Raw genomic sequence first — 57,671 nt, 5'->3', positions numbered from 1 at the left:
CATTTAAGGTTGCGCGAATATTTCCGACCAAGTCAATTAAGGTTAAATCATAACTTCGGCGACCAACTTTTAAGCCGATGCCAAAAGCACCATCAGGATTTAAGGCAAACGGAATCGTAGGTTGGCCAACACGGCCACGCTGTGGCTCTTTTCTTATTAATAACGACTCGGCTTCTAAGCTATTGATAATAACTGTAACGGCTTGTGCAGAAAGACCCGTTTTTTGTGCTATCTCGGCTTTTGGCGCACTCCCTTGTTGACGAATTAAAGACATAATTCGACGTTCATTGTGAGCACGCAAGCCAGATTGGCTTCGGCCTTCTTGTGAGACGAGTCGAGGGTTTTTAGCTTTGATAATGATTCCTGTCTAATCTGTTATTGTCTTGAATAACTTAACTAATTGTACACTGAGCGGACATACTTGGCGACAGCATTGGTTTTATTACTGTGCTGATCATTTAATATTAAATTAACGACAGAGTACAATTAAGTATTGTTAAATGTAATAAATAACTATAGTTGATTTATTGACGAGGTGATATTTACCTGTTTAAATGCTTTACTCAAAGTTAACAACTGAGACATGGCAATGACCACACACACACATACAAAAACACCTCTTGTCTCTAAGGAGATGGTGGTTCCCTTTATTTTGCTTGTACTTTGCTTTGCAGCATGGGGTGCTGCAGCAAATATGACTGATCCGTTAGTTAAAGTATTTAGTAAAATATTTACTATGTCTTCAGTGCAATCGGCACTTGTACAGTTTAGCTACTATGGCGCCTACTTTTGCTTAGCCATTCCTGCCGCTTATATAAATAAACGCTTTTCTTACAAAACGGGAGTATTGACAGGCTTAGGCATGGCTGCGATGGGGGCATTTATGTTTTATCCCGCAAGCCAAGCAATGACTTACGGCTTTTTTTAGCCGCTTTATTTGTGTTAGCTGGTGGTCTATCTATTTTAGAAACTTCAGCAAACCCCTATGTGATGGGAATGGGAAATCAGCAAAGTGCAACCCGTAGATTAAATTTAGCGCAATCTTTCAATCCTGTTGGTACTAATATCGGTGTGTTTTTAGCCGCAACCCTTATTTTACCTAGCCTAAATATAGCTTCCTCAGATGAGCGTGCAGCTATGAGCGCTGAGCAACTAACTCAGGTAATAAAAGCAGAACTAGATGCGGTTATGGTGCCTTATGTGGGTATGGCTTGCGTACTTGTGCTTATTTGGCTGGCAATTGCATTTACTAAAACACCTAACTTTTGCAAGCAAAAAAGGTATCTAAGCATGTCGATTTTCGTGCAACCTTTAAACGATTATTTAAAAATACACATTATCGCTTTGGCGTTATTGCGCAGTTTTTTAATGTTGCAGCGCAAACCTGTGTATGGACCTTTACCATTCAATACGTTATGGAAGCACTTGATACAAACGAAGTGACCGGTGGAACGTTTTTGCAATACAGTATGATCACTTTTCTGTTCTCTCGGTTTGTGATGACATGGCTTATGGGATTTATTAGACCAGCAAAACTATTAATGGCAACCTCTGTAATTGCGACGCTACTATGTTTATATATGGTGCAAATGCCAACTATAAGTGGGGTTTGGGCTTTAGTTTGTATATCGGCTTGTTTATCGTTAATGTTTCCCACTATTTACGCAATTTCATTACATGGTTTAGGCGATGATGCAAAGCTAGGTGCTGCCGGATTAGTAATGGCTATTTTAGGTGGAGCGATAGTACCCGTGGTACAGGCTGTATTTATTGATACCTTCAGTGTCGCTTTTTCTTATATTGTGCCAGCAGGCTGTTTTATTATTGTGGCTGGTTATGCAGCATTTGATTTAAAAACAAAAATTAGAACATTTAATAATGTGGCACCTTGCTAAAATGTACAAAACCGAGTCTAAAAGGCTCGGTTTTGTATGCTACAACTTTTATTCTCACCACCGCTATTCTTTAAGCATTATTAACTGCTTAACGGCCAATCTGCGGCATCTAACGAGTCTATGGCGTGTACCTCATCACCTTGCCAGTGATTAATAAATTGATTATTAGCATCGTAGGTTTGGGTTTGCTTTACTAAATTGAAATGCCTACCCGAGCGAGGATCCGCGCCAACACCTGCAAGGTATTGCCAATTTCCCCAATTAGATGCCACGTCGTAATCAATCAGTTGTTGTTCAAAATAAGCAGCGCCAAAGCGCCAATCTAGCTTGAGCTCGTTTACCAAGCAGCTTGCAACTAATTGCCGGCCACGATTTGACATATAGCCGGTTTTATTCAGCTGTTTCATACATGCATTGACAATGGGATACGGTGTTGTGCCTGTGCACCATTGCTTAAATCGCTGTGGGTAAAAACTGGTTAGTGGCTTACGCTTTGTAATTCCGGCAAAAGAAAATAACTTATTGCCATAACGCAGGCTGTATAGTTGAAAGTATTCACGCCACAGTAATTCAAAATAAATCCAGTAAGTTGAGTCGTTTGCGCCATGAATGTGCTCATAATTACGCAAAGCGTTGACTATTTGCCGAGCACTAATGCAGCCATTAGCAAGCCAAGGAGAAAACTTGGTTGAGTTTTCAATACCAGCTAAAGCGTTGCGAGTTTCTTTGTAGGTAGATGGATTAGCACTTGAAAAGTAATCAGCTAGATGATCAGTCGCACTTTTTCACCACCTGCGAATAACGCTCGTTCTTTACTGACATTAGGCAATGTAGTTGGCCAAGGCATTGGAGCAATTAAAGGTCTGGCTATGTACTCTGGAGGATCTAAAAGTGTATTTATAGTGGGCGTTGTTTGCTCAATTAGCTTTCTGAATTGACTAAATGTTGCTGGCAGTTCATTAACACTAAAAGGAAGTTGCTGGTTGTCATATAAGGTAAATGTATTAGCTTGTTTAATAACAAGATCAGCATGATTTTTCGCTACATTGAGTAGCGTTTGCTGCTCATTGTAACCAATTTGTTCACTGCAATATAGAGTACGTACGTTGTGATGGTGATAATAATGTTCAATCATCTCATGAGCAGCTTGATGGTAGATCACTAAATGTTGCCCATAGTCTTTCAGAGTATTGTTTAACTGTTGTAAAGATTGCGCTAAAAACTGCCAGCGATGTTGTCCCATTGATTGGCAATCATGGTGATTGCTTTTAAACAATTGAGGGTCAATACAATATACAAAGCTAAGTGCTGTATCTTGCTTTGCAGCAAGAGAGATTAATGCGTTATCGCTTAGTCGTAAATCGTTAGTAAACCAGTACAAAGAGTGTGTCATAGTAATAAAGCGTTTTTTCATTTACTTTGTCTTTAATACGTAACAAAGTGAAAAGGCGTTTAGTTTAATGAGTTTAAATTTAATGAGGTGATGATGTATTTTGATTTAACTGATCCTGACGAGCAAAAAGGGGCATACAGTAAATTGGTTGGTGGGATCACGCCAAGGCCTATCGCGTGGATAAGTACGTTAAGTAGTGATGGCGTGGCGAATATTGCGCCGTATTCATTTTTTACCGTGGCAAGTGTTAATCCACCGGTATTGAGTGTGACTCAGGTAAATCCAGCTGAGAATCAAAACAAGGATACCTTAAACAATTTACTGGCCACAAAAGAGTGCGTTATCAATGTGGTCAGTCATAATCTGGTGGAGCAAATGAATCAAAGCTGCGGTAATTTTTCTTCGCAAACTAGTGAATTTACGGCTGTGGGGATCGCATCATGTGCAAGTCAATCAGTAACTCCATTGGGGGTGGCAGCAGCTAAGGTTCGTTATGAATGTAGCTTACGTGACGTGGTCACTATTTCTGAACAAGCAGGTGGCGGGCAAATGATGTTATTAAATGTAGTTGGTATTTATATTGATGAAAGTGTGCTTGTTAACGGCTATATTGACCCAAGAGCTTTAAATACCGTTGGTAAAATGGGCGGAGATTACTTTACGACAACGCATGATTTATTTAGCTTGGCTAGGCCAGAGATTTAGCTGAAATTTTACGTTATTTTATGTTTATACCTTTTACGTATAGTAAAAACCGTGCAGTAAAAAGCCAAGTAATAACTACTTGGCTTATATACTGCTAATTTTTTAGTTTAGTTGAGTGCCATTGTGAGTGATATCTCAGCATTCATTAATTTTGAGATAGGGCAGCCTTGTTTGGTTTGCTCGCACAGTTTTTTAAATTCTGATTCAGCAATACCGGCAATTTTTGCCTCTACACTTAAGGCTATATGACTAACCTCAAAGCCGTCATCCACTTCATCTAAACTAACCACTGCACTGGTGGTGATATCATCAGCAACGTAATTTGCTTCAGTTAACGCAAGTGATAGCGCCATACTAAAGCAAGCACTGTGCGCCGCAGCTATTAGTTCTTCTGGGTTAGTGCCCGCTTTATCTTCAAAGCGCGTATTAAAACCATAGGGCTGATTATCTAAAGCGCCGCTTTCGGTGCTAATTTGACCTTTACCAGATTTAATATCGCCAGACCAATGTGATTGTGCAGATTTCTTAATCGTCATACTCATCTCCTTTGTAATAATTTCGCTAACTGTGAAAAAATTTCACCTTTACATAGCGAAATGGGCGGTTTATAGAGAGTGTTGCAACATAAGCACCAAGTTTACAAAAGTATTGAATGTTGAGTTACACGGATCCACTGACGATAAGAATGTGTAATAAATGAAATCAGCATGGCTAACTAAAAAGCGGTCCTTACTGACCGCTTGTTTATCAAAAAATTAAAGTGCCGATACGTAATCTGAAATTTCTTTACTAGCGGCGTTTTTGCTGTCATCACCACCTGGCATATTTAGGCCTTCAGCATAAATAAAGTCCACATCGTTGATACCTAAAAATGCAAAAAAGTCTTTTAGATACTTAGTTTGCGTATCCATATCAGTACCTAAGTACATACCGCCACGAGCAGCAAGAATAACTACTTTAGTATTTTCAACTAACCCAACTGGGCCTGTTTCAGTGTATTTAAACGTAATGCCAGCGCGAGCAACACGATCGATCCACGCTTTTAATGTAGATGGAATACCAAAGTTATACATAGGGACGCCCATCACGATGAGTTTATTATTTTGCAGCTCAGTGACCAACTCATCAGAAATAGCAGCCAGTTTGTTTTGCTCATCGCTACGCTCTGAAGGCTCTGTCATCCATGCGCCCATTTCAGCTTGAGTTAGGTGTGGTAATGGGTTTTCGGCAACATCACGACGAGTCACTGTAATGTCAGTTTTTTGTGTAAGCTCAGCAATGAACTGCTCACTAAGCTGATGTGAATTACCGTTTTCACCGTTGAGCGATGAGTTGATTAATAATACGTTCTTCATAGCCGTTCCTTTAATTGTAAATTACTAATAAGAGCATATCCTTTTATATTACAAATTAACAATGCAATTTAATGGCTTAACCATTCGATTTAAGAGAATGTTTTAGTTTGCTGCTGAGTGGTTTTTGGTTATCAAATTGCGCTGTTGTTTTGCTACGACTGAAATGATGGCGATTACACTCTGCGATATTTGTTTGTCGTCGCCTTTTACTATTCTCTAAGTTAGCATCGAGATGGCCCATTAAGCTTACTACGTATATAAAGGTTAAAAAAATGTAATTGTAACTTTATTAATTATTTAAATAAGATTAAGCTCAAGGCACTAATACAATAAGCAATAACAACAATAAAAAGGAAGTTTAGTGATTGATATAATTAAACATACACCGTTGTGGGTGTTCGCGTTATTTGCCGGCCTGATTGTGCTTGGTGTCAAACAAACCCGAGCAAGAGAGGTCACGTTACGCAGTGTTTGTGTGTTACCTGTCGCAATGGCTGGCCTGTCAGTTTTTGGGGTGTACTCCGCATTTTCTGGTGTAATTGCATTAGCAGTTTGGTTTGTGTGTTTAGTACTTGGTTGGGGAGTCGCTCGTCAATTCGGTTTGCCAAAGGGAGTGCGCTACATAAGTGAGCAGCATGTGTTTCATATACCTGGTAGCAAAGTACCATTTATACTAATAATGGCCATTTTCTTTACTAAATATTGTGTTGGAGTGATGTTGGCAATACAACTAGCAGTTACGCAAAGTACAGAATTTATGGTTATTGTCAGCGCGATTTACGGTATTTTAAGTGGCATATTCTTAGCTCGCGGCTTACAGATCTTGCAGGCGCGAAATAACCAAATAGATTTACAGCCAGCATAAGTAACAGCGCGGTTAGTCATACTAATCGCGCTGTTAGGTTTTCGTTAAAAGTCGCTTTTACTGTGGCGCTCGGCTAGTTGCTCATCTTCTGGGCCCCAAGTCCGGTTAACTCTGCGACCACGCTTTACTGCAGGGCGGCGTTCAATCTGTTTTGCCCAGCGCATCACGTGGGTATATGATTCAACATCTAAAAACTCGGCGGCGTCGTATAAATATCCCAATACCAGCGAGCCATACCATGGCCAAATAGCAATATCTGCGATTGAATAGTCACTACCAGCCATGTAATCATGATCACTTAAATGGCGGTTTAATACATCTAGCTGGCGTTTAACTTCCATCGTAAATCGGTCAATAGGATATTGCATTTTGTGTGGTGCATAGGCATAGAAATGACCAAAACCACCGCCTAAATAAGGTGCTGATCCCATTTGCCAAAATAACCAGTTACGGCATTCGGTTTTACTGGTGTGGTCGCTTGGCACTAGCGCATCAAACTTCTCTGCTAAGTATTGTAAAATAGCACCTGACTCAAACACTCGCGTTATAGGGGTCGTACTGTGATCCATCAGCGCTGGAATTTTTGAATTAGGGTTAACACCCACAAAGCCTGAGCCAAATTGATCGCCATCGCCGATTTTAATTAAAAACGCATCATATTCGGCTTCAGTGATACCAAGCTCTAACAGTTCTTCAAGCATGATGGTGACTTTTTGGCCATTAGGGGTTGCCAGTGAGTAAAGCTGAAGAGGGTGCTCACCAACGGGTAAATCTTGCTGGCGAGTCGCGCCTGCAATTGGTCGATTTATTTTTGCCCAGTCACCGCCACTTTCCGCGTCCCACTGCCATACTTTAGGCGGGGTATAGTTTTCGCTGTTACTCATCAAAACTCCTTAAACGTTGGTTACTTTAATTAAGGTTACGAACAACCCATCCTAGTTGATCATTTAGAGCAAGGGAAGCAAAGATAACTTTCATTGGTAATATGAAGATCATTTAGATGAGGTCATGGATGGCCTTATCCACGAGGGTATAAAGCGCTAACCGAAATAGAGAAAGCGCAAATTTATTTAATCCGAGATAATGACGGTTAATATTTTATCTTTAACCTTGCTAACTTTAAAGCTTATAACTTGCGCTTTTCTTATCTTGTTTTGCTAAATAATAGCCAATAAGAATACCAGCGAGTGCGCCAAACAGGTGGCTTTCAAATGACACATGGGGACGCTGTGGCAAAACACCCCAAATTAAACCACTATATAAAAATACCACCGCGACACTAATAGCAATGGCCTTAAATGACCGATGCATAATGCCGTAGCAAATTAAAAAGCCCCACAAGCCATAAAGTACACCGCTCAGGCCAACGTGAATATTAGCGCGACCAAATAGCCAAACCAGTAATCCTCCAACCACAGCAGTAAAGATAAATACAGCCCAAAACCGTTTGACGCTATATTGGCAGACTAGCCAGCCAAGCACTGCAAATGGGATTAAGTTACTAAGCAAATGTGCCCAGCCGCCATGTAAAAAAGGCGCGAAAAAAATACCCGTTAAGCCACTTAGACTGCGAGGGTAAATACCTAATCCATTTAAGTTAACGCCTGGTAAGCTATTAATAATTTGCAGTAAAACACACAATAAAATAATACCAATAAGCGTAAAGCGTTTACTGACTAGAGGAGGAATGCTCAAAGAGCTTTTTGGGTTTGCCATACATCACTTAATTTTAAATATGTTTGACTGAGTATACCTATCCTGATGCTTAATTGAAAAGCCTTGCTGGGTTAAGCAAGGCTTTAGTTACAATATTAAAGAATTAGCCTAATTGGGTCAGCAGTTTTTGCGCTGCAAGCTCAGAGCTGGCAGGATTTTGACCGGTGATCAATAAGCCATCGACTAATGCGAGCACACCCCAATCATCCGTTTTTTGGTAATCACCGCCTTTTTTGATCAGCTCATCTTCTACCAACAATGGAACAATGTCAGTAAGTTGCACTGCGGCTTCTTCACTGTTGCTAAAGCCAGTTACTTTCTTACCTGCAACCAATGCACTGCCATCTGAATTTTTAGCATTTAAAAACACGGCACTTGCGTGGCAAACAGCTGCAACAGGTTTTTCTGTTTTGATAAAGTCTTCAATCAATGAAATTGAGTCTGTATTGTCAACTAAGTCCCATAATGGGCCATGACCGCCTGGGTAAAATACGGCGTCAAAGTCGCTGGCATTTACATCACCAAGCGCTTTTGTATTGGCCATCAATGTTTGTGCTGCACTGTCGTTATCAAAACGTTTTGTAGCATCTGTTGCGGCATCAGGTGCGGCGCTATTTGGATCAATCGGTGGTTGCCCGCCTTTTACTGATGCGAGTGTAACCTCAGCACCGGCATCAATAAATGCATAATAAGGAGCCGCAAATTCTTCGACCCAAAAGCCCGTTTTATGACCGGTATTGCCAAGCTCTGCATGAGAGGTAAGAACCATAAGTATTTTTTTAGCCATAACCATATTCCTTCTGATGATTTAAATTTTTAATTTATCTTACTAACTACTATATGCACTAAGGTTACTTTAAACAACGATGATAAATTCAACTTTATTGATTTAATAATTGATACAATAAAGTAAGTCAGTATAGGAGATCTTATGAAGGTATCGTTTGAGCAACTCAAAAGTATGGTGGTATTTGCACAAATTGTAGAGCAGGGCAGTTTAATGGCGGCCGCCAAACAATTGGGGTTTACTCGTGCAGTGGCAAGTTATCACTTAAAAAAATTAGAAACCCAACTGGAAGTGACGCTGCTTAATCGTTCAACGCGAACTATGGCTCTGACCGAAGCGGGGATTGCTTATTATGAGCGCTGCAGAATTATTACTGAGCAAGCTAATGCGGCTAAACAGCAAATAGAAAATATAAAAAGCGAACCACAAGGCTTACTTAAAATTAGCTGCCCGGTGAATGTCGGTATGCAGTTGGTTGTGCCTGCAATCAATGATTTTAAACGTCAGTATCCCAAAATCGATATTGATTTACAGTTAAGTGACGAAGTGATTGATATTATTAAAAATGGCTTTGATTTTGCGATTCGCGGTGTGGCGCTTAGTGACTCCAATTTACAAGCGACTAAACTCACTACGATGAGTACTTGTATTTGTGGCTCGCCAGATTATTTTGCCCATTACGGTAAACCTAAAACTCCAGCGCAATTAAGCGAACATAAATGGGTGGTGTATCAGCTCGGCAGTAAAACATTAACGCTACAAAAAGATGGTAAAAAGCATAACTTAACTATGCAAGGTGGTTTAAGGACTAATAACGCTGCGGCGCGAACTGCTTTTGTTGAAGCAGGCCATGGCATCGGGCGTATTCCACTTTACGATGCATGGCCAAAAGTTCAAGCTGGGCTATTGGAAATTGTACTCGATGACTATAAAAGTAAAGATATAGAACTTTACGGCGTATTTCCACTGGCGGCGCCGATTCTAAGAAGCTGCGCTTATTTATCGATTATTTAAAAGATTATTTTATAAAAAGGCATACCGCATTGGGTATGCTTAAAAATGTCTAATTTATGGCTTACAAAGTACGGTTAAATAATGCAACGGCTTGCAGGTACATTGTGATTGCGAGTGCGCCGTCGTATCGCTCACCCTCATCACGCATAAAGGCATGTTGGGCGTTAACTTCTTGCCATTGGTAATTAATACCCGTACTAACAGCTTGTTGATAAATTTTGTCGCGACCTTGTTGTGGCACATGGGGGTCTTGCTTTCCCCAAATAAAGTGAATCTCACCTTGTATATCAGCCATGCGTTCAAACGAGTTATTACCGGCTTGTGCGGGGAGTGTATCGCTATGAATGTCGGTGGCATATAAGCAAAATGCGGCTTTTATGTGTGGGTTTAATGCGGCTCTATAAGCTAAGTGACCGCCAATACAGACACCTATAGTACCTACAGAGCCGGTGCAATAATCTCGTGTTTGTACAAAGTCGATTAACGCTTGGGTATCGCTGTCGTGGGATTCAAGCGGTTTTGCCCATTTATCGTTATTGCCTTTATCTTTACCCGCATCATCATAGGCAAGCACTGTCCCGATAGGGTTTAGCTCATGAAACACTTCTGGCACAAGTACTACAAAACCATGGCTTGCTAAAAGTGCAGCGCTGCGAGCAATAGGCGCGGTTTGCTGAAATATTTCAGAATAAAAAATAATCGCGGGAAATTGCCCTGATATTTCGGGGCGGTAAACCGTGGTGCGCATTAAACCTGTTGGGGTAGGCAAGTCAGCATGGTGGTGTTGGATGATCATAAAAGCGCTCAGTTAAATAATATAAAATATATGGTAACTGAGCGCGATAAAATAAACACGCCTTAAAGTTTAAATACTTGCAGGCATTTTATTACAGCTAGCATAGTAACTTACGGTTGCTGGCCAATCGGAAAATATCCCCATGACCCCCACTTCTTGTGCTAAAACATCAACCACAGTGAACATGTCGCCATCGTTATCTATAACATCACTAATAGATTGATAATAATAACCGCCGCCTTCATTTAGAGGGCCAGAGCGTTCAAGGCTCCATGCAATAATATTAAGCCCTGCGGCTTTAGCATCTATAGCGTACTGTGAGGGTACAATATTACTGTCGTTATCTATGGTTAGCAGCATCCAAATAGGGGGCGCTATAATTTTAACGCCATCAGTAGCTAGCTCTGCCATGCTTGGCTGCCATGTTGCTGCGTTATTAGGATCAAACCCTGCATTGCTGTCGCGACCATCTAAATACACACTTTGCGCTGCAAATTCAGGATTAGTGTTAATCCAATATTCTACGTCGGCTAGGTTAAATGATTGCGGATAAACATGGTTTGCGGGTACGTCCATTTGCGTGTATTCATCCAGCATTTTTTGTGCATATTGCGCTTGAGTCATACCATTAAAAGGCATGCTCACTTGAGGCGATTTCAGCTCTGGGGTCATTTTTACACCCAGCTCTTTAAATAGCGCAATACTTTGTTTATGGGTCATGAGTGTACCTGAGGTGGCGTATAAATCAGTGCGCCAACTCGGTGTTCCATTCATATAATCGTTAACATTGGTGGCATTGGTGTTCGCGCCATCCATTTTACCCTCAAGGGTTAAAAATTCCGCCAGGCTAATATCGCTGGTGCAACATTTAGCCGCAGCGGGTGTGCCACTGTTAGCATCCGCTGGCGTAAATGGCACACTGCATTTAGCGGCAAGTTCTGGGATCGCTAAAATATTAGTGGTGGTATGTAAATCGCATTGTGAATGGCGGCATACCAGCTCTTTATCATTTGTAAACGTCACATCGCACTCGACAATGCCAGCGCCCATACGAGCTGCTGCAATGTAAGATTCTTTAGTGTGCTCTGGGTATTGCATAGGTGCACCGCGGTGACCAATTGAAAAATCAGTACGATAAAAAGGGCCGTCTTTGCACGATTCTAATTTTGTTTTTAGTGCGCTGGTGGCCATATCGTCAATTAAGTAGTCGGGGCGAGCACCGAGTTGAATATTCGTACCTTGCGCTACTTCAACAATAACCAGGGTAGGAACTTTAACAATTTCAACCTCAGTGTTGGTAACAACCACTTCTTTTTCGACTATTTCTACATCGTCATCGCAGCCAGCTAGTGTAATTAATAATAAACAACTAGTCAGTAAAGGTATGCGCTTCATTATTTGTCCTTAAAAATCAAAGTGGACGCTACCTTACTAATTATTAGTGACAGTTTAACTACAGAGTAATTAATTTACTCTTTTAGCCATTATTTGGTTTACCACTAAGGCAAATAGCATAACCCCCGCGCCAATACTTAATCTGAGTATGTCCGCGTCTCTATTCCAAATAAGTACATTAACAACAATGCCTGCAGGAATAAGCAAGTTGTTCATCACCGCCAGTGCGCCCACATTGACAAGCGTGGCGCCTTTATTCCACATAAAATAGCCAACACCAGATGCCACAACTCCTAAATAAATCAATATGCCCCATTGTGTTGAGGTGCTTGGTAATTTGTTTGAGTTACCAAATAAGACATAACAGCTACTTGCAACAATCAGTGCACCAATAAAAAACCAGCCAAATACAGTTTTATCATCAAGCTGCTTACCCAGCATTAAGCGTTTGTAGGTTACTTGTCCTACAGCAAAACTAATATTAGCCCCTTGTACCAGTAATAATCCGACTAAGAAGTTACTGTCTAAGTTTTCATAGCGAATAGTAATTGCACCCAGCACGGCAATAAAAGCGACTATAAAAAACTGTGGGTTAAAATACTTGTTGCACGCATCGTTTAATAACGTGATGTAAAGCGGGGTCATTACGGTAAATAGCAGTACTTCAGGCACACTTAAGAACAAAAATGAGTGGTAATAAAAGCTATACATAATACCGAGTTGTACTGCGCCTATCAGCATGAGTTTGCAAGCAAGTGGGGAGGTGTTCGTTTTAAAAACGGTAAAAATAGCAGTGTGGCTAGGGCTACGCGAATTAATACACTAAACCAAGCATCAACTTGACCTGCTAAATATACGCCAATTAAACTAAATGAAAACGCCCATAATAGAGTGACGGCAAATAAGTAGCCCATAGTGCTTACTCCAAACTAAAAGCGCGAGTGTATACTACAACGAGTATTAAAGGGAGTGGCTCAGTCAAGTAACCTGAGCCAGTGATTAATTTACTGTTGTGAACTAACGAATTGCTTGGCATCTACTTTTAGCTGTTCAAGTGCTGCTTGATTGTAATAACGACTATGAGAAATAACCCCAGTGAGCTTTTGCGTGTTACGTACATCAATTAATGGGTTATCAGTTAAGAAAATGATATCGGCGGTTTTGCCTTCTGTAAGTTCTCCAAACTGCGCCGTTTTACCTAAAAACTGTGGTCCAGCAAGTGTTGCTGATTGCAATGTTTGTAATGGCGTTAAGCCATAATCACTAAAAATAGCCAGCTCTTGATGAAGAGATAAACCTGGGTAAATATACGAATTTAAAAATCCAGCGTCGGTCCCAGCAATAATTGATACGCCAGCCTGTTGTGCTAAAGGTAGTAATTGAGCTGTTTTCACAAAGCGTTCTTTACGTTGTTTGATTTGATCTTGGGTATCTTTATTGGCTCTGTCTACACGCCATTGGTAAGTGGCTTTAAGACCTTTACCTAAATAATTTAAAAACTCATCATCTTGATGGTTATCTTCATCAATATAAGCGGTGATTTGACCACCAATTAAAGTAGGTACTACGGCCGTGTTATTTTGAGCTAACACGGCGTATTTATTTAAAGCTGTTTGGTTATCAATATTTGCTGTAATAATTGGCAAAGCACTGCGGTAACTCAGTTCACCTGAAGCCACTTTTGCTGATATTTCAGGTTCATTAATTGCTGCGGCTTTTAACAAGTAGGTCATATGCTCAATGGCATCTAACCCTGCATTTGATACATCTGTAACTGATAGCGAAAACGGAATATGACCAGATATTTGGTAGCCACGTTTTTTCACTTCTTTAACTGCTTTTAAATAAAGTTCAGGTGTTAATGCACTATCGGTTATTTTCACAAAATCCACATTCATAGCATCAAGCGTATCAATAGCAGCATTCATTTCCTCGACAGTTTCAACTTCTAAGTCGCCAGGCCAAATAGAGTCTTTACCTTCGAGTTTGGGCCCTGATGTATAAATGGTCGGGCCAACTAATTGGTTATTATTAATTTGCTCTCGCCAGCTTAAAACTGACTCACTTAAATCAGCAGCAGCATCACGTACTGTAGTAATGCCATACGCGAGGTAAAGTGGTAACAGGGCTTTGTTTTCGGCTATAAGCGCTTCACCGCCGCCAAAATGGACATGCATATCCCAAAGGCCTGGCATTAAAAATTGATCATTAGCATCAATGTAATTATCAGTAATGTAGTTATTTTTTAGTGAGTTGTTAGCGCGCTTTATGATCACACCATCGCGAATAGCAAGGGATTGTTCAACGCTGAGTTGTCCGGTTGTTACGTCGATGATCGTCGCATTAGCGATCACTATATCGGCGTGCTCAGTTGGCTCTGTAGCACATGCAGTCAGTAGTAAGCAAGTTGAAAATAAAAGTATATTTTGCATTGTGTAACCTAAATTTTTTTATTTAGATTAGCATATATATCTTCTGTAAGGTGTTGATTTGATTTAGAAGGTAACAAGGTTAGGATGAATAATGGCGATAAAAAATGAGAGCCCATTACGGACTCCCATTATAATTAGTTTGGCTTACTTAACTAAACCACGGCGCTTAAGTAGAGCGTCGGTAGTTGGCTTTTGACCACGGAACTCAATATAGCTTTGCATTAAGTCGCGGCTGTTACCTTTTGATAAAATCTCTTTGCGGAAGCTATCACCGTTGTCACGAGTTAAGCCGCCTTGCTTTGTCATATGCGCAAAGGCATCAGCTGCAAATACTTCAGTCCAAAGGTATGCATAGTAACCTGCTGAATAGCCACCAGCAAAGGTGTGGCTAAAGTAGCAAGACTTATAACGCGGTGGTACTGGGTAGTAAGCAATGCCGTGTTTCTCTAACGCGTCATGCTCAAATTTTTGTACATCAGTTATTTTCTTATCAACACCAAATGAATGCCATTCCATATCAAGTAATGCTGCAACTAAATACTCAGTGGTACCAAAACCTTGGTTGAAGTTTTGTGACTCAAGTACTTTGTCGAGTAATTCTTTAGGAATTGGTTCACCCGTCTTGTAATGCTTCGCGTAGTTAGCAAGTACAGTTGGCTCGATGTTCCAATCTTCGTTCGCTTGTGACGGGAATTCAACAAAGTCACGAGCTGTTGCAGTGCCTGCAAGGCTTGGGTATTTTACGTCTGAGAACAAACCGTGTGCCGCATGACCAAATTCATGGAACATAGTCGTAACTTCGTCAAAAGTCATCAGTGTTGGCTGACCATCTGCAGGTTTAGGAATGTTTTGTGCGTTATAAATTACAGGTTTTGTGCCCTTTAAGCCACTTTGGCTAACATATGCACTCATCCAAGCACCACCACGTTTACCCTCACGAGCATAAGGGTCCATGTAGAATAAACCAATAGAACTACCATCGGCGTTGAACACTTCAAACGCCATTACATCTTCGTGATAAAGTGGTAAATCTTTACGCTCTTTGAAAGTAATGCCGTACAGTTTTTCCATCGCAAAGAATAAACCGTTATGGATCACTGATTGCATTTCAAAGTATGGCTTAACTAAAGCAGGATCTAGGTCGTACTTAGCTTGGCGCACTTTTTCAGAATAGAATGCCCAGTCCCATGGTTGTACAGCAAACGTTTCGCCTGATGCATCAATTACTTTTTGAATTTCAGCAGCTTCAGCTTTTGCTTTATTTACGGCTTTTGGTGCCAAGTCATCTAATATGCCATAAACGTTTTCAGTGGTTTTAGCCATACGTGTGGTCATTACATATGAAGCCCAATCTTTATAGCCAAGTAGTGCTGCTTTTTGAGCGCGCAAATTGGTTTCTTTGATAATGATAGGGCCATTGGTATTTTGCGCACGAGTCGTTGATGCTTTAAAAATACGTTCACGTAACTTACGGTTTTCTAGGCTGCTGAGAATCGGCTGTTGCGTGGTGTTCACTAACGTGATCATGTAGCCTTCTTTACCTGCTTTTTTAGCTGCAACGGCAAGGCTTGCTATTTCAGCGTTAGAAAGGCCAGCAAGTTCGCTTTTTATCGGTTACTAATACTACGTCCTCTTTAAACGATTTTAATACGTTTTGCGAGAAGGCTGTTGATAACTTAGCAAGCTCAGCGTTGATTTCACGCATTTTGGCTTTTTGTGCTTCATCTAATTTTGCACCAGCGTTAACAAACTTAGTGTAGTAAAACTCAACTAAACGCTGATCTTCGGCATTTAACTTCGCTTTATTGCCATTAATGGTTTCAACACGTGAAAATAATGCTTTGTTAAGATAAATATCATCAGAATGCGCAGATAACACTGGGGCCATTTTTGCTGCAATACGTTGATACTCATCATTAGAGATCAAACCAGATAAGTTATAGAAAGCGGTTGAAACGCGATCAAGCAATTCGCCCGATAGTTCTAATTCAACTAAGGTGTTTTTAAATGTAGCTGGAGCTGGGTTGTTTGCGATAGCCGTGATTTGCGCTTTTTGCTGGGCAATACCTGCATCAAATGCCGGTTCATAATCACTGGTACCAAATTTATCAAATTCTGGTGCCATATATTGTAATGGGCTTGGTTTCATCAATACGTTGTCTACATTGACTGTTTGTACTTGAGTCGTTTGCTCTTTTGTACCAGCATCGTTTTGCGAACTACAAGCAGATAATAATAATGCACTAGCAATTGTAGTTGCTATAAGGGTCTTACGCATGAGAACTCCATAAAATAGGTGAGCCTTGAAAAACAGGCGAGACATAAAACACCCATAACTTAGCAAATTTTCATGTATATACAACTAAGTTTATCGGTTTAAGGTGGGGATTAAGCGCAAAAAACGTGTTTTTAGGTAAAAATAGTGCAAATCGAGAAATAGTAGCCTTAAACAGTAGGACGTATTAAAGCTACTACAGGTTGGTACTTAATTGGGAATTTTGGTTTATGTTGCATGCGCGAAGTAGCAAAATTAGTTGTAACCTAAAACAAACTTTTTTTCGCTACCAAAACTAGCCGGTTGTTGGTGACCAAACTCTTTATTAATGCAATTAAGAGTATGTTCTTGCTCTGCAAGCACAGACAAAATTTTATTGCGGTATTCAATACTTGATTCAAACAGTTGCAAATCAACTAAAGGTTGTAACGTGGCTAATTTTTGATTTAAGGTCAGTTGTGACATCATTCGTTCCTCGTGCTTTATTTAAGCTTACAGTACTTATATAGCATTACCTGTAAGAAAATGTTAATGATTTGTTCATAAAAAACATATTGAACTTTAACTTCTCCGTAAATGCCATTATGGCGTGCTAAACTTACTTAACCCTGAATAGCTATTTGTTTTATTAATTTTGGAAAAAGTATGACGTTAGAGTCAATCTCTCATTATTTATCGTATGTAATTTTTAGTTATAACAATATCGAAATTACTGTAGCTAAAGTTATTCAAGTGCCTTTGATACTCTTTGCCATGTGGTTTGTGGTTACATGGATTGGTCGATTAATACGAAAAACTCTGCTCGCACGTAAAATGAACCCTGATGCGGTGCATTTATTTACCCGTATTTATTTAGTGTTAAGTATCGCAATTTTAATATTTACCTCCCTTGAAGTGTTAAATATTCCGTTAACAGCATTTGCCTTTGTTTCTGGCGCTATAGCTATTGGTGTAGGATTCGGGGCACAAAATATCATTAATAACTTTATTAGTGGCTGGATTTTAATGTGGGAGCGGCCAATTCGTATTGGAGATTTCTTAGAAGTGGGCAACGCTAAAGGGGTGGTTGAAACGATTAATACCCGTTCCACGCGCATTCGTCGCAACGATGGTGTGCACATGCTTATACCAAACAGTCAACTACTCGAAAACACAGTGACGAATTGGACCTTGATTGACCGCAATGCTCGTTCGTCTGTCAGTGTTGGTGTGGCATATGGATCAGATGTATTGTTAGTTGAAAAACTGATCAAACAAGTGTTGAGCGAACATCCTGCAATACTCCCGACGCCGGCATCTTCAGTGTTATTTGATGATTTTGCTGAAAGCTCTTTAGTGTTCAATGCTATTTTTTGGGTTTGTGCTGAATCAGAAACCATGTTGCGCCAAGTCCGCAGTGATATTCGTTTTAGCGTATATAAAATATTTGCTGAGCATAATGTCGTTATTTCTTTCCCACAACGCGATATACATATTGATGGTGAAATTGCATTAAGGCGGGGACGAGCAACGAAATAAATCCAGCGGTACCGGTATAGTCTTGCAGAAGTAATTTGCTGCAACGAGTAGCAAATTACTTCGTTTTTATTGATGAGTTATTGCTGTTGCACCATCTTTTTTAGCTTTAATGAAAATAATACAATTAAAGCACCAAATAGTACGGCGTAAGTGGCGACTAACCAAAGTAAAGTATGGATCCCTGCGCTAGGATTAAAGATTAAATATAAACCAAATAATACTGATATTGCCCCAGTAATAATTAATATCCACTCATTAGATATTTCCGCTCTTAATTTAAGCGCAATTAAAATTTCAACAGCGCCAATCGCTATGGCCCACGCAGCGACATAATAAAGTAATAGTATCGCGGTAACGTTTGGTGCAAATAGGGTAACTAGTCCTGCGATGATTGATAACACCCCACCGGCCAATAACCAGCGCCAATAGGGATTGTGTTGCTTAGAGTTCCAAGCAACCCATGTTCTTAGCATGCCATCAAATAAAAAATAGCCCGCAAAAAATAACAACATAATACTCAGAGATGCATTGGGTGCTAACCAAGTAATAACGCCAAAAATAATTGCAATGAGGCCGCGTACTAACAGTACTGACCAGTTTTTTGAAAGTGTGGTGGTTAGATCCATTCTATTCCTTAATGACAGCGCTAAAATTATATTTAACAGCATAAATACTGCATATACGTTAGCTTGTGTAGGTACTTAGGTCAAACTCCACGTTATGTGTATAGCGTTGGGGCATTTTGACCTTTGGGAGCTAAAATTCATTCCATTTTAGGGGCGAGTAGATCATGACGCTAGATTTGTAACCTACGTGGGCTAAGTGAAAATAGAGCAAAGTTTGTGCATCTTCCCATGTTTCTAATCTACATCTATGCGGGCAACAAAAAATTAAACGTCCTAGGCAAAAACCGTTCGAGCTGATAGACCCTGATTTTACCTAATGAGCGCTTTTATTCATTCAAAATAAAGTTTTTGAGACTTTTCCACGTCGTTTTGTAATACGTTTCTTAAATAGCTTAATGATGTGTTTGGCTAAGGTTAAAAATGAGAGAAACCGACGTCTCTTGATGCTATTAGCTTTAAATTTGATATGCCACTTTCTTTTTGTTTTACGTCCTAATCACATGCAGCGTTATTGCTTACTTATGGGAAATAACCACACTATATAGCTTTGTCTTACCCAGGGCAAGATCACGAACTTTACCTTGACTTAAAAGTATGATCTTATACTCCTTTTTAAGGAGCCCCCATGCCTGATATTCAACTATTTAAATATTTCGAATCAATTGCCGACCCTCGCCAGCAGGGTAAAGTTGTCCATAAACTTTTTGATATCATATTCTTAGCTGTCAGCGCTGTCATATCTGGGTGCCAAGGCTGGGAAGATATTGAAGATTTTGGCCATGATAGATTAGATTGGCTCAGGAAGTACGTTCCTCTTGAGCAAGGTATCCCTCGCCATGACACAATCGCTCGTGTGATGAGTCGCATTGATATGACGCAGTTTCAAGATTCTTTTTCTTCTTGGATGAAAGACTGTTCTAAATTAACTCAGGGCGATGTAGTTGCGATTGATGGTAAGCGATTGAAAGGTTCATTTAATCAGTCAGATAGGCGCGATGCACTTTATATGGTCAGTGCATTTGCGTGCGAAAATGGTGTTGTTTTGGCGCAATGCCCTGTTGATAAAAAGTCGAATGAAATAACAGCGTTACCAGAGCTTCTTGAATTACTGGAGATAAAAGGCTGCTTAGTCACGATTGACGCGATGGGGTGTCAAAAATCAATTGCAGATACAATAGTGGATAAACAAGCCGATTACCTACTGGCAGTAAAAGCGAACCATAAAGGACTGCTGTCACAAGTAGAGAATGCTTTATTACCTGAGGTCACACGACAAGCGTCCGAAGGAGTTTTGTTTAATGAAGCCGATTATCATAAAAACAGAGAAGAATTCAGGTGTTGTGCTGTTAGTCATAACGTAAGTGATTTATCAGAAACGAGCAATTGGAAAGATGCCAAAACAGTGGGAGTTATTGTTTCTTATAGGAAAGAAAAAAACAAAGTAAGCAATGAGTTATGCTATAGATACTACATCAGTTCAGCATATTTATCGGCGGAAGAACTCGCAAGGTCCGCACGGCAACATTGGCAAATAGAGAATGGATTACATTGGCGTTTAGATGTCGGATTTAAAGAAGATGATTGCCGAATTAGGCGTGAAGGTGCAGCACCTGTATTTGCGGGGCTGAGACACATCGCATTTAATCAGCTAAAAGCAGAAACAAGCTTTAATAAAGGCATGCCCGCAAAACAGAAAAAAGCTATGCGCAGTACGGATTACCTTGAAAAGGTATTGAAATCATAGACTTTTTTCATGCTCTTGCCCTGTTGTCTTACCTAAAAACCAAATATATTGCTGTAATAGTAACCTAGAAAGATAAATACGCCCTAGAGCGAAGTTTCTAGTGAAGTATACTGTTTTTAACTTTTAAATAAGTGTTAACGCTTTTATAGTTAATAACAGGTAAGGTGCTAAATTAAAACAGCTCAAGGAATTGATTTATGGATAAGTACTTCATAACATTATTAAAACTAATTGGCTTGTCCATATTATTTTCTTTGAGTTTCAGTTTATTCGCACAGCCAGAGATAACGGTAAAATCTCTGTTTGATAATGAGAACAAAGAAGATAGTCAAAGTAACCCTAATTCAGAGGTCGAACAGTCATTACAAGCAACGGTAATTACTTCCGCGGAAACCGGCAAAGAAATTGATATTGATTCTTTGCCCTATGATGAATTCCACCGTATTACTCCTAGTACTACAATGCGGGCTTATTTACGTGCTGTAAACCAACGCGATTATGCCCTAGCAACAAATTATTTAGATTATCGAAATTTACCACCTGAAGTTAAAGCAATTGCACCAGAGTGACTGGCTGAGCAACTGTCACTGGTTTTTGATCGCACGCTATGGATTGATATCGATACATTAAGTAACAAACCTGAAGGAAAGAAAAATGAACCAGTACCTAGTTATCGAGATTTAGTTGCTGAGATAACGACGTCGCGAGGGCCTGTACAAATATTATTACAACGTGTTCCTGATGAAAAAGGAAATAATAAAGTTTGGAAAATATCGAATGCAACAGTTAGTAATATCCCATTTTTAATTGATGAATTTGGTTATAACGTGCTTGGCGAGTGGCTTTATAATAATTTACCCAAAACACAGTTGTTGGGAGTAATGGTATGGCAGTGGGTTTATTTTATCGGGTCGTTTTTTGCGTTCTTTTTGCTTGCGATATTAATTACACGAATTTTTGCAGCGATCTTACATCGTTTTATAGTGCAAACACCTGACGATGTACTCGCGCTTATTAAAGGGCCTATCTGCTTATTGTTGGCTGTACTTTTATCGCGTTCACTTTATGATATTTCCAATGTTACTATTACAGTCGTTGCGCTTGCTCAAGGCGCAACAGTATTATTAGTTGCATGGACTTGGGTGTTTTTACGTTGCGTTGATATTATTAAACATCGCCTATCAGATCGCTTTATTGAGCAAAAAAACCACAAGCTGTATTTTTGTTGCGTCCAGCAAGTAATGTGCTAAAAACTCTGGTCGTGATTGTGGCCGTATTATTGTGGTTTGAAAATTTAGGTTTTAATGCCACCACCTTACTTGCAGGCTTAGGTATTGGTGGATTAGCCATTGCATTGGCAGCGCAAAAAACGGTAGAAAATATAATAGGGGCAATTACTTTATATATCTCTTCGCCAGTGAAAATAGGTAACTTATGTAAATTTGGTTCAAGTATGGGAACCATCGAAGAAATAGGCTTACGTGCTACCCGAATACGTACTTTAGATCGATCTGTTATATACGTGGCAAATGCAAAATTTGTTGATATGCAGTTAGAGAACATTTCAGAGCGAGAAAGAATTTCCTATCGCCCTAACTTAATGCTCAGTGCCAAAACTAAACAACATGATCTATTAGCTTTTATGGCCGCATGTAAAAACTTACTTGATAAGCACGAAAAGATTGATGACACGCCATGTCGAGTTCGTTTTAAAGGCTTTACGCCATGGGCATTACAAATTGATTTATTGAGTTATGTAGTAACAACTGATTTTTCCGAGTATATGGAAATAATCGAAGAGTTAAATTTAGCTATTCTAGGCTTACTCAATGAGCATAATTGTCAATTAGCGAATCCTGAATTTGCTCGAGTTAGCGGGTGAAATTGTTAGTTTGTGTAGTTGGTTTATAAAGACATATCTATAGATGATTACATACAGCCAATACAGTTTCACCATTGAAATTAACAGGACAAATGTCCGTATGAAATAAATATATTTGCATAATTTTTCTAAAATTATTCTATCATGTCGCCATATGTTGTAAAAAGTTTATATTTTTGTACATATTAATGCAGTAAAAGTGTCACACAGTGCTATAATCTTCAGCGTTCGTTCAGCCTCTTTACTTCGTTTTGCACTCTCGACAAAGAGGTCCGCGCAGCTTAACTTAAGGCGCGAAAAATTGGCCGAACCCGCCGAGTGAATTTGGCGCAACACATCAACCGTTGAATAAGAGTGCACTAAAAAGGTTAAACCCCGACATGAAAGCAATGAAAAGATCTACGTTAGCAACCCTAATCAATGCAACGTTGTTCTCTGCCGTAGCAGGTACTTCATTTACAACTCTTGCTGCTGATGAACAAGCTCCAACTGCGCAAAGCAAGCAATTAGAAGTTATTCAAATCACTGCGCGCAAGCGTGTAGAAAATGCACAGGAAGTACCTGTCGCAGTATCTGCATTGCAAGGCGATAATTTAGATGCTTACAGCTCTGCTGGCATGGATATTCGCTTTATGAATGCGAAAATCCCAAGCTTATCGATTGAGTCTTCATTTGGCCGTTCTTTCCCACGCTTTTATGTTCGTGGCTTAGGTAATACTGATTTTGATTTAAATGCCTCGCAACCAGTATCATTGGTAGTTGATGAAGTAGTACAAGAAAATGCTATTTTAAAGGGCTTCCCTGTATTTGATGTGGCACGTGTTGAAGTATTACGTGGCCCACAAGGCACCTTGTTTGGTCGTAATACGCCGGCAGGTTTAGTTAAATTTGATACAGTTAAACCAAGCCAAGATTTTGATGGCTATGGCTCTGTATCTTACGGCAGCCGAGGTGCAGTAGACTTTGAAGGTGCAGTTGGTGGTGCATTAACAGACCGTTTATCAACACGTGTATCAGTACTTTGGCAGGATAAAGACGATTATATTGATAATCGTGCGCCAGGCTTTGAACAAAAAGATGCTCTGGGTGGCTACACTGACCAAGCCGCACGTATCCAATTCTTGTATGAAGGCAATGATTTTACCGGTTTATTTAACTACCATGTGCGTGATATGGACGGTTCACCAATTGCTTTTCGTGCCAATGTTATTAAAAAAGGCAGTAATGATTTAGTTGATGGCTATGATCATGATGTAGTTTTTCATGATGCAGCTTCTCGTGCGACACAGCAGGTTGAATCTCAAGGTGCCAATCTAAAACTTGAGTGGGATTTGGCTAACCATACTATTACCTCTATCTCAGCATGGGAAAGCGCAGAAATTTATTCTCGCGCAGACATCGATGGTGGTTACGGTGGTTATTCAATTAATGACGTAGCTGTTGCAATGGGACCTGGGTTTATTCCATTTTCTTCAGAAAGTGCTGATGGTATTCCTGAGCACGACCAGTATACGCAAGAACTTCGTTTATCAAGTAACTTCACTGGTGACTTAAATTATCAAGTAGGTGTATTTTACTTTGATGAAGCGTTAACCATTGAGAACTACAGCTATGATACTGCTGCTAATGGAGCACTAAATGGTTATGTTATTCAACAGCAAGACACTAAAGCGTGGGCAGTCTTTGGTTCGGTTGACTACACACTAACAGATGACTTTAAAGTGACTGCTGGCCTTCGTTATTCTGATGATGATAAAGAATTCTCTGCAAATCGTACATTAAGTCCTGCTGGCGGTGGTGCACTGTTTTTAACTGAAAACCCTAGTGATGATCACATCAGCTGGGATATTTCATCAAGCTATAAAATTAACGACGATGTTAACTGGTATGCACGTATTGCGAATAGCTTCCGAGCGCCAAGCATTCAGGGCCGTATTTTATTTGGCGATGAAGTAACGATTGCTAAGTCAGAGACTGTTACATCATACGAAACAGGTATCAAATCAGATGTGTTAGATGGCCGCGGCCGTGTAAATGCGACTGTTTTTTACTATCAAATGGATGACCAGCAGTTAACGGCTGTAGGTGGTGGCGCTAATTTTAACCGTTTAGTAAATGCTGATAAAACGACCGGTTATGGTTTTGAGCTAGACACTGAGTGGGTATTAACTGATGAGTTGAATGCCACATTTAACTTAAGCTACAACAAAACTGAGCTTAAAGATAATGACCTTGCTGTTGCTGTATGTGCGCAGTGCACCGTGAAAGATCCTACATTCCAAGTTCCTGGCGCATTTGGCCCTGAAGATCGCGCTATTTTGGATGGCAATAGCCTTCCGCATGCGCCGGAATGGATCTCTAATTTAACGCTTCGTTATACTAAAGAAGTAGCTGGTGGTGACTTCTTCGCCTATACCGATATTTCATACCGCAGCGAAATTGACTTCTTCTTGTATGAGTCAGTTGAATTCGAAGGTAAATCACTATTAGAAACTGGCCTACGTGCTGGTTATAACTGGGCTGAAGGTGATTATGAGTATGAAGTATCTGCGTTTGTACGTAACTTATTTGACGAGCAACAAGTAATCGGTGCAATCGACTTCAATAATAACACTGGTATGGTAAATGAAGAACGCTATATCGGTGCAGAATTTAAAGTGAAGTTTTACTAAACTCCATTTTAGTTAAGTAGATTTAAGCCCGCATTATTTGCGGGCTTTTTTTTTACGCTAGTGAAAAGCCTTATTAGAGCTGCTAAAGTAGCGACAATTAAATTTAACAAGAGAAGAACAATGGCTGGATTTTGGAACTACCGAGTGATTTTTTGTGAAGCAACTAAAGATGAAGCGGCGCAATATCAAATACATGAGGTTGAATATAACCTAAATGGTAAAGTAACGAATTGGTCAGAAACGGGCGCAGCGCCTTTTGGCAACACCTTAGATGCGTTACGAGATGACGCAGAGCGTTTAAAAACAGCATTTGAAAAACCTGTACTAAAAGTTGTTAGAAAAGAACGTGGCTACGAGTTGGTAGATGTTGAAACGGGTGAAGAAGCATTTGCAGAGCCGCCAGCAGGTTTAACAGCATAAGTATTAAACCAAAAAGGTGCTATGAGCGCCTTTTTTGTTGCTGAAAAATAAAGGAATGAGGATGACATTAAAAGCAGTATTATTTGATATGGATGGCACTTTAGTTGATTCAGAAAGTGTCCATTTTAACTGTTGGAATGATGTTTTAGCACCGTTTGGCGTGCGCTATGAAGAAGATGATTTTTGCCAACGTTTTTCAGGTCGACCGACCTTAGATGCGGCAATTGAAGTGGTTGAGCAATATAACTTATCGGTTTCACCGCAGTGGTTAGCGCAGGCTAAATATGATGCATTCGAGCAATTTGTTACCACTAATTTACCTCCTTTAATGCCTTTTGCCGAAGAGGTATTAGAGGCAGTGAAGCAAAGCGATCTTAAAATGGCATTAGTGACGGGTAGTTCACGCCATGAGGCCTTACCTATCTTAAAAGGCTATGGCTTTTATGAATGGTTTGACTGCGTAGTGACTAAAGACGACGTGCAAAATCCAAAACCTGCGGGAGACCCTTATTTACTTGCACTGACAACATTAGGGATTTCAGCAGAGCAAGCAATTGCTGTTGAAGATACACACACCGGCGTTACAGCAGCAACTAATGCAAACGTAGCTGTGGTTGCAATACCGAATAAACACACCCTAGGCCACGATTTAAGTTTAGCTGTTTCTCGCATGGATAATTTACAGCAGCTATGGCAATGGGTACAAACTAAGCTATAGTTTAGTCTGCTTGGTGATAAACAAGGAGACCGATATGCTTAAAGGACTAACAGTATTATGGTTGCTGATCAGTACTTTTACTTGCTTAGCAACTGATACACAGATCACCGCTGATGCCCAACTTGCCAAGGTTTACCCACAAGATCAAGCGCTTGCTATTGAAAACTATCTCGTTAGTGAGAAGTTTGATGGGGTCCGTGCGATTTGGACGGGAACACAGTTGATAACCCGTAATGGCAATGCCATTAATGCGCCAGGCTGGTTTATTGCTGATTTACCTAATTTGAGGTTAGACGGTGAGTTGTGGACCAAGCGCGGTGATTTTGCAGACCTCAGTGGTATTGTGCGCACTTTACAGCCGTTGGATAGTGACTGGCAAAAAGTCACCTATCAGATATTTGACATGCCAGATCAACATAATCCCTTTGCAGTACGCTATGAAAATTATCTACGTTTAGTAAAAACATTAAATAAGCCTCACATCCAAGCAGTACAGCAGTATCAATTTACTACAGAGCAGGCATTATCTGCGTACTTTGATAAAGTAACTCAGCAAGGTGGTGAAGGTGTAATGCTGCATTTAGCCTCGGCAATGCATAAAAGTGGCCGTTCTGATGCGCTGTTAAAGTTAAAACCTTATTTTGATAGTGAAGCGGTCGTCATTGCTCATCTTCCAGGAAAAGGCAAATTTACTGGCATGCTAGGGGCGTTAAAAGTAGTTACACCACAAGGAAAAGAGTTTTCAATTGGTACTGGCTTTAGTAACGCACAGCGCCAAAATCCACCCGCAATAGGAGCGACGGTGACATACCGATACCATGGTTTTACTAAAAACGGTTTACCACGGTTTGCCAGTTTTTTACGTCAACGCGATCCTGATTAACATTTAAAAAAAGCCGTAAGTATGCTAAATTGCGCGGCCTTTTGATGTTAGTTGTGGTGAAGTAATGGTAGTTGGTTTTGATTATGGTAGTTCTAATTGCGCAATGGGTGTAATGAATGCTCAAAATACTGTTGAGCTGGTGCCCCTAGAGCAAGGTAAGTTTTACCTCCCTTCAACCTTATACACACATCACAGTGCTTTAGTTGTCGATTTTGTTGCTCAGCATCTAACAGGTACAAGTTATGAAACTGATTTTAAAACCCAGCGCCAAGCCCTGCTCAATAGTATGGTGCGGATCAAGTCTGACTTAGATCTAGCCCCTGGTGATGAAAGTCTTTTTATTGGCCGTGAAGCAATTAACGAATATGTGCAATTTCCTGAAGAAGGCTATTTTGTTAAATCCCCTAAATCGTTTTTTGGGGCAATAGGCTTAAAGCAAGGGCAAATCAACTTCTTTGAAGATATTGCCACCGCAATGATTTTAAAAATCAAACAGCGTGCTGAAACATCACTACAAAAAGAGTTAACACAAACGGTTATTGGCCGCCCGGTAAATTTCCAAGCCGTGGGTGGAGAGCAATCAAACCAACAAGCAATTGGTATTTTAGAGCGTGCAGCAAAACGAGCTGGCTTTAAAGATGTGGCTTTTTTATATGAACCACTCGCAGCAGGAATTGATTATGAAAGTGACTTAAATCACGATCAAAAAGTATTGGTTATTGATATTGGTGGTGGTACCAGTGACTGCTCATTTGTGCAAATGGGACCTAGCTTTCGTGATAGTAGTGACCGTGATCATGACTTTTTAGCGCATACAGGTAAACGTGTTGGCGGTAATGATTTAGACATTGCTTTAAGCTATCACGCATTAATGCCATTGCTTGGTTTAGGCAGTCAGTTTAAATCAGGTTTACCACTGCCTAATCAAGCATTTTGGCAAGCATGTAAAATTAACGATGTGAACTTACAAAGCCAGTTTTATAGTCAAAGCCATCACCGAGAATTACTTACGCAGTTACGTGAAGTACAAGCACCTGAGTTATTTCAACGACTGATCGATTTGCAGCAAAATAAGCAAGGTCATCAGCTGGTACAGCAAGGGGAGGCGGCAAAAATTGCGCTTTCGTCAGTGACTGAGTATGACTGTGAATTAGGGTTTTTAGCGCCGCAATTACATAAAGTGCTATCACGAGCTGATTTAGCTGTAGCGGTTGATGATTCGATTATGCAAATAGTAAGTTTGGCAAAACAAGCGATTAAAGATGCAGGGACCGTTCCTGATGTGATTTACCTTACCGGTGGCAGCGCGCAATCGCCACTAATAAAAGCCGCATTAGTTGAGCACTTAGGTGATATTAAAATGGTAAACGGCGATCACTTTGGTAGTGTAACCGCCGGACTCACTAAATGGGCAAGTATGCTTTATAGTTAAAGGGTGCTTATAGTATGACTTGTCGGGTTGCGAGGTATTTCTCGTAATCTGGCAATGACCGTTCAAGCTCGTTATGCATCAAAGGCGAGCTTAAAATCATATCTGCGCTGACTTCATTACACGCCACTGGAATATTCCATACCGCAGCTAAGCGTAATAATGCTTTAACATCCGGATCATGAGGTTGAGATGCAAGGGGGTCCCAAAAGAAAATCAACACATGAATTTCATGCTCCGCAATTTTAGCGCCTAACTGCTGATCGCCCCCCATAGGGCCACTAAGTAGTTTGATAACTTCAAGTCCAGTATTTCGCTCAATTAAATGACCTGTGGTGCCTGTGCCATATAAAGTGTGCTTACTGAGGTTATCGCGATGTTTATTACACCAGGCTAGCAAGGCTGCTTTTTTACCATCGTGTGCAACTAAAGCAATATTTTTTTGCGCTGGAAGGGTTTGCTGTTTTTGTTCCATGTTGACTCTTTTTTTTAGATGAGTAGATTAACCGCAAGAACTACAAATACTACACCTGTTATACGATCAATCCAAATTTGGCTTTGCGGGTGCTCTCGAAAGTAGCCTGCAATTTTATCGCCAAAGTAAATATACGTGCAGTCAATCGGAAACGCAAAAAGTGGATACAGTAAGCCAAAGAAAGCTAATTGAAATGTAGTTGATGATGACAGGGTTGGATCAACAAACTGCGGAATAAACGCAATAAAAAATAACGCTACTTTAGGGTTGAGCACTTCAGTCATCATAGCCTGAAACATAACATTAGTTTTTTTCTTGGTGCTTACATGGGGTTTATCTTCGCTACTGCACTCTGACTGGATAAATGTGCTTTTAAACATCATTACACCTAAATAACATAAGTAGGCAGCACCAGCGAATTGTACGCTGGTATAAGCCACTTCTGAGGCTTTTAGGATAGCCGTAAGACCGACAACGGCAAATAAAGTATGCGCCACTCCGCCTAAAGCAAAACCAAATGCGCTTTGTAAGCCTGCTGCGCGGCCATTGGCAAAAGTTTGCGCCATTAAAAAAGCATTGGAAGGACCTGGTGCAACAGCGATTAAAAAACTCGCGGCTAAAAATGACAGTAAAAATTCAAAATTGATCATTGTTTTTATGTGTTTTTAGGGTGATAAGCATGTGCTTTATTACTGAGCAGTATAACCCACAGTGGCAGCAATAATAATAAGTGAAAAGCAATAAACTCGGGCGCATTGAAAGGGAGCACTTGGGTGAGCATAACCAATGCTCCAGCGCCGCTCATTTGCATTAAACCGATTAACGCAGATGCAGTACCTGCTTGTTTAGCAAAATGTGACAATGCCATTCCAGCCGCTGAGCCTAAGCTAAGTGCAAAGCCTAGCGCAGCAATCAACACTGGTAGCATAAAAGCAAAGGCACTTTTAAACTGGCCGAGAATTAAAATCAGTACACCAGAGAAAATTAATAAACTCATACCTATGCGTAACGCTTTTTGACTATGGCGTTTGATATACAATGGTGCAATAAAGCTAGCTACAATGCTAACAATGGCATTGAGAGTAAACCAAAAAGTAAAATCGCTGACCGATCCACCTAACTCGGTCATGATCCATCCCGGTGCTAATGTTACAAAAGCTAAAATAGCCGACATTGCCACCATACAAATTAGGCTATTAAAAAGAAAAATAGGCGTGCTAATGATTGGTATAAAACGACGTAAATCGAGTATGTGGCCCTCATAGTGGCTATCCGCAGGGCGTGTTTCTTTAAAATATATGGCAGTGATCATTAGTCCAACACAAGCAAACCCCGCCAAAAATAAAAAGTTTATCCGCCAGCCAAATTGCACAGTCAGCCAAGCGCCTAAAATAGGCGCTAACGCGGGAATAAAACACACAATACCATTTAGGTAAGTGATCATTTGGCCGCTTTTAGCACTGCCGTAGGTATCACGAACAATCGCAAATGCAACCACAAAAGTGGCACAAGCCCCAAAACCTTGTAGTGCACGCGCAAGCATCAGAATGCTAAAATTAGGCGCTAAAAAAGCCAACATCCCAGCAAATCCATACAGTGTGATGCCAAATAGTGCGACTGGACGGCGGCCAAACTTGTCGGCTAAAGGACCTGCTATAAGCTGACCTAAGCCAACCGTCAGCATAAAAATAGCGACGGTAAGTTGCACTTGCTGCTCATCAATAGCCAATGCTTGCGCTATATCAGGAAATGCGGGTAAGTAAATATCAATCGCTAATGGGCAGAATATAACCAGAAGAGCGAGAATTAAAATAACACTAAGATGATTGCGGCGATCGGTTGTTGGCATGAGTGCTCCTTTTGCCGCGTATTTTAGGTCTGCAAAGATAAAAAAGAAAGGGCATATGACCCATCTATAAGAACATAGCTAGTAAGATTATAAGTATAAATGCACTTTTGCTAACTGGTCTGATGTGCTAATTTTGCAATAGTGACATTCAATGGAAAATAATAATGAGTAATAAATCTGCAGTTTTAACAGCATGGCATAGTTTTAAGCGTCTACCATTTGGCAATTGGTTATTTACTAAAGTCGTGTGTTTTAAAGCCCCTTATTTTGGCTCAATGAAACCCACTGTTTTAGATTTACGTGACGGACATTGCAGCGCAATGGTTAAAAACCGACGGAGTGTGCACAATCATATTGGGACTATCCATGCTATTGCGCAATGTAATTTAGCTGAGTTATGTGCCGGTGTGATGGTTGATGCTACCGTGCCGTATAAAACTCATCGCTGGATCCCTAAAGGAATGACGGTGCAGTACTTAGCGAAGGTTGATACTGATGTCACAGCTGTGGCAGAAATTGCAATGCCAAGACAATGGCTAGATAAAGAGGATTTAGTGGTGCCAGTGAAGCTTTACAATACTCGCAGTGAATTGGTCTTCACTGCTGATATTACGATGTACGTTACTAAGAAAAAGTAAAAGAAAAATAAAGCGATTATTTTTTCTCTGCGGCTTGTTTGTTGAAAAACGACAAGTCATTATCACCTTCACTGAGCGCAGATGTAAGCTCCGGCTTTGATTCTGCGCTATTGGTAATTAATTCAACCGTTTCAGCTTCATGGCGTTGTTTTAAGTTACCTTCAATAATTGCACCAGCATCAATACTTAAAGTATCTTGATAAACATCCCCGTGCACTTGTGCTGAACGTTCAATAACTACTTTGCTGGCGTTGAGTGAGCCGATTACTTTACCTTTTACAATCACGCTTTCAGCAACCACTGAGCCTTCAACACAACCGGTATTACCAATAACTAAATGGTTAACACGAACATCACCATCTATGCGACCATCAAGCTGTACTTCACCTTGACTCACTAGGCTGCCCGTTAAGCGAACATCTTCAGAAATGATCGAAGGAGTGTGGCTAGTTCTTTTTAGTTGAGAATTTGCAGAACTACTTACTGTTGATTTTTTTACCGAACACGAGAAAGCGCCTTTGTTATTTTGACTGGATTGACATGTTTGTCGTTAAGTAATACTTCATAGTGTAGGTGAGTGCCAGTACTTCTGCCAGTGCTGCCCATTAATCCGATAACATCATTTTTAGTTACCGTTTGGCCTTTTTTAACGTTGATTTTATTTAAGTGGCCAAACCGAGTTACAAAGCCGTTTTTATGTTGCAGTTCGATAAAATTACCATAACCACCGTTGCGTCCTGCGCGTAATACTGTGCCATCAGCGGGGGCGAATATTTCGGTTTTATGCCAACCTGCTAAATCAACACCTTTATGATAAGCATGACGGTTATTCACTGGATCTTTACGCAGGCCAAAACTACTCGAAATATAGTAATTTGCTGCAGGCAGAGTTTGCGGTAACTCACTGAGTAAATTTTCAAGCTTATTCAACGCCAATAGTTTATCTGCGATGACTAAAAATTCAGCTGGGATCTTTGATTCATCAAATAAATCCAGCGGACCACCTTGCGCGGTTTCTGTCATATCACCATCTAGACGACGCGCCAAGGCGGTATCAAGTCCTGCACCTTTGAGCATCGCTAAAATATCGTGCTGGCGGCGTTCTATTTGTTGCTCTATTTGTAAAAAGCTGTGTTGGTATTGGCTATCGAGTAGTGCAAAACGTTGCTCGATATTAACAGAGTCAGAGAGTGAAAGAGTGTGTGCGTTGTTAGGGTTTTCATCAACTAATGGTTCATGGAACTCTTCTTGTTGCTCGCCGAGTTCACCTTCTGGCGGCGCTGCTGGCAGTGTGGGATTGCTCATCGACTCAGGTAAAGAATCGATCATGCTCTGCAGTAAAGCATGCTTTTGCTCAAGCACCGCAAGCTGGGCTAACTGTTTATCGTATTGTGCTTGTTGTTCTTTGCTTTGTTGTTGCCACTGTTGTTGTTTTGATAATTGGCTTTGTTCGATGTCGGAAATCTTGTTGGTTTGAGAGTATATTCGCAGGGTCGAAACAGCCAACCATACTAAAGCAATTAAAATAATCGCTACAGCTGATATTTGTAACCAAGGTGCTAATATCACATGTTTAACCTCACCATTTTGGCGGATCAACAGCTGTCTAGCTGGGAATAATTTGTGATAAAAAGACTTAATAAATGCTGACATGGCTTATAAACACTGGCTATTAACCGAATTAAGATAGCAATCTGAGCTGAAAAAGCCAGTAAAAAATTGTAATTAATCTTAAAAAAGGAGGCGTTGGTCGCCTCCTTATAATAAATACATTTAATAAATGTTTACAACTTAGTTACTTAGCAGGAAGAACCGTTCCTTCTACGCAGCCAAAACCGATACGAGCAAAACCGGCTTTTTCACACCAACCACGCATAATAACGTTGTCGCCATCTTCTAAAAAGCTGCGTTGTTCACCGTTATTAAGGGTGATTTTTTCTTTACCACCACGAGACAGTTCAAGTAATGAACCGGCTTCTTCATGAGTCGGACCTGATTGCGTACCTGAGCCCAGCATATCACCTGGCATAAAGTTACAACCATTTACTGTGTGATGAGTCACCATTTGTGCCACTGTCCAGTATGAATGTTTGAAACTTGATTTAGATACTAATGAAGGTGCAGCACCTTGTTCACGCATTTTAGCGGTCTCAATTTGCACGTCCATTTTTATATCAAAGGCGCCAAGCTCACGGTTTTGGCTTGATTCTAAATAATCTAATGGTTGTGGGTCATTTTCATCACGAGTCCATGATGTTCTATAAGGTGCTAATGCTTCGGTGGTTACAATCCACGGTGATACAGTTGAAGCAAAGTTTTTCGCAAGGAATGGACCTAATGGTTGGTATTCCCATGCCTGTAAGTCACGTGCTGACCAGTCATTGAATACACAAAAACCAAATACATGGTTTTCAGCGTTTTCGATAGCAATGGCATCACCTAATTCATTACCTTTACCTAAATAAATGCCTAGCTCTAACTCATAATCTAAACGTTTACACGGACCAAGCGATGGTACTTCAGCGTCTGGCGCCTTAGTTTGACCATTTGGGCGATGAAAGGTTTGACCTGACACATCAATTGATGAAGAACGGCCATGGTAACCAATGGGTACCCATTTATAGTTAGGCAGTAACGGGTTGTCAGGACGGAATAAGCTACCGACTGCTGTTGCATGATAGATAGATGTGTAAAAGTCAGTGTAATCGCCAATACGACATGGCAATGCAAACTCAATGTCTGCTTGGGCAATTAATGCATCGCTTAACTTAGCTTGTTCAGCGGCGCCTTCGCGTAATGCTTTAGATAATGCTAAACGTAGCGCTGACCAATATTGCTGACCAAGACCCATAAATTCATTTAATGTTGCTTGGCTTGCTGCTGCTATAGCTGTTTGTGCATCGCCTGAGAAAATAGCTAACTCGTTTACTTTGGCAAGGTCGATAACTTGGTCGCCAATGGCAACGGCACCACGAAAAGCTTCGTCAGAGTTCTTACGACGTACTTCTGCAAATGGTAGGTTTTGAATTGGGAAGTCACAATTTGCAACGTTCGCTGAGGCAACCCAGCTAGTTAAATTTATATCATGGGTTTCGTTAATTAAACTCATTACATTTCCTTTGGTTTAGTCAGTCGCGCTTTACAGTGGATATGGTGATGAATAGCGCGATTTAAACAGTGAAATTCAGATTGTCATTTATAATATTGATGAAACGACAAAAAGCAGCGAAGTACGCTGCTTTTTAAATTTACAATACGGTGCTTATAAAACGCCGCGGCGCTCTTGGTCGCGCTCGATTGATTCAAACAGTGCTTGGAAGTTACCTTCACCAAAACCGCCGTCATCAACACGTTGGATCATCTCGATAAAGATTGGGCCAAATAAGTTTTTCGAGAAAATTTGCAACAAGTAGCAATTTTCACTTTGGCTATCGACTAAGATCTGATGTTCACGGATCTTTTCTTTATCTTCTGCAACCCAAGGTACACGATCGAAAATTGTATCGTAGTACTCAGGAATAATATCAAGCGTGGCAATGGTTGATTTATCAAGCTTATCTAGTGAGCTTACTAGGTCATCTGTTAAGAATGCTAAATGCTGCACGCCTGGGCCATTGTATTCACCAAGGTATTCATCGATTTGGTTGTTATCGTTGCCTTTACCTTCATTGATTGGAATCGAGAAGGTGCCGCACGGTGATTTAAGTGCATAAGAGATCAAGGCTGTTTTTTGGCCTTTGATATCAAAGTAACGAACTTCAGTAAAACCAAATACGTCTTTATAAAAGTTAGCCCATGTTTCCATAGTGCCTTTATAAACGTTATTAGTTAAATGGTCGATGCGGATAAAGCCTTTATCATCAACAATGTTTTGTTCGCTTAAGTCTTCAAAGTCTTGCTCATAGATTGAATCTTTATCACCAAATTGCTCAATAAAATAAATTAAGCTGTCACCAATACCGTAAATTGCCGGGTATGGTAGGTCTTTATGAGTTGAATCAGTCGCTGGTTTTGCACCACGTGCTACTGCGGTGTCAAATGCCTGTTGAGCATTCTCTACACGCCAACCCATAGAACAAATTGCAGGACCATGACTTTTTGCAAATTCTGCAGAGAAACCATCACGTTCATTATTTAGTAAAAAGTGAATATCGTTTTGGTTGTAATAAACAATGTCTTTACCTTTAAATGTTTTTAGCTTTGAAAAACCAAAATCGGTAAATACTTTATCCATATAATCTGCATCAGGTGTAGCGTATTCAGTAAACTCGATACCTACCAAACCTAAAGGGTTAGTTACTTCACTCATTATAATTCTCCCGCAATAAACACTGCGTCTTGTTGTGTCTGATGCGCAGATAATTAACCATAATTGGCAGCAAGGGAAGAGCCGATAGCTATTTAGGCAAACGGCTCTTTGTAAATTAAATGGGACGATCATTTTAAAATGCATAAGCATTAATGCTTGGTTTTGAGATTTGTATTGAAAGGTCTTGTATTAAGTAACTTAAACTTTTATTAACTTATTGATAAATATAATTAATTTATTCTTATTTAAGGGGTAAATAATCAAATAAAGGAACTATTCACCCCTTATTAAATATACGTGGTGTAATAAATTGTTTACGCTAGAGCCGTATTTGTTAAAAAACTAACTCTTCTGCGCTAAGCTAAGGTTACTAGTAATGGCTGGGGCATTTTGCTAGCAGTGCTACAGCGTTTCGTTGAACGTGCGTGGTGGCCTATCAGATGTGTTTAATGAAGCTGTTGAAAAGTAATTTATAATCTTTTGTTACGCGCTTTGAAGTCAGCCTTATTAATATCGTAACTTAAATCGACGTTTGGTTGGCAGGAATTAATCATGGCGATATAAATAGAGCAACTAAAATCCCCACAAGCGGCATAGCTTGTGGGGAGATAATAAACACAACGTTACGGTTTTTCAGCAACTACTTCAAGCTCTTCAGCTAAAATGTGCTCTTGTGTTTGTGGCTCGTGTTGACCTTCAGCACCGTGCATCCATTTAACAAGCTTGTCGCTTAGTAAGTACATGATCACAGCAGAGAGAACAGCAGTAGCGCCTAAACCAATAAAAATGCCTAATGCGTTATCAAGCGCTTCTTCGCCTTCACCTAAGAATGAACCTACGAAACCAGCAATCTTATTCGCAACAGCAGTACATAGGAACCAAATTCCCATTAGCATTGATGCTAAACGCAGTGGTGCTAGTTTACTCACCATTGATAAGCCGATCGGCGATAAACATAATTCACCCAAGGTATGGAATAAGTAAAATAATACTAACCACATCATGCTGATCTGTAGTGGCTCACCTTGACCTTGGGTCATAAGTGCTAAAATCATAGTGATAAAGCCAAGCGCTAAGAATATCAACGCAATGGCAAATTTAACTGGAGAATTAGGCTCTCGTTTATCAAGTTTCAACCATACTATGGCAACCATAGGCGCAAAAATAATGATGAAGATTGAGTTTAATGATTGGAACCAAGACGCTGGTATTTCAAAGTTGAACAACATACGATCAGTGTAATCATTAGCGAATAAATTCATCAAGCCACCGGCTTGCTCAAAACCCATCCAAAATATGATACTAAATACACTCATAGTGAAAATAACTTTTATACGGTCAGTTTCCACTTTTGTGAGCGGCTCTTTGGTATTTGAAGTTGATTGTGATTGCGCTAATTTAGCGGCAGGAACAACACCAATATCACCTAAGTACTTATTACTAAGTACTACTTGCATCGCTACCGAAATTAACATACCAATACCAGCAACAACGAAGCCATATTGCCAACCCATAGATGCAGCTGCGAAACCCGCAACAAGTGGACCAAGCGCACCACCTAAGTTGATACCCATATAGAAGATTGTGAAGGCGCCATCACGACGTTGATCACCCTCTTTATACAAGTCGCCAACCATAGTTGAGATGTTAGGTTTAAATAAACCGTTACCCATACATAATAAAGCAAGACCGATATAAAATACGTTTTCCTGTTGGCCGGCTAACATATCGTGGGGGATACCCATAGTAAAATGGCCAGCAGCCATTAGTAGACCGCCGATGATAATAGCTTTTCGTTGACCAAGTACGTTATCAGCTAACCAACCACCAAATAATGGAGTGATATAAACCGCCATTGTGAACGTACCATAAAGGCTTAGTGCGTCTGCATTACTCCAACCAAAACCACCGTCTTGGACAATAGCAACAAGATAAAGTACTAAAATGGCACGCATGCCGTAATAACCAAATCGTTCCCACATTTCTGTGCCGAACAACAGAAATAATCCTTTAGGATGCCCTAAAAAATCACCTGCTTTAGGTAATGAACTCATATTTACTTCCTAACTCAACGTTAATTATTGCGGCCTTATATTTTTTGCTTTGGTCGTTCATGTGCTTTCAACACAAACAGAACGGGTGGCCATGAATATTATTTTTAATGCAGCTAAGGTAATGGTTTGCTCACTAAGATTGCTTAGTGGGTAAGAGTCACACCCTTATCCTAGCTACAATTGCGCCTAAGTATACATACACGGGCAGTGCAGGGGAAGTGCTTGCGATAGTTAGATTACTGATGGCTTTAAAGCGTCAGCGTAAGGCACGAAGGGGCTTTGCGGTAATAAGCGTAATGAAATGACACTTGCTCATTTTTTGTATAGCGGGTAAATAAGGTGGCATTGAGGAGCTGTTACACAATGCGTAACAAATACTAAAGGCCGAGTAATAAATTACTCGGCCTTTTAAATAAAGACTTATTAACAGTGTAAATTAGTTACAGTAGTTACTATCAACAAACGTTAAATCATTAACATGTGAAGGGCCATCCATAATGAATGTTGCCGCCGCAGTATTTTGATCTAATCGGTAAATTTTAGCGTTCTCGCCTTTTACACGTCCTGACACATAAATTGTGCCATCTGCAGCAATTGCGATACCAGATGCTTGATCAACACCATGCTCACCAATTAAAGACAACTCCATTGAACCTTGGTCAATAGTATAAAGTGCTTTACCGGTAAGAACGTAAAGAACATTATTATCAGCTGAATAAGCAATATCACCATCAGCGAACGAATCACCAGGGAAAGTTAATTTACCAAGTACTGTTTTATCACCTGTAGCTAGGTCAAAATCGTACATGTATGTTTTGCTTGTGGTACGTAATGTTGTGCCATCAGCGTTCATTGCAGAGCGGTAAATCGGGTACGAAGTTGCAGATGTAACCAATGCCTGCTCATTCGTAGCAAGGTCAAGTGATAAAATTTGCGAGACTTTAGTCGAGCTATCTAATTGCTCCATGAAATATAAAACACCATTATGTGATGCAATATTTGATGCCGTGTTACTTAAACCCGTTACTTTAGAGTATGTGTTTGTGTCAGTATTGAAAAAGTAAACAAATCCTTCTTCATTCGTACCGAAGTTATTAATACCGTATAAGCCAGATGCACATTGGCTAGTTACTTTAACATCATCAATAAACGCACCTAATGAATCAGATTTACCTGCGCCGATAAATTTAAGTTCGGTTGCTGCTGAACTTGCTTTTACAGTATACGTAAACTTTTGCCAGCCTTTGGTGGTTGAATTTAACGTATCGAGTAACTCACCATCCCAATATACTTCTGCTTTATTAGTATTTGCATCGCCACTTACACGTGCTGAATAATAAAAGCTTACTTCATAGTTATGATCAACATCAGTATTCAATGTTTGCGAAACGCTATAATTAGCTGTCGAATCTAACTCTAAATACTGGCTGCCATCTTGAGCTTTGATAAGGCCAAGCTTATTGGTTTGGATTTCAAACTTAGCATTGTTTGAACGTTGCCAACCTGAGACTTGATTTAATAATCCCCATGTTCCAGAAATTGTTGCAGTGTTTTCAAAAGAACCATTTGCTACTAGGTTCGTTGATGCTGCTGCAAAGCCTGAAGCGATCAATAAAGGTAATGTTGCAAGCTTAAACAATGAGTTTTTCATAGTACTTTTCCTACCAAGTAATTCATTTTGTTTTTGTTAACATTTTTATTAACAATTTATGGTACTATTTTGCTATAAATATTGGGTTCGGTCAAATGTTGAACATGAGCGTTTTCGCAATAATTCACTGCTTTATTTGTCTTTTTTAAAAAATTCATTTGCAAACAGTGACTTGCTAAATGTAATTACTTTGAAAATATTTTACTTATTTTATAACTAAAATTTTAGTTGAAAATTAAGTTAATACATTTGTTTAGGTCGGTATGCCTTAATTAGTAATTAAGGCTTTGTAGGTTTTTACGGTATGATTAACTTAGCTATTATCTTTATTTGAAAATGTTAACCAGCCGGGCTTTTGATTGCGATTTAGCTTTCCTAAGACCGTAATAGCTTTTTCAAGAGTAATACGCTGGGTTGCGATATCTTTATAAACTTGGTTGGCAATTTTTTTGCGTTTAACAGCAGCCCCAGCATCTAAAAATGATTCAGCCACTTGTATGGCAAATCTTTTTAATGGGCCTTGTTGCTGGCTGTCGGTTTTATTGTCTAGCTGTTGCTGATGTTTATTCAAACGTTCATTAATATGCACAAGCTCTGCTTGGCTGTATTCATTTTGCGCATGATGCATTTTTTTTATCTCTAATAACGCACTGCTTAAATAAGCATGCTCAAGCTGACTAAATGTACTGATCAGTGATAAGCGCGTTAAGGTTTTTTTAAACTGTTCAGCTGAGCAATTGTTATCTAAAAGCATACTTATGCTATCGTAAATCTTTTGCCATTGTTGCCAGCCATAAACATAGCCTAAGCCAGCTCCTTTAATGTTTTGCATACCAATGATGACTTGGTGACAGTGAGGCCTCGCAAGTGCAGTTAGCATGATCGTTAATTGATCGGGGGTGACCTTGGAGTTAGTAATTAATATGCATTTACTTTTGACTAATTCCAATAATATTGTTTGTAAATTATGTTGATTCTTTTTTAAATCACTCAACAAAGGCCGCATCTGTTGATAGCTTAAATAGTGATTAAAAACATCTTGCAAACTTATCCGCTGCTGTTCACTTAATGTTTGTGCCTGTCCATTGAGCCAATCAGTAAATTGCTCTGCATTATTCAAGGCGGTAAATTCTTTTGCCTGGTAGCTACCTTCAAGTGCTTTATTCATTATTTCGGCAACTGTATCTGCTTCTTTAATGCAGTGTAGCTGAGAGCACAACAATTCTAATTCCTGTAAATCATTATTACTAATTATTCGTTCAAAGCGCTCAGCAAAAGCGTGCAAGTAATAGCTATAAAAGCCATCAACATTGGTACCAATGACAACCATTTTATCAAACGGTAAATCTTCGACGAGCATCTGGGCAAACACTTTTGAACGTGCTACACGGTCATTTCGGTTGTTAATCAAGGCGATGGTTTGTTTACTTGGATCCTTGCTTAGGCCAAATAAATCTAAGCGTCGCCAGTTCTCTATGGTCGCTAAGCGTTCATTGGCTGACATACTATTAACGAATGACATGCTAAAATGTGTAAAAGGTACAGGGCTAAAGTGTTGTAAAACACCAATGTCAGGTACTATACGCTGTGCTGTTTCTTTAAATACAAAGTCTTTTTCCAGGCCAATGTAGGCTGCCATCTTACATACTAAAGCAATATTATCCGGTGTGCTCTTCATATGGGTAAAGTGCTCTAATGTCGGGTGTGATTTGATAACCATCGCCCCAATGTGCCTGAATTAAGGTACTGCTTTTTTGTGTAGCGTCTTTATCTAAAATAGGGAACATGGTTTGTTCGCTAGTAAAAACCTGACTTTTGGGGGCGATAAAGTTTGCCATTTCTTTAGCCACATCAATACCTGTTGGTCCTAATATATCTTCATGATCAGGATAGGCATTGGTAATAGTTGAAAAGTTATCTTGCATCCACTGCCTGAGTATTTTGACGTAGCGAGGTGTTAAGCCCATGCACTCCCATAAAAAGACATCTGCTTTGACATTTTTAGCAAAATGTAAAACATCACTTTGCTCCCAAATACTGGCTTTATCAAATGGGCGGAATAAAGGCACTTCAAATTGTTCACCATTGGAGCGAGCATAAATAAGGGTTGCTTCGCAGCCCGTTGTTTTCGTTATTACTTTTAACGCAAGACTGCTGAACAGCGCGGCTTTTAAGCGTTCAGTGCCAGATTTACCTCGGGTGCCCCAACCACCAATACTGACTGGAATTGCTTGACGGTCGGTTTTTATACGTCGGCTTATGCGAATATGACGTCCCCAAAAATAAACCATAAAACCAACTACAAAAAAGATAAGCTGACCAATACTGTTTTGATAGATTGAGTAAAGATACTCTTTAAAATTCAGCCAAATATTTACCAGTAGTGGAGAAAAACTTAGCTTGTTATAAAGCTTACTAATATTTGGCTCTACATCAAACGTACAACCGAGTTGTTCACCATAGGCTTTAAATTCAAAACTAAAACCGTGCTTATTGAGTGCTGTCAGGTAATTGTTTTGCTCTATTTCGTTACCTTTACGTTGCGTATCTAAACTATCAATATTAATACTTAGCCAAATATAACTGCTAATTCGCTGAAATAATGACTTTGGCGGGGTAACTAATAAAATACCATCTGGCGTATAGGTTTTTGCTGGCTGTTTTAAATTGTCTTGGCTCAGTACCGAGAGTAAGAAGTCAGGTAACGGTAAATGTGGCCGCGCTGAGTATTCATCAGTATCAAATAACGGTTCGCCAGGAACATTGGTAGTGCTTATCTCCGCTACAGAGCAACTAGGAACATGCATAAAGGCAGATGGTTTTCGGGCTTTGCTATGATTAAAGCTTTGGCGTTTGTCTGTGCTTGGGTTGCGCCATTCATGTATAAAACGCCACAACCTAAACGCATAACGATAACCACTGCGGATCTGCCATGTTAATTTATTTTTTACTAACATTGTAGCCTTCGCTTTGCTGAGCTTTACGACTGAGTAAGCGACCAAGTAACTCTTCATCTAATTCTTTATCGAGCTGAGATAGGGTTGCAGAGTTTGGTAATACTTGCTCTAACTCAGCCATTAAATTTTGATGCTCAAATGCAACTAATTGCTCTCTGGTACGGCTGATAAAACGGCGAATAGCCAGCACCGGCTCGCTCTGCAATCGTTCATTTAAACAATTGATATAAGTTGTGAAAACGCTATTTGGTTGGTTTGTCTCTAATTGTTGATTGAGCATCATACGAGCTGTGAGCTCTAACGTTAAACGTTTAATGGCAAAGCTTTCATTACCACTTAATAGTTGCCACCAGAGTTTGAATGTAAAGTTGTCAGTATCTATACGCGGGCTACTTAGTTGTTTAACTAACGTAAAGCGCACGGCATCAACGGTTTCTATTTTTAATCGTTCGGTTAATAAATTTTGTAAAAAACTGATAGAAAAATTACCAGCTTGCTCTATAACACTTTGCCTTACTCGTGGATAACTGTGTTCGGCTAACTGCATTAACAGGTTTTCACATAAGTGGCTCAATGTGTTCTGGCTGGTTAAAATTTTTGGTAACGCAGCTAAAATAAATAACCGTTCTTCAGCATTAAGTTGGCACTGATCAGTTTGTTGGATCAGCTGCTGCATAAATGCACGAATGTAGGTTGGCCGTTGATGGATCAAAATTTCTAATATATCCAAACGGGCTAAATGCGGTGTATTCACCTCTTCTAATGCTAATACTAAGGTTTCAATTAAATTTGCACTTAGCTCTGGATCGCCATCATGGTTATGCATCAGTTGTACTTGATTCGCCAAGGCACGGTATAGCGCATTTCTTACATGTTCATTATCGGTCTTGGTTAATAATTGTAAAAAGAAGCTCTCTAAGTCCAGAGTTTGCCACGCTTTTGCTATATCGTTTGAAGATTTTTTTAAATAGCGATTACTTAAGTCGCCAAGCTTTCCAATTAAAAATTTAAGAGTTTGTTCAATATCAGCGACTATATCTTGGTAACGGTTGATCACAGCACCTTCGTCAAACCAACGATTAAAGGCAAGTTTATCTTGGCGTAATTGTTCAGACGTGGCGCCTAGTTGCTGAGCGTAATCTAAAATATGGAATTCACGTTCGGCGCTGATTTCTGCATGACTGAGTCTTTCAATAAAAAGCAGATAACCGGCATCCAACTTTTGTAAACTTTGCTGTTTATGTTCTACGCGATGACGTAAAAAAGCAATTGCTTGGCGCAATAGCCAAATATCCTGATCTTCGCCATCGGGCATATTTTGCAGCAATTCCCACTGCGCTAGTTCATCAACAAGTTGACGGTATTTTTGGCGATAAAGGTCCAGCCAAAAATTAGCAATATCAGCAAACAATAGATGTTCTAAGCGATCTTTTAATTCGCTAGAGGGAGTAACTTTCTTGGTGTTTGCCATATTAATTCTGCTCTAAAAAGTGATTGAGTTGCAGTGACTCAAAAATAATTTCGTCGTGAGAGAAAACACCAAAACCGGTGTCAGCTATATTGCCAGTCGAAAACTCGAGACTGATGTTATGGTCATTTCTAAACCAATCTTGGTCCCAACGTACTTTGATCCACCCTTGTGAAAAGTTACCTAATGGCAGCTGTTTTCGCCAACCTACACTGGTGATGTATTGCCATGTGCTATTAGGGCGATGTTTATCAGCAAACTTATAGTAACTGGTTAATCCGGCTTGGAAGATTTGCCCTTGATAATATTGATGCCAAGATGCGCCAAAACGCAAAATATCTAGGCTTGTCCAATCGGCATTGGACGTGCTGCCGGCGAGAAAATTAAAGTAACTATCAACCCACGGTTGATAGCGATATTGATATTCGCCTCGCCAACCATGCGGGTGATCTTCGCGATAAAAATTATAAATGTCTGAATTGAGTTTAGGATCAAATAAAAAGTCTTCAATATTAGCACTGCTGTAGCTGTAGAATGGACTTATTTGCCATTGATGACGATGACTTTCATCAATGCGCCAGATCTGACCAATCTGCACATAGGTATTAAATGCATATTGGCTGTCAGTGCCTGCTTGACTTGGTTGCCATGTGGTTTGCAAGGCGCTGTCGACGTACCAAGGACTGTCATGATCTTGCCAAGAATGATAGCCATCAATCGAAAATAGTTCGCTATCTTGTTCGCTCAAAGAGTAAGTAAGATCAAGACGATACCAATTCTCATCGTCACTTAATCGAAACCTAGCGCCAACATCCATACTATGACGAATAGGGACGTTTTCGCTAGATTCAAAAATACCTCGGCGGTCATAATTAATAAATGCTTGCCAGCTTAAGTCGTCTGGATGAAACTGTGCGACCTCAGTTTGCAGGGCACGCTGAGCAACGGGCAGTTGGTAAATTACGGTGTTTGCGAAGCTGTTTTGCTCGGCTTCAAAATTAGATATTTTATGATTGCTTTCACTCAATTGCCAAGTATATAAGCGAACGTGCTTGATGCTGTCGGTGCTGACTTCTATTTTACCTGCTGGGTGGAAAAAGCTGCGTTCAAGGCGTTGTTCAAATTCACCAACAATACTGCTTGGGAGCATTTGCTCGAGCTTAACTAAGCGATCGGCTGGTAATTGTGCGATTAAATGCCGCTCTGGCAGAACAGTGTAAAATAACAAGTTATTGCTAAGCGGTAAGTCATACCAGCGACCATTACGGTACTCTTGTGCGCTGATTGTCATCATTTGTGATAAATAAGGATTAAGCCATTGCAACGAGAGCACATTATCGGTTAGCTCAGTTTTATTAAAACCAAATGCAGTTGGTTTATCAGGTTGTATTGACCAAACTTTTTCCGATGTGGCTAATTTTATTGCAACGTTCGCGACATTCCCTTGGGATAAGTCAGCCGCTGCAGATAACTCTGCGACCGAAAAATGAAAGTTTAAACGAATTTGTTCTGAGCGGGTTTGGCTCAAGTCAATATGTAAATCATGATGTGGGCGTAAGACTAATCCTTGCGTAAAACCGCCTTGGCTACTGGTACGCAGTAATTGGTCGCTATAGCTACTCTCATCTTGAGAATCCACAGCAATGAGTTGCGTGCCAGCAAAGTCAGTATAGTCTTGTAGAGGAACCCACTGGCCATAACTTTGTATACGTGAAAATAACTGCGCGAGTTGTGGAGGTAAGCTCAGGGCATTTACTTTCGCTAAAACTTGCGTGTACTCATTGGTGGTTAGCGTTTTATCCGCTAACTTAAATAAGGTATTATTCAATAACGTCTGCATGTTGATATCGGTGTCATATAGCAACGCCATAAATGGTGTTTGCCAAAAATAGCGGGTTGCCATATTTTGATAATTATACGTCGTCGTCAATGGTTGCGAGAGTATTTTATAGGAAATAAATGTTTGTTGATCACTATATAAGCGAACTGACTCACCAGCTTGTAATGTGATCAACGCGTCACTGGAGATCGACAGCGGTTGAGCATCATTGCGTAATAGGGTTTGCGAGTTAATATCAGAAAAAATTGGCAGTACAGTGTGTTGCGCTGATTTTGATGATTGCGATGTCTGTTGTGCAAACAACCAGCTCATTTTATATTGACCATTTTGAACACTGGTACTGCGCGCTCTTAGGGCAATTGTGAGTGGTTGGCTTTGCGCTTTGAATGTTACCGCTTGGCTTTTATTAACCACCAGTGCTTGTATTAACCCCGTTGGGCTGGCAAGCGTTTGCGTGCCTGGGTAATCAAGTTCGTAGCTGGGCTGTTGAATATCTGCTTCGCTGTAATCGCGCCAATTTAATTTTGCAAAGCTTGTTTGCAATGCCGCTTGATTAGGTAAGTCATGACTTAACCACAATGCGAGTAAGTTTTTTTGTTGTTTGATTGCAAGCGCAATCAAAATGTTCCTACATGGCGCTAATAAATCTAAAGCATTGGCACATAAACCTTGCAGTTTATAGTCTTGCTCTAATGCTTGATATTGTTGTATCAACTGATTGCCAGCATAGGATTTGATAGCCACTTCTTGGCTGCTTTTGTAGAGCCCTTCAAGGTAGCTTTTGGCTAAAGCGTCGCGCCCTTGCGCCATCAAAATAGTGAGACGCAATTGCCACGCTTTAATTGCAATATCTGTATTGGGCACGTTGACTAATTTTTTAATTAATTGCAGTGCCTGAAGTGGATGCTCTGCCATTAAATACTCAGCTTCACCGAGTTGATGTTGCCAATGCATAGTATCAGTGGAAGTTATTGCCGCAGTTTTTGTTTTCAGTGGTTTATAAGGGAGCAGTGCGGCAGTAAACTCATCACCGATTTGGCTAATTTGCTGGGCCAATAAGTTATGAATAAGATTACTTTTTTCTTTTAGCGTACCTGCTTGTGCATAGAGCAATTCATTATTTGGTAAATCTAGTAATTGATCACTTTGCATTACGTATTCAATTGGTTGGCGCTGTTGCTGAAGATTCTGAATGCTTAATTGAGTTGTTGTTAAAGGCACGTTTAACTCAAAAGCGGCAAAATTTTCGCTTTTTAGCAAGGTTAAATGCCATTTTAAGTTACCACTGCGAACTAACAATTGGCTATCGACACTGCTGCGCGCATGCAGTGTTATCGTCGTTCTCACGCGCTGTTTATTGTTTAGAGAAAATTGATGCTGTTGCTGGCCTAATTGATGTATTTGCGCATAGTGCTCTGATAGTACAGGGTAGCCAGTATCATCAACCATCCGCAGTCCGCTAAAGCTATCAAACTGCTTAAATTGACTATTAAAGTACGCTTTATCCTGCGACTTCGGAACAAGAAAATCGCGAGATGAAATTGTGCTAAGTAAATCTTGATAACGACGTTGCGAAAGTAATTCACCACTTTGATAAGGTGAATTGTTTAGCTGTGATAAGTCGTGTTGCGAGTAGATAGCACGCAGCGTGTTGTCTAAATTATTAACCCAATATGGTTGAAACAAACGTTCTTGTTGCTTATCTATTGCTTGATCATCAAAAATTGCTCTGTGATTTTGCTCAAGTTTAATATAAGCGTCTGTTTCACTACGTATAGTTAGGTATTCACCTTTATCTATTGCTAAGTAATCGGTATTGGCCAAACCAATGTGTTGGTCACTATACTCGCTGGCGCGACTGGCAATAACACCGAGCACACTGATCGGTTGCTCATTTACATAGGTATAGACTTTGCCGTTAATATCTTTATTTAGTAAATCTTTGCGCACAGTTAGTTTTAATTTTTTAGCGTGTTGAAAGTACAGTTTTACTTTTTCGCCCGCTTTAAAGTGATAATAATGCTCAATATTTTGACCATATTGTAAACGAGTTACCGCTCGTGGTAGCTTTACGGCTCGACGGAAGCTATCACGGTGACGGTTTGTTTCACCGACCATTGCCGTTAAGGTTACACCTTCATCAAGGTGATTGGTGATTTTTAAAATGCGGTTATATGATGCAATCGGTAACTGACACTTGGCTTGTTCACAGATAAAATCGCGACTCACATTGAGTCTCTGCTGGGCAAGGTGACTGGTCCCCGAGCTGTAAATAAACGAATTAAATGTTGTACTATCCAGCTCCAGCCATTGACCTTTTGCCAGCCAAAGATAACGACTTTGTTTAGCTTCAAAATACATCGCTTGCTGAGATTTATCTAAATGCACGTTAGGTGTCACATTTAGCCACATAGGCGAACTCAAAATATTGTCATTACTGGCTAAGCCGTGTGGGCTCAAAGTAAGCAATAGGCTGAAAATAATAGCAGTTATAGCGTAATGCATATTTTAAATTGACTCATCAAAGTAGGCTGTTGAACAAGTTGCTCGCGTAATATATCACTTAATTCAATATGGAAAAATTCGCCATTGCTTGGCAGAATTTTATTTAAAATATTTTTTGTGCCGCCAAGCTCTGTAACTTCTAACGGATATACATAACTGGCAAGTTGTAATTTGTCAGTTAAACACTGGCTTATTTGCTGTAATTTAGCTGTAGCTGGCTTGGCACCATGACTGATTATTACATCACTATTGCGTGCTTTTTTAGTGTGTCGTTTTTTTGGATCAAAGCCGTGTATCTGATAAATAACGAACTGATCGACTGTGTTGGCGTAGCTTTGAATAAACGCATTGGTAACACTGTAGTGGTATTTACCTAGATCACTTTTTTGTCCATCAGCTGCAAGTGTATTGCGATGTATGGTATTGGCTAAGAAAACCTGACATTCAGTAAATAGAGCCATCGCAATAGGGTAGCTGTGTTTGTCAAAATAGCGGTGCGGAGCATAGGCAATACACTGACTGCCACTCGACTGGTATTTTATTTCTCCTGCTATAACGTGTTCATCTTTCGTTACTAAAGTTAACGCTGATGTTAGTTCGTTGCCTTGCGCCAAGTTTGTTTGCGTGCTCAGCCATTGCGCTAGTTGGGCTTTTGTAACCGCATAGGCACCATTTTGTGATGACGAACTAGCGTAACTTGCGCTAGTTAATAACAGTAATATTATCGCAAGTAACCGTTTAGCTTGCATCATCATTCCACCACCTTATTTTTACTTCTTCGTTAGCGTACTCTTCTAATACTGCGATCCAGACGGTTTTATTGCTTGTAATGGTTAAACTGTTGAGCGCACGAACATCAGCATTGAGCTGTTGAGTAATTGCCAGGTAAGCAAATAGTTGACTGTCTTTTGGATGGATCAAAAAGGCATCACTTAAGCGGCTCGGCTGAAGTCCATAGCGCTTGTTTGCAATACTATAATCATGGGTTAAGCCACTTTGGTATTTAGCACGTTGAGCAATATCGAGGATAATGCTCTGCTCAGCATAATGGCTGTACGCTTTTAATACCACACTGTACGGGCGTTGCGTTGGATATGCTAATTTTAGTGGCGTATTTGCCGTAAGTTTATACAACCGTTGTTTGAGCCACGGGCGTTGCCCTTGCCAGTTTTGATAAATGTGTTGGGCATTTTTTTCAATACTTGCCAGTTGTTCAAAGTCAGTGTCTACTAAATTTACTTCTCTGGCTGTTTTGTTGTTTTTTTGATAAACCACACTGCCTGGATCTGTACTTGGCGCATTAGTCGCCGCTTGCAGCAGATGCTTATTTTGCAATGGTGCAAAGTTATAAGGGCTCGGCTCAGTAACTGGGGTAAAATATTTTGTTGGGCTATTGACCAATGCGACATTAGAGATCGGTAATTGTTTAAACAGCTCTCTTGATTGATAGAAACTGTCTTTAATTAGGATCTCTGGTGGCTCTTGGAAAACTCGGATATTGACGTAACTATCTTGTTCAGTAAAGTCGTAATGGTTATCAGCTTGTTGCTCATACCAAGCGGCAATATCATGAAAGTTTGGATCTTCAATACATTGCGTATGGCATACCGTACGTTGATAGTTAAACTGGCTATTACGTGATTTGACACGTACAAGAGTCGGTTGCTCAGTTGTAATTACCAATGCCGCTGCACGTTCGTTAAGACGTAAATAAAAGCTATTTGCTTTAGGGATTTTTTCTCGTTGTGTGGAATCTAGAATAACTCGATCAAATTCAGATAATTCATCGTCATAAGAAATAGTAAAGGTATCAATTGGCTGATTATTTTGATCATAAACAATCACAGTAGCATGACCTCGACTAGATGATCTGAGATCGATGTTAATATCGCTACTTCCTTCAAGTGTGAAGCGAGCATTTAATAAGTTACTTATTTGATAGTAACCATCTTGTGCGGTCGTTAACGGTTGTAGTGAGCTAAAAGACCAATTACTTAACAGTGGCTCGGTGCTGCATATAGTTACTAAACCAATATCTAATGGCTCGGTAATAAAGCTCAGTGGCTGCGCTGTATTTGCGCGATAAAGCACAGTATGTGGTGCAATAAACTGACTTAAATCATACCAAGTTAAATTGATTTCAGCTGATTTGTCCAGACTGAAAATAAGCGAATCTGACTGTTTTAGTTCAATGCTCGCACACAGTGTCGCATCGGTGTAATAGTCATTTAAATTAAGTTGTTGCTGCGCAAAGTCATAAGTAACAACATTGTAGGGCAGCGTTTCATATAAAATGTCGGCTTTAAAGTCGATCCCAGGAATACCTTGTGGAGCAAGTTTTAGCCATGAATAGGTAACTGCATTGTTTATTTCTGTGGTTGATAACGCATTAACCCCAATACTGTGATATGCGCTGCTTCGCTCTCTTCGCTCTAATGGTAACTTGAGCCACGCGCTGTATTTATCATCATTATCGTTATGTGTTTTAGCATGGACTCGCACTACAACTCCCATAACTTGGCTATCTTCGCTAATTAACTTTAATGATACGCTGGTAACGTTCTTTAATTGTTCTGGGCTGATATAAAAAGATTGCCCAGATGAGACCTGTAAAGCTTGCCGATTTTCAATAATTTGCTTTATTTGTTGCTCATTGTCGGGAGGTGTTAGTTTTGACGCATGGTGATAGACATGACTACTAATTACTTGTTTTTTTTCATTTAAGAATGCGTATTCAATGGCATAGTTTATCGGTTTATCTAAATCCTGTGGTTCAGAAAATATCGCATTTGATAATACTCGGATCGAGTGTGTTCTAGTGCTAGAAAACGAAAAAATCAATGGTTTTTCAGTGCTTAGCCATTGAACGTTAGAGCGTGTCTCTTCATCCGAACGGCTAGTTATAGGTTCAGCTGACTGTATCCACAGATAAAAACTAAACAGCGCAAAACTAAGCCCAGTAAGTATTAGGAGCAATATGAGTATTTTTAAGAGTCGTTTAATAAATTGCATACGATCCCTCAATCATCATAGTGTTAAAACGGTTTTGGTCAGTGAGACGGTTTGTTATCGGATTAAAAATTGCCAACAGCTTACCTTTTTGTCTGATCGCGAGGGCATACTCTTGGCGGCCTTCAAATTCAATTGTTTGTAATTCACAGTTAGCGAATGGTTTACATAGTTGTGCCAGTGCCGTCAAGCGTTGCGTGCTGGCATAACGCTCAATCGTTTTTAAAAAATGACTTTGCTGCTGTGAACTTACAGCTTGCCAATTGGCAGGCGATAATGTGGTTATATTCATTACTTTAATTGTTGGTTGCGCTGAAATCGCGAGCAAGCGTTGTAAAAGACTTTGCTGGTTAACAGAAAATTGCTGTTTAAAATCAGATGCAAGCCACAGGGTTGCTAGTTCGCTGTGGGGAGCAAATATTTGATAGCCAGATTGCGGCGACGTACCAAGCTCTAAACCTCTTGTCGCGGTTTGGCCTTGCACAACTTGGTAATCAACAGCCAAATCTTGCAAACTGTGATTAAGTGTTTGTAAAAGATGCTGGTGGGCGTTATTTGATTGCGTATATTCAAAAGCTAGGGCGGTGGGTCTGATCCATGATGGTGCACTGTGACTACGAATTTGTAAGTTTAAAATGGCATTATTTTGTGCAAACCGTAAATAGCTTTGATGAACCACATTAAATAATGAATCAACGTTATTGGGTAATAATACATTCGCTTGTGGATGCGCATAAGGATGGGCACCGGCGATCAGTAAATGCTCTGCCCGGCTATTTACAAATAGTTCAGTGGCAAACTTTAAGGTATTACTTTCAAATAATGGTCGCGGTACTTCAATATTAAGTTGGGTACTTGATGTCAGATTGATGACATAGAAACCTTGACCATAGGCTATTGCAGCCCCATCAACGAAAGGGGCGATAAGTAAAAAGCGACCTTGCGCGTTATTGAGTAATGTTAGCTGATAGCCCATTAGTCTGGCTGTGGCATTAATTTGATTTAGTTGATTGATTATATTCTCATCTACATCTTGATCCGTCAGCTTAGTTTTTAAACGGTATAGAGGGTGTAATATTTCAAATTCCCACAAGGCAGCTTGATTTGCCGTTAATGGTTTATAAGCGCCACTGCCTTTAGCGGTAATGTTGTCAGCAAATAGCTCAATCACTTCATTCAGGCTCTGCGTTGCATAGCTAATTGCGTTGTCCTCGTTATTACTTTCATCACGAGATATGTTAGCTAATAACGTAGTGTAGTTATCACTATTTAAAAACACTTCAAACAGCTGGCCATTAAAATTTGCTGCAGGTAAAGAGCTATTGGTTGCTTGACCAAAAAAAGTCTCTTGATGTCCTAATAGCTGTTGGATCAAACGTTGGCTGAGTGAGCTTGGTAACTGATTGTAAATCCAATACTGACTTGTTGCGCCGACAGGGGTTTTGATTAACAAACGATTTGTGCGATTGTTAACTTCCCGTACTTGAAATAGTTGCTCAAGCCCCAGCGCTTCAATAAATGCTAAATAATAAGGACTTTGTTTATTATTATGAGTTAATTCCGTCGTTGGTGTAGCACTGGTACCAAATACTAAGGCACGACTGTCAAAGTGTGAAAATATAAGCCCCGCAGAGTCGCTAGCTAAACTTTCTGAAGTGGGAAATGGTACCGTGACTATGAAATCTGCGCTTGGTTTTCGAGAAATAACAAATAACCCGCGTTGCGAGGTTTTTCTAGCATCGCGAATGTAAATATAACTATCATCAAATTGCAATTGAAAATCAAGTTTAGCTAAGCGCTGTTTATTCAGCAGTAAGTTTTCTATTGAATTAGGGGCTTTATTAATTTCATAAATCGCTTGTTTAAAGTTATTTTTGTCCTGACTAGCTTGATAACTGCTGATGTCTAGTTGTCCTTTATTGCTCGTATAAAGGTAGCTTTTATATTCACTGATCTGTTGACCAAGAGCGCTGACTTTGTTTGTGCTTTGCAATTCTTTAATGTCAGTTGTAACAAATAAAGAAGGGATAAACATGATAATAAAGCCGATCACAATGGCTAACGCACCGCCTAGGATTGAAGTTTGAAAGGTGGCTCGGATCACTAAGCCTAGTGCGCTTTTTTGATATATTTTTAATGCTAAAAGCGTAGACAGCATATAACCAAAAGCAAAGGTATCGGTAACTTTTATTTCAGGGTAGTAGTGCACCACAAAATAATTTAAAAATAACTTATAGATAAAACCGATATTGAAGAAAAATAGCAATAATCTTGCACCTTCAATATTGGCATTACGTAACCGCGTAAAGTTTAATAGCGAAGCACCAATGATCAGTATAATGGCTGTTTCTGCAAAGGATGTGAGCAATTTAGTTGGCTGCATAAGCTGCAGCGCCAATAATGCGGGTAGCATAATGCCATTAAATTCCCAGCCATATTTAATATTGGCACGCGACGCAATAAACGCAGTGATCACCAAAATAATATAGGCTTTTGGTGCCGCTATAATTGATGCGGCAACCGCTTCATACATAATTGCTAAATTGGCGATGCTAAAGTTAGTCATTGGCATGAGTGCAAAACGAACTAATAAGAAAGTAATTAGTAGCTGAACAATGGTAACTTTCATGCCGTACTTAAAGCCACCATTCCACATCACGTTGGCAGTGAGGGCGATAATAACTAACCCCAGGGAATAAAGCTGTGATGAATAATCAAAGGTTATATCCCAACCGCTGAGCACGTTAGCAATCAATGGCCAAAACAAAGTATCCATGACTACACGCACTAAAATACTGATCAAGATAATGGCAAAAAAGCGGTCACGACCAAACATCTCGGCGTAGCCAAATTTTTGCATTACGTACTTAGCGCTAAAGAGCATTAGGCCATACACTACTACCGCTTCAATTAAGATAACGGCGGCTGAGGTTGGGCTAACAATAAGTAGTGGCACTAAATAACCAGGCACAACAAGCCCAGTAAGCGGAAAACCAAATCGTAAATTTAACAAACAAACAACAGTAATGCCTATCCATACAGTGGTGATCACCGATTGACCTAAGCCACCACCTGCTGGAAACAATTGTAAAATAAAATCACCCACTAGTTGATGGCTCCATCAAGTTTTGAGCGTAAAATTGCTGTTGTTTGCATAATGAATCACACAGTTGTTTGCTGTTGGGCATTTGCTCAATAAAAAACGCAATATCAATAAACTCAAATAAAATACCTGAAACCTGAAATGGCTCGCCAGATGCATTTTGTAGATGACTTGCATCCATTGCTCGAACATTGAGTATATAGGTATTTTCATCAAGCTTAGCTTGAAGATAAATATCGCCTTTTTGTAAGGTGATAAAGCGTAATTTACCTTTCGCGGTTTCAGTATCTAAATCAGTAACTAAGCAGAGCAAATCCAATGCTGTCATATCAAAAATAGAGAATTGATGCTGCGCAGCTAGTTTTTCTAACGATTTGTTTATTTGCACCACTTGACCAAATAAATTAAATAATACAGTCGCAGAGCGAACATTATTAAACACATGCTCTAAGGTCGTTAGCTTTTGTTCCATTTCCGCTATCGACGTTTTCACTTGCTGGCTGAGCGGTTCTTGTAATTTCAAAGTGAGTAGTTGAGATAGGGCGCTATCATTAGCATTATTTTGTGATTCAATAATTCGATAATGGAACAGTAATTCACCCACTTGTCCGGCAAAGGCATTTACATTGCGCTCAAATGCTTGTTTGTTAAATTGTGCATCAGGCATTACTGTCATTGCCCAAAAACCACGCACATCACCGGCATAGATCAATGGCACTATATATTGCAGCTCACCGTCACTTAGCTCATTAAAAAATGGGCGCAAAATTGGCACAACACCAAATTCTTTTAAAGCATCTGAATATGGCGCGCGCTTATAATCGCGGCGCATTTCTTTAATATCACTAAGGTGGCAATTGACGGCTCTTATTTCGGTTAGTCGGTGATCGCCTTCTTTACGCGCTAAAAATATCGATTTATTCAAAGCAAGTTGTTGAGTTACCAGGCGAATAATCGCATCCCAAGGCGAGCTTTGAGAAATAAATGACTTTGGTAAATAGCGCCCAGCCATTTTCTGTTGAATATTCCCAATTAGGCTAGTGAGCTCCCTGTCTTCGTTGAGTTTTCTAACCAATATTACCCACACTAGTGTAATAAAGGTAAAAATGGTCATCTGGCCAACGGGTAAAAATAAATGCTGAAACACTAAAATAAAATACCCTAAGCCAAACCAACATATACTTGTTAGCACTGCAATTACGATACTGTAACTAATTGATAATTTTTGAAAAGCGAACAGCAGTAGTAAAGAAATACTAAGCAGCAGTAGGGTGCTTTGCCATAGTGTCAGTAGCGATATGCTGCTTTGCTTATCAAGTGTATCGGCAATATAAGCAGTAAGTAATAAATAGTTTGATGTCTGGGTTAATTTAGGCGCATTAAGTTTTACCCCTAAACCAGCATTATGTTGACCGAGAATAATGATTTTGTTTTGTAACTGGCTGGCCATAATGTCCATTGTCATCAGCCGTTCAGCTGAAAACTTTGGCAGTGCAGAAGGGGCTAAAGCGAAGTTAAGCAATACACTTTTGCTACTATCAAGGTCGTTAAACAGTGCCGGCCAAATTGCCAGACATGAGCTGTCAGCCATAGCGGCTAATTCAACATTGTAGCCAGACCAATCGTTTATATGTGGTAGACAGTAGTCATTTTTAGGGTGTGGGTAAAAAACAGTGTTTTGTGCCATGTCCGTCAAGGTTTTATTTACTGTTAGTTGTTCATTAGCAAAAACCAATACTGCTTTTGGTTGATAGCTTAATAGTTGTTGTACTAGTTCATTATGTTCGCGACTTAAATGCTCACTTTCAATGATCACAACATTGCTTTGCTGGCTTTGTGTAAGATTTGCTAAACGGCTATAGAAAAAGGCATTTGATGAATTAAACAGTGATAATGAATTTGAGATCACCACAATGATAAACAGGCAAATAGTAAGCCAAAAAGAACGCTGGCGTTTAAGTAAAAAAACTGTTGTTTAAAAGCCACGATTAGCTCCAAAATAGAATAGAGATTAATTAAAGGTGCTATACGTTAGTTTAAACGTAACAGAAGACGTTGCATTTAAACGTAAAAAGTCAAATCCATGGATTTTATCCGTGCGCCACATCGTATCAGTGAAGTTTACTTTTTGTTGCCATGAAATCATTGCCATATCATCCAACGCCAAGCTTGCTTCGCCACTATTTGGCGCAAAGTGACGCAAGGTAACTTTAATACCGCGCGGTGGTAACTGTTCTGGGCCAAGTGTTAAGTCGTCAGAAGGCAGTGAAAAGTCATAGTTTAAGGCTTGCCAGTCATGGTTACCAGCCGGTTCAATATCGACCAATTGAGTAGAAAATTCAAGGCCATCCTCAGCGGTGGTATAAACTATTTTTGCGTCTAGTTTTCCGGCGTTTTCAGCTTTACTGTAACCAAACAAACTAAACTCCTTGAAGACATCAATTGAGCCATCATCATTAGGTAATTCCATTGCACGAATGGTTTGTCTAAATGGGAGCAGCGATGGCGTGTTATCAAACTGGGTGCGAGCAGAGCATAAGCCTTGCGCGCCTGAACGAGCACCACTTAAGCAAGGCGTTACGCTGTCGCCGGTGTGATCCCAACGAGCAACTTCTAGTTGTTCATCATCGTTATCCCAATCTTCAAAGTCACCGAAAATCATTAAATCGCGCCCTAAAGTGACATCACTTGGCGATCCGTCAATGATTTCAAGTTTAGATAAAAATGCTTTTGTTGATGGAGCAAAGTTGCGTAAATCTAGAATGCTTTGATTTGGGGTAACTGTAACTGTTTCCGTGTGCTGAGAAACAGTCGCTTGATCTGCGGTGAAAAATACATCGGCATAACCATCTCGTGGGATCAAGGTAATGTTATTATCAGAAAACTCAGCCAGACGTCGTAATAAATAATCACTCAAAAAACCATTGGTAAATTTAGGCTGATACCCTTCAACATAAACAGGGTAAGCAAAAGCGCGCTTCGTCATAGGAGATGCATCTTTGTCTACATTTACTAACACCGCAACGCCAAGCAGCGTTTCTAAGCGGTCTTGGTCAAACACAAAATTGCCTAAGCCTAAAATGGCAGGTACGCCATTAAAAACTGCAAAGCCTTGGGCAATATGCGGATGATGAGCAACTAATAAATTGGTTTGTTGTTTGGATAAAGAATTAAACCTGCCTTTAATGTAACCGCTGGGTTGATAAGTGTATTCATCACCACCATGCATTTGGGCAATTACATAATCACTATTTTGCACTGCATCATTAAGATAGTTGGAGACTAATTCTGTT

General features: G+C 39.9%; 46 protein-coding genes and 4 pseudogenes (2 of these 50 cut by a window edge). 17 read left to right on the top strand and 33 right to left on the bottom strand.

The window, feature by feature from the left end:
- On the bottom strand, window positions 1–274 hold the 5' portion of the coding sequence (locus tag P4S61_RS03730; protein WP_337117795.1) for a winged helix-turn-helix transcriptional regulator. The gene continues 182 nt to the left of window position 1, outside the view; only the first 274 of its 456 coding nucleotides appear in the window; its start codon is at window positions 272–274; its stop codon lies off the left edge, out of view.
- Between the two features lie 315 nt (window positions 275–589).
- Here P4S61_RS03730 and P4S61_RS03725 point away from each other — a divergent pair, with 315 nt between their 5' ends.
- The 3 genes from P4S61_RS03725 to P4S61_RS03715 are packed head-to-tail and all read left to right on the top strand — an operon-like array spanning window position 590 to window position 1,895.
- Window positions 590–928 carry a hypothetical protein gene (locus P4S61_RS03725; protein WP_337117794.1) on the top strand — a complete coding sequence of 113 codons (339 nt, stop codon included), beginning with the start codon at window positions 590–592 and terminating at the stop codon, window positions 926–928.
- A gap of 11 nt (window positions 929–939) precedes the next feature.
- Window positions 940–1,443, top strand: a complete 504-nt coding sequence (locus P4S61_RS03720; protein ID WP_337117793.1) for a hypothetical protein — start codon at window positions 940–942, stop codon at window positions 1,441–1,443.
- The gene (locus tag P4S61_RS03715) at window positions 1,416–1,895 is read left to right on the top strand and encodes a hypothetical protein (protein ID WP_337117792.1); all 480 of its coding nucleotides are present in this window, start codon (window positions 1,416–1,418) and stop codon (window positions 1,893–1,895) included. The genes P4S61_RS03720 and P4S61_RS03715 overlap by 28 nt, the downstream gene beginning before the upstream one ends.
- Window positions 1,896–1,975: 80 nt before the next feature.
- Here P4S61_RS03715 and P4S61_RS03710 read toward each other — a convergent pair.
- Both P4S61_RS03710 and P4S61_RS03705 read right to left on the bottom strand, forming a co-directional pair.
- Window positions 1,976–2,617, bottom strand: a pseudogene (locus tag P4S61_RS03710) (DASH family cryptochrome); the annotation flags it as partial.
- A 41-nt stretch (window positions 2,618–2,658) separates the two neighbouring features.
- On the bottom strand, window positions 2,659–3,309 hold the full coding sequence (locus tag P4S61_RS03705) for a deoxyribodipyrimidine photo-lyase (RefSeq protein WP_337117791.1): 651 nt from the start codon (window positions 3,307–3,309) through the stop codon (window positions 2,659–2,661).
- Between the two features lie 72 nt (window positions 3,310–3,381).
- Here P4S61_RS03705 and P4S61_RS03700 point away from each other — a divergent pair, with 72 nt between their 5' ends.
- Window positions 3,382–3,993, top strand: a complete 612-nt coding sequence (locus P4S61_RS03700) for a flavin reductase family protein (protein WP_145237753.1) — start codon at window positions 3,382–3,384, stop codon at window positions 3,991–3,993.
- A gap of 107 nt (window positions 3,994–4,100) precedes the next feature.
- Here the strand turns inward: P4S61_RS03700 and P4S61_RS03695 are convergent, their stop codons facing one another.
- Together P4S61_RS03695 and P4S61_RS03690 are read right to left on the bottom strand one after the other, a co-directional pair.
- On the bottom strand, window positions 4,101–4,529 hold the full coding sequence (locus tag P4S61_RS03695; RefSeq protein WP_145237444.1) for an OsmC family protein: 429 nt from the start codon (window positions 4,527–4,529) through the stop codon (window positions 4,101–4,103).
- 219 nt (window positions 4,530–4,748) lie between these two features.
- Window positions 4,749–5,348 carry an FMN-dependent NADH-azoreductase gene (locus tag P4S61_RS03690; RefSeq protein WP_337117790.1) on the bottom strand — a complete coding sequence of 200 codons (600 nt, stop codon included), beginning with the start codon at window positions 5,346–5,348 and terminating at the stop codon, window positions 4,749–4,751.
- 361 nt (window positions 5,349–5,709) lie between these two features.
- Between P4S61_RS03690 and P4S61_RS03685 the strand changes: the two genes are divergently transcribed.
- Window positions 5,710–6,213 carry a DUF6622 family protein gene (locus P4S61_RS03685; protein WP_182731071.1) on the top strand — a complete coding sequence of 168 codons (504 nt, stop codon included), beginning with the start codon at window positions 5,710–5,712 and terminating at the stop codon, window positions 6,211–6,213.
- A 44-nt stretch (window positions 6,214–6,257) separates the two neighbouring features.
- Here P4S61_RS03685 and yghU read toward each other — a convergent pair whose 3' ends face one another.
- The 3 genes from yghU to P4S61_RS03670 form a co-directional block, all read right to left on the bottom strand.
- Window positions 6,258–7,097 carry a glutathione-dependent disulfide-bond oxidoreductase gene (gene yghU / locus P4S61_RS03680; RefSeq protein ID WP_182739388.1) on the bottom strand — a complete coding sequence of 280 codons (840 nt, stop codon included), beginning with the start codon at window positions 7,095–7,097 and terminating at the stop codon, window positions 6,258–6,260.
- A 235-nt stretch (window positions 7,098–7,332) separates the two neighbouring features.
- The gene (locus tag P4S61_RS03675; RefSeq protein WP_145237407.1) at window positions 7,333–7,929 is read right to left on the bottom strand and encodes a rhomboid family intramembrane serine protease; all 597 of its coding nucleotides are present in this window, start codon (window positions 7,927–7,929) and stop codon (window positions 7,333–7,335) included.
- A 103-nt stretch (window positions 7,930–8,032) separates the two neighbouring features.
- Entirely contained in the window at window positions 8,033–8,716 is a 684-nt protein-coding gene (locus P4S61_RS03670) for a type 1 glutamine amidotransferase domain-containing protein (protein WP_149980845.1), read from the bottom strand.
- Between the two features lie 144 nt (window positions 8,717–8,860).
- Here P4S61_RS03670 and P4S61_RS03665 point away from each other — a divergent pair.
- Window positions 8,861–9,783, top strand: a pseudogene (locus P4S61_RS03665) (LysR family transcriptional regulator).
- 8 nt (window positions 9,784–9,791) lie between these two features.
- Here P4S61_RS03665 and P4S61_RS03660 read toward each other — a convergent pair.
- The 6 genes and pseudogenes from P4S61_RS03660 to P4S61_RS03635 form a co-directional block, all read right to left on the bottom strand.
- Window positions 9,792–10,526 carry a dienelactone hydrolase family protein gene (locus P4S61_RS03660; protein WP_337117789.1) on the bottom strand — a complete coding sequence of 245 codons (735 nt, stop codon included), beginning with the start codon at window positions 10,524–10,526 and terminating at the stop codon, window positions 9,792–9,794.
- A 69-nt stretch (window positions 10,527–10,595) separates the two neighbouring features.
- Complete coding sequence (locus P4S61_RS03655; protein ID WP_337117788.1) at window positions 10,596–11,921, bottom strand: glycerophosphodiester phosphodiesterase family protein; 1,326 nt, start codon at window positions 11,919–11,921, stop codon at window positions 10,596–10,598.
- A gap of 69 nt (window positions 11,922–11,990) precedes the next feature.
- Window positions 11,991–12,835 (bottom strand): annotated as a pseudogene (locus P4S61_RS03650) (DMT family transporter).
- Between the two features lie 90 nt (window positions 12,836–12,925).
- Window positions 12,926–14,353, bottom strand: coding sequence for an amidohydrolase family protein (locus P4S61_RS03645; protein WP_182758531.1), 1,428 nt, complete (start codon window positions 14,351–14,353; stop codon window positions 12,926–12,928).
- Window positions 14,354–14,497: 144 nt separating this feature from the next.
- Window positions 14,498–16,631 (bottom strand): annotated as a pseudogene (locus P4S61_RS03640) (M3 family metallopeptidase).
- A gap of 252 nt (window positions 16,632–16,883) precedes the next feature.
- Window positions 16,884–17,093 (bottom strand): hypothetical protein, encoded by a 210-nt coding sequence (locus P4S61_RS03635; protein ID WP_145237750.1) that lies wholly within the window; start codon window positions 17,091–17,093, stop codon window positions 16,884–16,886.
- Window positions 17,094–17,273: 180 nt separating this feature from the next.
- On the opposite strand from P4S61_RS03635, the gene P4S61_RS03630 reads away from it, so the two are divergent.
- Window positions 17,274–18,146 (top strand): mechanosensitive ion channel family protein, encoded by an 873-nt coding sequence (locus P4S61_RS03630; protein ID WP_145237382.1) that lies wholly within the window; start codon window positions 17,274–17,276, stop codon window positions 18,144–18,146.
- A gap of 77 nt (window positions 18,147–18,223) precedes the next feature.
- Here the strand turns inward: P4S61_RS03630 and P4S61_RS03625 are convergent, their stop codons facing one another.
- On the bottom strand, window positions 18,224–18,772 hold the full coding sequence (locus P4S61_RS03625) for an HdeD family acid-resistance protein (protein ID WP_145237379.1): 549 nt from the start codon (window positions 18,770–18,772) through the stop codon (window positions 18,224–18,226).
- A 625-nt stretch (window positions 18,773–19,397) separates the two neighbouring features.
- Between P4S61_RS03625 and P4S61_RS03620 the strand changes: the two genes are divergently transcribed.
- The 9 genes from P4S61_RS03620 to yegD all read left to right on the top strand — a co-directional run bounded on the left by P4S61_RS03620 (window position 19,398) and on the right by yegD (window position 28,523).
- Window positions 19,398–20,516 (top strand): ISAs1 family transposase, encoded by a 1,119-nt coding sequence (locus P4S61_RS03620; RefSeq protein WP_337117787.1) that lies wholly within the window; start codon window positions 19,398–19,400, stop codon window positions 20,514–20,516.
- 197 nt (window positions 20,517–20,713) lie between these two features.
- Window positions 20,714–21,085: a hypothetical protein gene (locus P4S61_RS03615; protein WP_337117786.1), complete on the top strand. Its 372-nt coding sequence runs from the start codon at window positions 20,714–20,716 to the stop codon at window positions 21,083–21,085.
- Between the two features lie 312 nt (window positions 21,086–21,397).
- The gene (locus tag P4S61_RS03610; RefSeq protein ID WP_337117785.1) at window positions 21,398–21,766 is read left to right on the top strand and encodes a hypothetical protein; all 369 of its coding nucleotides are present in this window, start codon (window positions 21,398–21,400) and stop codon (window positions 21,764–21,766) included.
- Window positions 21,739–22,398, top strand: coding sequence for a mechanosensitive ion channel family protein (locus P4S61_RS03605; RefSeq protein ID WP_337117784.1), 660 nt, complete (start codon window positions 21,739–21,741; stop codon window positions 22,396–22,398). Before P4S61_RS03610 ends, P4S61_RS03605 begins: the two co-directional genes overlap by 28 nt.
- Window positions 22,399–22,778: 380 nt before the next feature.
- Entirely contained in the window at window positions 22,779–25,070 is a 2,292-nt protein-coding gene (locus P4S61_RS03600) for a TonB-dependent receptor (protein WP_149980837.1), read from the top strand.
- Window positions 25,071–25,190: 120 nt separating this feature from the next.
- Window positions 25,191–25,490, top strand: coding sequence for a hypothetical protein (locus P4S61_RS03595; RefSeq protein ID WP_145237374.1), 300 nt, complete (start codon window positions 25,191–25,193; stop codon window positions 25,488–25,490).
- 61 nt (window positions 25,491–25,551) lie between these two features.
- Window positions 25,552–26,208: an HAD family hydrolase gene (locus P4S61_RS03590; protein WP_182734432.1), complete on the top strand. Its 657-nt coding sequence runs from the start codon at window positions 25,552–25,554 to the stop codon at window positions 26,206–26,208.
- A gap of 34 nt (window positions 26,209–26,242) precedes the next feature.
- The gene (locus tag P4S61_RS03585; RefSeq protein ID WP_182734430.1) at window positions 26,243–27,091 is read left to right on the top strand and encodes a DNA ligase; all 849 of its coding nucleotides are present in this window, start codon (window positions 26,243–26,245) and stop codon (window positions 27,089–27,091) included.
- 64 nt (window positions 27,092–27,155) lie between these two features.
- Window positions 27,156–28,523, top strand: coding sequence for a molecular chaperone (yegD, locus tag P4S61_RS03580; RefSeq protein WP_182759000.1), 1,368 nt, complete (start codon window positions 27,156–27,158; stop codon window positions 28,521–28,523).
- A gap of 7 nt (window positions 28,524–28,530) precedes the next feature.
- On the opposite strand, the gene P4S61_RS03575 is transcribed toward yegD, so the two are convergent.
- Genes P4S61_RS03575 through P4S61_RS03565 form a run of 3 tightly spaced genes read right to left on the bottom strand, consistent with a single transcriptional unit; the run spans window position 28,531 to window position 30,844 of the window.
- The gene (locus P4S61_RS03575; RefSeq protein WP_145237363.1) at window positions 28,531–28,995 is read right to left on the bottom strand and encodes a methylglyoxal synthase; all 465 of its coding nucleotides are present in this window, start codon (window positions 28,993–28,995) and stop codon (window positions 28,531–28,533) included.
- A gap of 14 nt (window positions 28,996–29,009) precedes the next feature.
- A complete protein-coding gene (locus P4S61_RS03570; RefSeq protein WP_337117783.1) occupies window positions 29,010–29,645 on the bottom strand; it encodes a LysE family translocator in 636 nt (211 codons plus the stop codon).
- 5 nt (window positions 29,646–29,650) lie between these two features.
- Window positions 29,651–30,844, bottom strand: coding sequence for a multidrug effflux MFS transporter (locus P4S61_RS03565; RefSeq protein WP_149980832.1), 1,194 nt, complete (start codon window positions 30,842–30,844; stop codon window positions 29,651–29,653).
- A 164-nt stretch (window positions 30,845–31,008) separates the two neighbouring features.
- Between P4S61_RS03565 and P4S61_RS03560 the strand changes: the two genes are divergently transcribed.
- Entirely contained in the window at window positions 31,009–31,482 is a 474-nt protein-coding gene (locus P4S61_RS03560) for a hotdog fold domain-containing protein (RefSeq protein ID WP_145237355.1), read from the top strand.
- 16 nt (window positions 31,483–31,498) lie between these two features.
- On the opposite strand, the gene P4S61_RS03555 is transcribed toward P4S61_RS03560, so the two are convergent.
- The 15 genes from P4S61_RS03555 to P4S61_RS03485 all read right to left on the bottom strand — a co-directional run.
- Window positions 31,499–31,915: a bactofilin family protein gene (locus P4S61_RS03555; RefSeq protein ID WP_337118877.1), complete on the bottom strand. Its 417-nt coding sequence runs from the start codon at window positions 31,913–31,915 to the stop codon at window positions 31,499–31,501.
- Between the two features lie 62 nt (window positions 31,916–31,977).
- A complete protein-coding gene (locus P4S61_RS03550; RefSeq protein WP_149980831.1) occupies window positions 31,978–33,135 on the bottom strand; it encodes a M23 family metallopeptidase in 1,158 nt (385 codons plus the stop codon).
- 142 nt (window positions 33,136–33,277) lie between these two features.
- Window positions 33,278–34,591, bottom strand: coding sequence for a fumarylacetoacetase (gene fahA, locus P4S61_RS03545; RefSeq protein WP_182717062.1), 1,314 nt, complete (start codon window positions 34,589–34,591; stop codon window positions 33,278–33,280).
- A 153-nt stretch (window positions 34,592–34,744) separates the two neighbouring features.
- Window positions 34,745–35,791 carry a 4-hydroxyphenylpyruvate dioxygenase gene (hppD, locus tag P4S61_RS03540; RefSeq protein ID WP_337117782.1) on the bottom strand — a complete coding sequence of 349 codons (1,047 nt, stop codon included), beginning with the start codon at window positions 35,789–35,791 and terminating at the stop codon, window positions 34,745–34,747.
- Between the two features lie 623 nt (window positions 35,792–36,414).
- The gene (locus P4S61_RS03535; protein ID WP_145237342.1) at window positions 36,415–37,845 is read right to left on the bottom strand and encodes a peptide MFS transporter; all 1,431 of its coding nucleotides are present in this window, start codon (window positions 37,843–37,845) and stop codon (window positions 36,415–36,417) included.
- Between the two features lie 436 nt (window positions 37,846–38,281).
- Window positions 38,282–39,496 carry a DUF642 domain-containing protein gene (locus tag P4S61_RS03530; protein ID WP_145237339.1) on the bottom strand — a complete coding sequence of 405 codons (1,215 nt, stop codon included), beginning with the start codon at window positions 39,494–39,496 and terminating at the stop codon, window positions 38,282–38,284.
- A gap of 313 nt (window positions 39,497–39,809) precedes the next feature.
- A complete protein-coding gene (locus tag P4S61_RS03525; RefSeq protein WP_337117781.1) occupies window positions 39,810–41,216 on the bottom strand; it encodes a hypothetical protein in 1,407 nt (468 codons plus the stop codon).
- A complete protein-coding gene (locus P4S61_RS03520) occupies window positions 41,155–42,453 on the bottom strand; it encodes a hypothetical protein (protein WP_337117780.1) in 1,299 nt (432 codons plus the stop codon). The genes P4S61_RS03525 and P4S61_RS03520 overlap by 62 nt, the downstream gene beginning before the upstream one ends.
- Window positions 42,437–43,924: a hypothetical protein gene (locus P4S61_RS03515; RefSeq protein WP_337117779.1), complete on the bottom strand. Its 1,488-nt coding sequence runs from the start codon at window positions 43,922–43,924 to the stop codon at window positions 42,437–42,439. Before P4S61_RS03515 ends, P4S61_RS03520 begins: the two co-directional genes overlap by 17 nt.
- A 1-nt stretch (window position 43,925) precedes the next feature.
- A complete protein-coding gene (locus P4S61_RS03510) occupies window positions 43,926–48,266 on the bottom strand; it encodes a hypothetical protein (protein WP_337117778.1) in 4,341 nt (1,446 codons plus the stop codon).
- Window positions 48,251–49,021 carry a hypothetical protein gene (locus tag P4S61_RS03505; RefSeq protein WP_337117777.1) on the bottom strand — a complete coding sequence of 257 codons (771 nt, stop codon included), beginning with the start codon at window positions 49,019–49,021 and terminating at the stop codon, window positions 48,251–48,253. The genes P4S61_RS03510 and P4S61_RS03505 overlap by 16 nt, the downstream gene beginning before the upstream one ends.
- The gene (locus tag P4S61_RS03500) at window positions 49,005–51,278 is read right to left on the bottom strand and encodes a hypothetical protein (protein WP_337117776.1); all 2,274 of its coding nucleotides are present in this window, start codon (window positions 51,276–51,278) and stop codon (window positions 49,005–49,007) included. The genes P4S61_RS03505 and P4S61_RS03500 overlap by 17 nt, the downstream gene beginning before the upstream one ends.
- Complete coding sequence (locus P4S61_RS03495) at window positions 51,265–54,381, bottom strand: poly-gamma-glutamate biosynthesis protein PgsC/CapC (protein ID WP_337117775.1); 3,117 nt, start codon at window positions 54,379–54,381, stop codon at window positions 51,265–51,267. The genes P4S61_RS03500 and P4S61_RS03495 overlap by 14 nt, the downstream gene beginning before the upstream one ends.
- On the bottom strand, window positions 54,374–56,287 hold the full coding sequence (locus tag P4S61_RS03490; RefSeq protein WP_337117774.1) for a hypothetical protein: 1,914 nt from the start codon (window positions 56,285–56,287) through the stop codon (window positions 54,374–54,376). Before P4S61_RS03490 ends, P4S61_RS03495 begins: the two co-directional genes overlap by 8 nt.
- Window positions 56,288–56,389: 102 nt before the next feature.
- On the bottom strand, window positions 56,390–57,671 hold the 3' portion of the coding sequence (locus P4S61_RS03485; RefSeq protein ID WP_337117773.1) for a CapA family protein. 944 nt of this gene lie beyond the right edge of the window; only the last 1,282 of its 2,226 coding nucleotides appear in the window; the start codon falls outside the window, past its right edge; it ends in the stop codon at window positions 56,390–56,392.

This window comes from Pseudoalteromonas sp. B160 (genome assembly GCF_037162485.1).
Taxonomy (GTDB): Bacteria; Pseudomonadota; Gammaproteobacteria; order Enterobacterales; family Alteromonadaceae; genus Pseudoalteromonas; species Pseudoalteromonas rhizosphaerae.
Note: the sequence above shows the minus strand (reverse complement) of the source record. Positions and strands in the feature narration are given on the sequence as shown.

What these genes read in the sequence shown, in the direction of transcription:
- P4S61_RS03725 (WP_337117794.1), top strand. Translation starts at nt 590, where the DNA reads ATGACCACACACACACATACAAAAACACCTCTTGTCTCTAAGGAGATG.
- P4S61_RS03715 (WP_337117792.1), top strand. Translation starts at nt 1,416, where the DNA reads ATGGAAGCACTTGATACAAACGAAGTGACCGGTGGAACGTTTTTGCAA.
- P4S61_RS03705 (WP_337117791.1), bottom strand. Translation starts at nt 3,309, where the DNA reads ATGAAAAAACGCTTTATTACTATGACACACTCTTTGTACTGGTTTACT.
- P4S61_RS03700 (WP_145237753.1), top strand. Translation starts at nt 3,382, where the DNA reads ATGTATTTTGATTTAACTGATCCTGACGAGCAAAAAGGGGCATACAGT.
- P4S61_RS03695 (WP_145237444.1), bottom strand. Translation starts at nt 4,529, where the DNA reads ATGACGATTAAGAAATCTGCACAATCACATTGGTCTGGCGATATTAAA.
- P4S61_RS03690 (WP_337117790.1), bottom strand. Translation starts at nt 5,348, where the DNA reads ATGAAGAACGTATTATTAATCAACTCATCGCTCAACGGTGAAAACGGT.
- yghU (WP_182739388.1), bottom strand. Translation starts at nt 7,097, where the DNA reads ATGAGTAACAGCGAAAACTATACCCCGCCTAAAGTATGGCAGTGGGAC.
- P4S61_RS03675 (WP_145237407.1), bottom strand. Translation starts at nt 7,929, where the DNA reads ATGGCAAACCCAAAAAGCTCTTTGAGCATTCCTCCTCTAGTCAGTAAA.
- P4S61_RS03670 (WP_149980845.1), bottom strand. Translation starts at nt 8,716, where the DNA reads ATGGCTAAAAAAATACTTATGGTTCTTACCTCTCATGCAGAGCTTGGC.
- P4S61_RS03660 (WP_337117789.1), bottom strand. Translation starts at nt 10,526, where the DNA reads ATGATCATCCAACACCACCATGCTGACTTGCCTACCCCAACAGGTTTA.
- P4S61_RS03655 (WP_337117788.1), bottom strand. Translation starts at nt 11,921, where the DNA reads ATGAAGCGCATACCTTTACTGACTAGTTGTTTATTATTAATTACACTA.
- P4S61_RS03645 (WP_182758531.1), bottom strand. Translation starts at nt 14,353, where the DNA reads ATGCAAAATATACTTTTATTTTCAACTTGCTTACTACTGACTGCATGT.
- P4S61_RS03635 (WP_145237750.1), bottom strand. Translation starts at nt 17,093, where the DNA reads ATGTCACAACTGACCTTAAATCAAAAATTAGCCACGTTACAACCTTTA.
- P4S61_RS03630 (WP_145237382.1), top strand. Translation starts at nt 17,274, where the DNA reads ATGACGTTAGAGTCAATCTCTCATTATTTATCGTATGTAATTTTTAGT.
- P4S61_RS03625 (WP_145237379.1), bottom strand. Translation starts at nt 18,772, where the DNA reads ATGGATCTAACCACCACACTTTCAAAAAACTGGTCAGTACTGTTAGTA.
- P4S61_RS03620 (WP_337117787.1), top strand. Translation starts at nt 19,398, where the DNA reads ATGCCTGATATTCAACTATTTAAATATTTCGAATCAATTGCCGACCCT.
- P4S61_RS03615 (WP_337117786.1), top strand. Translation starts at nt 20,714, where the DNA reads ATGGATAAGTACTTCATAACATTATTAAAACTAATTGGCTTGTCCATA.
- P4S61_RS03610 (WP_337117785.1), top strand. Translation starts at nt 21,398, where the DNA reads ATGGTATGGCAGTGGGTTTATTTTATCGGGTCGTTTTTTGCGTTCTTT.
- P4S61_RS03600 (WP_149980837.1), top strand. Translation starts at nt 22,779, where the DNA reads ATGAAAGCAATGAAAAGATCTACGTTAGCAACCCTAATCAATGCAACG.
- P4S61_RS03595 (WP_145237374.1), top strand. Translation starts at nt 25,191, where the DNA reads ATGGCTGGATTTTGGAACTACCGAGTGATTTTTTGTGAAGCAACTAAA.
- P4S61_RS03590 (WP_182734432.1), top strand. Translation starts at nt 25,552, where the DNA reads ATGACATTAAAAGCAGTATTATTTGATATGGATGGCACTTTAGTTGAT.
- P4S61_RS03585 (WP_182734430.1), top strand. Translation starts at nt 26,243, where the DNA reads ATGCTTAAAGGACTAACAGTATTATGGTTGCTGATCAGTACTTTTACT.
- yegD (WP_182759000.1), top strand. Translation starts at nt 27,156, where the DNA reads ATGGTAGTTGGTTTTGATTATGGTAGTTCTAATTGCGCAATGGGTGTA.
- P4S61_RS03575 (WP_145237363.1), bottom strand. Translation starts at nt 28,995, where the DNA reads ATGGAACAAAAACAGCAAACCCTTCCAGCGCAAAAAAATATTGCTTTA.
- P4S61_RS03570 (WP_337117783.1), bottom strand. Translation starts at nt 29,645, where the DNA reads ATGATCAATTTTGAATTTTTACTGTCATTTTTAGCCGCGAGTTTTTTA.
- P4S61_RS03565 (WP_149980832.1), bottom strand. Translation starts at nt 30,844, where the DNA reads ATGCCAACAACCGATCGCCGCAATCATCTTAGTGTTATTTTAATTCTC.
- P4S61_RS03560 (WP_145237355.1), top strand. Translation starts at nt 31,009, where the DNA reads ATGAGTAATAAATCTGCAGTTTTAACAGCATGGCATAGTTTTAAGCGT.
- P4S61_RS03550 (WP_149980831.1), bottom strand. Translation starts at nt 33,135, where the DNA reads ATGTCAGCATTTATTAAGTCTTTTTATCACAAATTATTCCCAGCTAGA.
- fahA (WP_182717062.1), bottom strand. Translation starts at nt 34,591, where the DNA reads ATGAGTTTAATTAACGAAACCCATGATATAAATTTAACTAGCTGGGTT.
- hppD (WP_337117782.1), bottom strand. Translation starts at nt 35,791, where the DNA reads ATGAGTGAAGTAACTAACCCTTTAGGTTTGGTAGGTATCGAGTTTACT.
- P4S61_RS03535 (WP_145237342.1), bottom strand. Translation starts at nt 37,845, where the DNA reads ATGAGTTCATTACCTAAAGCAGGTGATTTTTTAGGGCATCCTAAAGGA.
- P4S61_RS03530 (WP_145237339.1), bottom strand. Translation starts at nt 39,496, where the DNA reads ATGAAAAACTCATTGTTTAAGCTTGCAACATTACCTTTATTGATCGCT.
- P4S61_RS03525 (WP_337117781.1), bottom strand. Translation starts at nt 41,216, where the DNA reads ATGGTTATCAAATCACACCCGACATTAGAGCACTTTACCCATATGAAG.
- P4S61_RS03520 (WP_337117780.1), bottom strand. Translation starts at nt 42,453, where the DNA reads ATGTTAGTAAAAAATAAATTAACATGGCAGATCCGCAGTGGTTATCGT.
- P4S61_RS03515 (WP_337117779.1), bottom strand. Translation starts at nt 43,924, where the DNA reads ATGGCAAACACCAAGAAAGTTACTCCCTCTAGCGAATTAAAAGATCGC.
- P4S61_RS03510 (WP_337117778.1), bottom strand. Translation starts at nt 48,266, where the DNA reads ATGCATTACGCTATAACTGCTATTATTTTCAGCCTATTGCTTACTTTG.
- P4S61_RS03505 (WP_337117777.1), bottom strand. Translation starts at nt 49,021, where the DNA reads ATGATGATGCAAGCTAAACGGTTACTTGCGATAATATTACTGTTATTA.
- P4S61_RS03500 (WP_337117776.1), bottom strand. Translation starts at nt 51,278, where the DNA reads ATGCAATTTATTAAACGACTCTTAAAAATACTCATATTGCTCCTAATA.